The following is a 57,671-nucleotide window of genomic DNA, read 5'->3' as shown; positions in this document are numbered from 1 at the left end:
GAGGCACCCACTTTGTAGGTTCCATTGCATTTTACTTTAGTGATATCCTGCGCACCGTAGCCCAACAATACCACATCAACGTAAAGAACATTCTTGAAAGTCCTATTGCAGGCCTAAGCCTGTACCACCAGCAAAAAATCACTGTATGAGTACCACAGAAACCGCCTCACACTACAATGATCTGGAGAAGATGACTGTGCGTGAGCTGCTCACCAACATCAACCAGGAAGATAAAACCGTTCCCCTGGCGGCAGAGAAGGCCATTCCGCAGCTGGAGAAGCTGGTGGAGGCCACCGTGGCCAAACTGAAAGAAGGCGGCCGTCTCTTTTACATTGGCGCCGGCACCAGCGGCCGTCTGGGCGTGGTAGACGCCTCTGAGTGCCCGCCCACGTACGGCGTTCCGTTTGACATGGTCATTGGCATCATGGCCGGCGGTGACACCGCCATCCGTAAGGCAGTAGAGTTTGCCGAAGACGATTTTGAGCAGGCCATCAAAGACCTGGATGCCTTTGGGGTGAATGAAAAAGACGTAGTGGTAGGCATTGCGGCCTCCGGCCGAACCCCATACGTGATAGGCGGCCTGCAGGCCTGCAACGAGCGCGGTATCACCACCGGCTGTATTGTCTGCAACGCCAACAGCAAAGTGGCCCAGGTTGCCCAGTACCCGGTAGAAGTAGTGACCGGCCCTGAGTTTGTGACCGGCAGCACGCGCATGAAAGCAGGCACTGGCCAAAAGCTGGCCCTGAACATGCTCACCACCTCCGTAATGATTCAGCTGGGCCGTGTAAAGGGCAACAAGATGGTAGACATGCAGCTCACCAACCACAAGCTGGTAGACCGCGGCACCCGCATGATCATGGATGAGCTGAGCATTGACGAAGAGAAAGCCCGTGAACTGCTGGAGCTGCACGGGAGCGTGCGCGCCGCCATCTCGTCTTACCACCAGCACTAGGCTTCTGTTTTTGGCCTGTTTTCCAGAAAACAGGCCAAAAACAGAAAGGGAGCACCCTGGTGATGTCTGTTGTCATTTTACTGTTTTAGAGCTATTTTCCTGAAAACGGCACTAAAACAGGAGCTAAGATTCGCCGTAACCGGCGAATCTTTTTTTTTATGCCATTCGCTCATCCCTAACCCCTGTTTCTGCGTTAGCCATTCCTGCAGCCTTTATTTTTACGCTATGCACACCATTGAACCTTTTTATAACTGGATAGAAGCGTATTCAGCCTCAGAAGATGAGCGCTCGCCGCTCTACGGCGCAGAAAACAACGAGTCTGAGTACACGCACACCATTTACGGCTACTACATCCATCCGCAGTGGGATGACATTGACTCTGAGACGCTGTTCATCAAGATTCTGTACGCAGATTACAATGACGGCTACGCGGTCATTGAGCTCATTGGCGAGTGGAATGACACCATCAACAATGACATCATGACCTTGAAGCGCAATGTGCTGGACCTGATGATTGGGGAAGGCATTCACCGCTTCATTCTGGTAGGGGAAAACGTCTTCAACTTTCACGGTTCAGATGACGCGTACTATGAGGAGTGGTTTGAAGAGGTGGAAGACGGCTGGATTGCGGCCATTGGTTTCCAGGATTTTGTGGTGAGTGAAATGCAGCAGTTTCACATTGACTATTACATCAACTTTGGCGGCGACCTGGACAAAATACCGTGGCGCACGTTAACGCCGCCGCAGCTGTTCACCATTGTAGACAGTATGATCCAGAGAAGATTGGGAGCCTAGCGTGGGTCTGCCCCTTAGGCCAGTAGACGAAACAGGTAGAATTGCTCTGCCCAGGCGGTTCCCGCACTTCATCACAGCGCCCAAGGCGGTTCAGGCTATAGAAGATCATGTTTGCAAGGAACTTGTTGAGAACGTTTCCTTCTCCTGTTCAGGTGGAGGTGTATTTGGCTAAAGCCACGTTTTAGGGTTACTTTTCAGAGAACACCCCAGAAACAGAAACTCTAAAGCCATAAACAGACGCTGGCACCAGAGAAAAACAAAAGCCCAAACAGCTTCAATGCCGCACCCCCTGAAAGGAGCCTTTACTACGGCACACTCCCTTAAAACAGAAGAGGCGGTACATGTACCGCCTCTTCTGTTTTAAGGGAGTGTGCCGGAATTAAGCATCATTATCATCTACTTCATCCTTCACTTCTTCTGCGCCGTCTTCCACCTCGTCACCGGCTTCTTCAGCGGCGTCTTCTACTTCTTCCATGTTGTCTTCAGTGCGCTCTTCCTGGCTGTTGCCACACGCGTTAAAGGTCATCATACCTGCCGCCAGCGCCAGTATAAACAATGTCTTTTTCATAGTTTTATTTTGTATGGTTGTACAAGCATGTTTAGCCAGAACGTCTTGCTATTTTTGGTCTTCCGGGTTTTCTGGGTCTACCTTGTCAATGCTGTCTTTCACTGCCCGGGCTTGCTGGGCAAGAGCCGTATCACCGGCCATCTCGGCATGCAGCTCTGTTCTCTCCGCCTGGTCCTCCATGTGGTTCTCTGTTTTAGAGTCACAGAAGGAGAGCGCTGCTGCACTCATCACCATGGCGGCTCCAAAAAATATCTTTTTCATAGTTTTATTTTGTTCAGTGCGCGTAAGTTCATGTTCTCCCCAGCCTTGGCCTCTCAGCCTCTGGCTGGCGGGATAGCTTTTTAAGCATTTAGGCTATTGTACGCACGTATGGCTGAATAGATATATTTTTAATGGCAGATATAAGATCTTTCTGATCAGATTCTTGGCATAAAACAAAACGTGCCCGCCCCTTGGGTAAGGAGCAGGCACGTTTTAAAGGTAACTATGACTTCTACTGAACAGCCCCAGCTGAGACCGTGTCAACGGCCGCTGAATCTGGCAGTACTCTTGCGGTATCAATAGGTGAGGCAGTTGTTTCAGCAATATCTGTGGCACTGGTGGCATCTTCAATGGCAGGCACCTTGGTTTCTTCTGCTTTCTTTGAGTCACACCCGCTAAAAATAGACAAACCTGCTACAGCCAATAGATACAATGCATTCCTCATGGTAAAAAGGGTAAAGGGTGGTAAGGGCTTTGGAGGCATTTTCTGTTCCCAGTTCTCCAAATTATTTTTTTCTGAACACTAAGTTAACAGGCACACCTTCAAAACCAAAATGCTCCCGCAACCTATTCTCTAAAAACCTGGTGTAAGACTCTTTTATGTACTGCGGCAAATTACAGAAAAACGCGAATGTAGGCGTATGAGTGGGCAACTGGGTAACGTATTTTATTTTCACGTATTTGCCTTTAATAGACGGCGGCGGATACCGCTCAATCTCTTTCAGCATCACCTCATTCAATTTAGAGGTAGGGATCTTCATGGAGCGGTTCTCATACACTTGTATAGCCGTTTCTATAGCCTTGTGCACACGCTGCTTGGTGAGCACTGAGATGAACACAATAGGCGGATAAGAAATGGGCGCAATACGCTCCCTGATGTGGTTCTCCAGATCCCGCATGGTGTTGGTTTCCTTTTCTACCAGGTCCCATTTGTTCACCAGAATCACCAGACCCTTGCGGTTTTTATCTGCCAAGCCAATGATGTTCATATCCTGGGCCTCAATGCCGCGGGTGGCATCCAGCATCACAATCACCACATTGCTTTCCTCCAGCGCCCTGATAGAGCGTAAGACAGAGTAGAACTCAATGTCTTCATGCACCTTGCTTTTTCTCCGAAGCCCGGCGGTGTCTACAATGATGAACTCCTGCCCAAAGGCGTTGTAGTGCGAGTGGATAGAATCACGGGTGGTACCGGCAATATCAGTCACAATGTTACGCTCCTCGCCCAGCAACAGATTCACAAACGAGGACTTGCCCACGTTGGGTCTGCCCACCACCGCTATGCGCGGAATACCGGCCTCTGGGTTCTCAATCCCCTCCTCCGGGAAGTGCGCCACTACGGCATCTAGCAGTTCACCGGTACCGGAGCCGTTCTGGCTGGAGATTGGGAAAATCTCGCTGTCAAAACCCAGCGCATAAAACTCCCCGGCCAAGTGCCCGCGGGCGTGGGTATCTGCCTTGTTGGCGACCAGATAAATAGGCTTGTCTGTGCGGCGCAAGACATCAGCAAACTCCTGGTCAAGCCCTGTAACACCCATTTCTACGTCTACCATGAACAGAATCACATCTGCCTCTTTGATAGCCAACTCTACTTGTTTCCGTATCTCCTCTTCAAAGATATCATCAGACCCGCGCACATAGCCGCCGGTGTCAATTACAGTGAAGTATTTGCCCACCCAGTTGCCGTGCCCGTAATGGCGGTCACGGGTAACGCCGCTCTCATTGTCCATGATGGCTTTGCGTTCACCTACCAGGCGGTTAAACAGGGTTGATTTGCCCACGTTGGGGCGTCCTACAATGGCGATTGTATTTTGTGCCATATCTACTGAAATGTGCGTTTTGAGGCTCCTTTTCGGGAATCGCTCCCAAAACGCGGGTTAAACCTGCGGTATCGCCGCCGTGGCGCCGCTAGGGACTCTTTGTGGTTGCTAGTTTTTAGTTGTTCGTTGTTAGAATCTGAAGAAGTATGCTCTTTAAACCAACAACTAGTAACGAATAACTAACAACTATATGCTGTTATACCCGAACCTGTCCAGCAGGCGCTTGTCTGCGCGCCAGTTTTCGTTCACGCGCACGTACAGGTCCAGGAACACTTTCTTCTGGAAGAACTCCTCCATGTCCAGGCGGGCCTGCGTGCCTACTTTCTTCAGGGCCTCGCCTTTGTTGCCTATCACAATGCCTTTCTGGCTTTTGCGCTCCACGCTGATCTCAGCGCGCATTCTAATGATGTCTTCGTCTTCTTTGAACTCCTCAATCACTACCTCACAGCTGTAAGGAATCTCTTTCTTGTAGTTCAGAAAAATCTTCTCCCGTATCATTTCGGCGGCAAAGAAACGCTCCGGTTTGTCAGTTAGTTCATCTTTGGGGTAATAGGGCGGGTGCTCCGGCAGCAGGTCCAGAATCTTCTGGAAGACGCCGGGCGTGCCCTGGCTGTGCAGCGCCGAAATGGGCAGGTACTCCTGCGCGGGCAGCTGCTCTTTCCAGTAGTCAATTTTGGCTACTACGTCTTCCTGAGTGGCCTGGTCAATCTTGTTGATGAGCAGCAGAATGGGGGCTTTTGCCTTGCGCAGGCGCTCTACCACTTCGCTCTCATCATGCTTCTCGTAAATATCGGTCACAAAGAGAATGACATCTGCGTCTTCTAGAGACGAATGCACAAACCGCATCATAGACTCGTGCAGCTCGTACTGCGGCTGAATGATGCCGGGCGTGTCTGAGTAGACAATCTGGAAATTGTCACTGTTCAGGATACCCATAATGCGGTGGCGGGTGGTCTGCGCCTTAGACGTGATAATGGAGAGCTTCTCGCCCACCATCACGTTCATTAGGGTAGACTTGCCCACGTTGGGCTTCCCAATGATGCTTACAAACCCTGCTTTGTGCGGCTGTTCTGCCATTTTAACCTCTTTTTGAAAACAATTTGCAAAGGTAACGCTTTTTTAGATCGTATTGAGTATCACGGCTAAAGTATCAAGAGATTGATAAAGACGTAAAATAACGCTGAGCGGTAAACCTTTAGCCAGAAAAACAGTTGCAGCAGTAACCCAGCACGCGCCGGTTGACAGAACCAGCCCCCGTACTTTTCTGTTTTGGGGCTGTTTTTCTGAAAACAGCCCCAAAACAGAAAAAGCAAAACCCCAGGTTCTATACACTCTATGGCCTATAAGGAATATCTATAGAGTTTACGGGCTGGTTCTGTGCCTGCTGCCTCCCAAATATGTACCTTTGCAATCTAATATCAGGCTTATGAAAAGTGGACTCCCTGGAAAAACAGGAGTATTGTTGGTGAACCTGGGCACCCCAGATTCGCCCAGCGTGCCCCACGTTAGAAAATACCTTCGCGAATTCCTTTTAGACAAACGGGTGATTGACATCCCGGCCGTAAACCGTTACCTGTTGGTGAACGGCATCATCGCCCCGTTTAGGGCGCCTAAATCGGCGAAGATCTATAAAGAACTCTGGACCGACCGCGGTTCGCCGCTGCTGTACCACGGCCTGGACCTGCAGAAACTGGTGCAGGAACGGTTGGGCAAGAACTACCACGTGGCCCTGGGCATGCGGTACCAAAGCCCCAGCATTGAAAGCGCCCTGCAAGAGCTGCAAGACAAGGTGGTGGACCGCATCATTGTGCTGCCGCTGTTCCCGCAGTACGCCTCGGCCACCACGGGCTCGGTGCAGGAGAAGGTGATGGAGGTGGTGGGCACCTGGGAGGTGATCCCAGACATCAAGTTCATCAGCACGTTCTGCAACCACCCCGGCTTTATCAATACCTTCGCAGAGATTGCCCAGACGCACATGGCCAAGCGGGACTATGACCATTTTGTGTTCAGTTACCACGGCGTGCCGGAGCGGCAGATTCTCAAGGCCAGCACCAAAGGCTACTGCCAGTTGGGCGCCTGCTGCAACACGTACCACAGCCGTAACCGCTACTGCTACCGCGCGCAGTGTTTTGAGACCTCGCGCCAGCTGGCCAAGGCCCTCAACATCCCCGAAGGAAAATATACGGTGGCGTTTCAGTCGCGCCTGGGCAAAGACCCGTGGCTGCAACCCTACACAGACAACATCTTGAAAGAACTGGCCGCCAACGGCGTGAAGAGCGTGCTGGCCTTCAGCCCCGCCTTTGTGGCCGACTGCCTGGAAACCACCATTGAGGTGGGCGAAGAGTTCAAAGAGGAGTTTGAGAAAGCCGGCGGCGAGCACTGGCAACTGGTAGAAAGCTGTAACACGCACCCCACCTGGGTCAACACCGTGGTGCAGCTGGTGCAGGAGGCGGAATAAGCGTAGCAGGTAGTGCGTATCACGTAGCACGACAGCATATTACAGAAATAGCCACGGCAGGTGCCGTGGCTATTTCTGTTTTCGGCCTGTTTTTGGGGAAACAGGCTGAAAACGCATTAGCGGTGTTCCTTCCCTCTCAGGGAAAAGGTTAAAATGAGGGTGAGTCGGTGGCAGAGGCAATGGGTCCAGACACTCGCAGGCCCTCCAGACGCTGCCAGGCCTTTTGGAGCAGGCGCTGTTCCAGTTGAATTCAACGCTGTTTTTGAGCTACTTTCTGAAAAACAGGCCGAAAACAGAAAAAATCAGATGCGCTTGAAATCCACCCAGTCTTCGGCCACGGCCGATGCTTTTTGCAGCACCAGATTCATCAAGTCCTCGCCCTGATCAGACACCAGCACGTTGGCCCTTTGCTCCGGTTTCAGGAAGCCTTCGGCGGTGGCGTGGTCCAGCATCTGCAGGAACGGGTTGAAATAGCCGTTCACATTGAAAAGCGCGAAAGGCTTTTGAATGATGTTGATCTGGTTCCAGGTCACAATCTCGCAGAACTCGTCAAACGTGCCAAAACCGCCGGGCATGGCCACAAACGCATCTGACTCGGCGGCCATCAAGGCTTTGCGCTCGTGCATGGTCTGCACCACGTGCAGTTGGGTCAGCCCCGGGTGCCCCACCTCCATGTCCATCAAACTCTGCGGAATCACGCCCACCACCTCGCCGCCGCCCGCCAGCACGGCATCGGCAATCACGCCCATCAGCCCCACTTTGCCGCCGCCGTACACCAGCCTGACACCTTTCTGGGCGAACAAGGTTCCCAAGGCGTGGGCCGCTTCTTGATAAACAGGGTTATGGCCGCTCTGGGCACCGCAGAAGATGGCAATGCTTTTCATGTGAAACAGGTTGAAGGGTTTAAAGGCAAAGGTACAAAAGGGGCCGAGGCTCGCCTCTATCAGTGTTTCTGTTTTTGGCCTGTTTTCTGGAAATCAGGCCAAAAACAGAAATCCGTAGCGTCGTTACCCTGTAACGGCGTGTTTCCACGCAGCGGCATAGGCTCTAAACCAGAGAACCAGATCATTCAACCTACATTGCTTATGGGCTCAAATTTTGGTCTCTCTGGGAGAGGCTTTATCGTTTCATGCCGACACGTCGTTACAGGGTAACGACGCTACATTCTTGATTTAATTTCCTAAAACAGGCTCAAAACAGAAACGGGAGCCACTCACGCAGCTCCCGTTCTTTATCTGCAGGAAAAGGAAACGCCCTTTTCACATCTTCCCCAATCTTTAAATTATTAGTACGCTCTGGCGAAGTACACGCGGCGCTTAGAAGGTTTACCAGTCACCATGTCCACGCCGTCTTCCTCCGGTGAATCCAGGGCGATGCAGCGGATGGTGGCTTTGGTTTCCTCTTTGATGCGCTCTTCGGTCTCCGGGGTGCCGTCCCAGTGGGCTAAGACAAACCCAGGTTTCTCGTCCAGCACGCGCTTGAACTCCTCGTAAGAATCTACTTTGGTAGTGTTCGCTTCGCGGAAGGCCAGGGCTTTCTGGAAGACGTTTTCCTGAATCTCGTCTAATAACGCAGGCACCAGGTTCACCAGCTCGTCAAATTGCTGCGAGGACTTCTCCTTGGTGTCGCGGCGGGCCACTTCGGCGGTGCCGTTTTCCAGGTCGCGGCCGCCAATGGCGATGCGCACGGGCACGCCTTTCAGCTCCCACTCGGCAAACTTGAAGCCGGGGCGCTCGGTGTCGCGGTCATCATATTTTACACTGATGCCTTTGGCCTCCAGTTGTTTTTTCAGGCCCAGCACCTTCTCAGAGATTTGCGCCAGTTGCTCTTCGCCTTTGTAGATGGGCACAATCACCACCTGGATAGGCGCCAGTTTGGGAGGCAATACCAAGCCTTCATCATCTGAGTGCGCCATGACCAGGGCTCCCATTAAACGGGTGCTCACGCCCCAGGAGGTTCCCCACACGTGCTCCAGCCCGCCTTCTCTGGTGGCGAACTTCACGTCAAACGCCTGCGCGAAGTTCTGTCCCAGGAAGTGCGACGTACCGGCCTGCAGGGCTTTCCCGTCTTGCATGAGGCCTTCAATGCAGTAAGTATCCAAAGCCCCGGCAAAGCGCTCATTTGGGGTTTTCTTACCTCTAATCACCGGCAGGGCCAGAAAATTCTCCGCGAAGTCTGCGTAGACGTGCAGCATCTGTTCGGTTTCGGCAATGGCTTCCTGGGCGGTGGCGTGGGCGGTGTGGCCTTCCTGCCACAGGAACTCGGCGGTACGCAGAAACAGGCGGGTGCGCATTTCCCAGCGCACTACGTTGGCCCACTGGTTGATGAGCAAGGGCAAATCACGGTAGCTCTGTATCCAGCCTTTGTAGGTGTTCCAGATGATGGCCTCAGAGGTGGGGCGCACAATGAGCTCTTCCTCCAGGCGGGCATTGGGGTCTACGCGCAGCTTGCCGGGTTTGTCGGGGTCGGTTTGCAGGCGGTAGTGGGTCACCACGGCGCACTCCTTGGCAAAACCCTCGGCGTTCTGCTCTTCGGCCTCAAACAAACTTTTGGGCACGAATAGGGGAAAGTACGCATTAGAATGTCCTGTTGCTTTGAACATATCATCTAAGACGCGCTGCATTTTCTCCCAAATGGCATACCCGTACGGTTTAATGACCATACAGCCCCGCACGGCGGAGTTTTCGGCCAGGCCGGCCCGCTTAACCAATTCATTGTACCACAGTGAATAATCCTCACTACGCTTAGGCAACCCTTTGCTCATTTTAAGTATCTTTGAAAAAGAGAAATATATAGAAATTCTTTAATAATCCGGCATAGAATTTGCTTGTTTTTTCTTTGAACGCTTCTATACCTTTTCGGCTCAAAAATACGTTAATATCTTGTAATAGAAACGTTGGTGATCCGGATACTCGTGTTACCTGGTTTTGTGAATCTGAATTAGCATCCATTCCAACTACTACAACTCATGAAATATTTTTCCCATAAACTGTACCTCTTGCCGCTGCTGGGATTTTTGGCGGCCGGGTGCAGCACGACGTCCAATCTGCAGACCAGCGAAGTGGATGACGTGTACTTCTCCTCCTCAGACAAAGTCACGTATGTAGAACCTGAATATGCCCCTGAGGCCACTGAAGGGTATGCGGCCAACTCTTCTGGAGACATTACCGAGCGGGAGAGTGACCCAGAAACCTATTCTGGCAAGACCCGCAGAGCTTCTAATGACCCTTACCAGTACTCGTACTATGATGCGCCCTTTGGCAATCCGTATTATGCGTACCGTGACCCATTTTTCTACCCTGGCCGCTACTATTCCAGAGCGATGATGATGGACCCCTGGTATGATCCGTTTTACGGCCCCGGCATGGCCCTTTATGATCCTTGGTGGCCCCGTACTGGCATTTCTGTCTCTATTGGCATAGGCTACGGCTGGGGCTACGGCGGGTACGGTCGCTTCTATGACCCATGGGGTTACTACGGCTACGGCAGATACAACCCTTACCGCTATGGCGGCTACTACGGCGGCGGCTTCTATGACGGGGGCTATTACGGAGGCGGTGTTGTGGCCAGAAAGGTGAACTACGCCCCGCGTCGTGACAGAAGTTCTAACCTTGGCGGTAGCTCAAGCCAGAATGCAGTCAGAGGAACCCGCGGCGGCATCACCCCAAGCTCCGGCTCCAGAGTTTCTAATGCGCAGATAGACGAAGGCACCCGCTCTAGACGTACCACCGGAAGATCTTCTTACCCTGGCAGCGTTTCAGAGCAGCCTCAGCCTGTGAATGCCCGCACCAGACGGTCAAGCGGGTCAGAACAGCCGGTTTATACGCCAACGCCGGCAAACTCTGGAAGCAGAAGCAGTGAGGCCCAGCCAAGCAGACGCCGCAGAGAGTCTCCGGCCCCATCTGCCAGCCAGAACAATGATTACCAAAGAGAGTCTTCCCGCTCTTATGAGCAGAGCAGACCTTCTTATGAGCCTTCCAGATCATCTTCTTCCTCTTCATCCTTCCCTTCTAGAAGCAGCAGCAGCGGCTCCAGCTCGGGCTCTAGCTCAGGCGGCGGACGCAGAGGCAGAAACTAATCTCTCTTTTCTTTAAAAGCACATGAAAAAATATAGCTTTCTTTTGGCCTGCCTGGCCCTGCTAGGCAGTGCCGGGAAGGGCTTTGCTCAAAGCGAGACAGACGTCCTTCGTTATTCACGCACAGATTTTGGGGGCACTGCCCGTTCCTTAGGGCTCTCTGGCGCCAATGTTGCCTTAGGCGGCGATGCCGGGTCTTTCTCAGCTAACCCAGCCGGCTTAGGTTTGTTCAGACGTTCAGAGGTGACTGTTTCTGCCGGGCTTAACTTCAACGAGACCAACAGCTCTGTCTTTGGCACCTCAGCCATGGACAACCGCAATAACCTTAATATCCCTCAGGTGGGGATAGTGATCACTACCCGCAAGGCTGATGACGAGGAAGGAGATTGGCGGTCTGGGTCTTTTGGCCTGGGCCTCACCCGGCTGAACAACTTCAACCAGCGCATGACCTACCGCGGCACCTCACCAAGGGGGGCGTTAAAATTTGCCGAGTATGCTGACCAATTAGCCAACTCAACTACAGAGGGGGCAAATGCATTTGATGAATCTTATTTAGCATATGAAACTGGACTCATCACGTTTGATGAAGCAGGAGGATTTTATTACGCCCCAGACTATTCTGTGGTACCCGCCAATGAGAATGACCCTATTACCCGCGCACTGGTAGCCACTCCTTTTCAAGAGAGCATTGTCACCAGTGGTTCACAAAACCAGTGGGACCTATCTTACGGAGCCAGCTTTAGAGACAAATTGTTTTTGGGAGCCTCTATTGGTATCACCAGCGTACGGTTTAAGCAGACAAGAACCTATTCTGAAACCGGACCTACTGTTGCTGAAAGCCCGCAGTCTGGCCTGCAAAGCTTCCGGCTCCAGGACAACCTAACGACTGAAGGAACCGGGGTCATGCTAAAAGTAGGAGCCATCTACCGCCCTTCAGATGTGCTTAGGTTAGGCGTTGCCGTTCAAACTCCCACCTGGTACACTTTGGTTGACCAGTACAGCACTAACTTGACGGTTAACTATACAACGGGCATGTTCACCAATGATGTAGAATATGCCACAACCGATCTTGGGGAGTTTGAGTACAACCTCACCACGCCCTTTAGGGCCAGTGGTGGCGCTGCCGTGTTCTTAGGGAAAAATGGTTTTATCACCGCCGATGTGGAATATGTCAATTACGCTAATGGCCGGTTAAGCTCCAATGATGCCTCTTTTCAAAATGCCAACCAGGCGGCCCGCAACAGCTACCAAAGTGCCATGAATTATAGATTTGGAGCGGAGGCCCGCATTGACATCTTCAGGCTGAGAGGTGGCGTAGGCTTGTACGGCGATCCTATGAAGAACAGCAATGTTGACCAGTCAAAAACCTTCTTTACGGGCGGTTTTGGCCTGAGACAGACTAACTACTTTATTGACGCCGCCTTGGTGTATAGCAAGTACAAGAGCCTCTATAGCCCTTATTCCAATCTGGAGTTTGGCTCACCTGATTCTGTCTATGATGAGGCCATTACCCCTCTCACTGAAAACAAGCATGAGAACACCAACTTTGTAGTCACCTTCGGGTGGAACTTCTAAGTTCTGTTTTTGAGCTACTTTCTGAAAAACAGGTCTAAAACGCAAAAAGAGAAAGCCTCTCCTGAAAATCAGGAGAGGCTTTCTCTTTTATCAGGCAGCAGCTTAAACCCTATATATGAATAGCTCTGTTCTCAGTAGCCGCTAAACAGGCTTCTTTCATGGCCTCAGTATAGGTTGGGTGCGCATGGCTCATGCGGGCAATATCCTCGGCGGAGGCCCTGAACTCCATGGCTACAACCGCCTCGGCAATCATGTCTGCCGCACGCGGTCCAATCATGTGTACCCCTAAAATTTCATCGGTTTTGGCGTCTGCCAACACCTTTACAAAACCGTCTGTGTCCATAGACGCTTTGGCGCGGCCGGAGGCTTTGAAGGGGAACGAACCCGTCTTGTAGGCTACGCCTTGCGCTTTCAGTTGCTCCTCCGTAAAACCAACACCGGCTACTTCCGGCCAGGTGTACACTACGCCTGGGATGAGGTTATAATTGATGTGCGGCTTCTGCCCAACAATCTGCTCGGCTACCAAAACCCCTTCTTCTTCGGCTTTGTGCGCCAACATAGCACCACGCACCACGTCGCCAATGGCGTAGATGCCGGGCACGTTGGTTTGCAGGTGGTCATCTACGGCAATCATACCACGCTCACCTAACTGCACGCCTGCGTTCTCTAAACCCAAGCCTTCTGTATAGGGTTTACGGCCTACAGATACTAAGCAGTAATCACCTTCAAACGTCACTTCCTGACCTTTAGGAGACTCAGCGGTTACTTTCACGCCTTCGCCTTCTACCTGCGCACCCGTTACCTTGTGCCCGAAGAAGAACTCAAAGCCGAGGGTTTTCTTCAAGACGCGTTGTAATTCTTTCCCAAGGGCACGGTCCATGGTAGGGATAATGGCATCTGTGTATTCTACCACAGACACTTTCGCGCCTAGGCGGGCATACACAGAACCCAACTCCAGACCAATCACGCCGCCGCCAATCACAATCAGGTGCTTGGGCACCTCTTTTAAGGTCAACGCTTCGGTAGAAGTGATGATGCGGTTTTTATCAACGGGCAGGAAAGGCAGGTTTACCGGCTTAGAACCAGTGGCAATGATGGTTTTGTCCGTTTCAATCTGCTGCTCAGTGCCGTCCTGGCCCGTGATTTTGATGGTATTCTTGTTCACAAAGGAGCCTAAGCCGTTGTACACGTCTACCTTGTTCTTCTTCATGAGGTAGGCAATCCCGTCGTTGTTAGACTTAATCACGCCGCTCTTGCGGGTAATCATCTGCTCCAGGTTCACCTGCAGGTTTTCCAGCTCAATGCCGTGCTCCTTAAAGGTGTGCGCCGCGTTGTGGAAGTGCTCAGATGAATCAAGCAGCGCCTTAGACGGAATACAACCTACGTTCAGGCAAGTGCCGCCCAAAACGGAATATTTTTCAATGATGGCTGTTTTCAGGCCCAACTGCGCACAGCGAATAGCCGCTACGTAACCCCCAGGACCAGAACCAATAACCGTTACATCGTATTTCATGGTTTTTCTTTTTATGAAGGAAAGAATTCCCGTTCTCAAAAACAATATGATGCAGAAGCAAAAGTCTTAAGACCGTTTTTGGCCTGTTTTCGGGAAAAGAGGCCGAAAACGTCTCCGTGCTGTCATCCTGGAAGGATCTTGTGGGCAAGCTAGATATGCGCTTACTACATGTTCTTACCGTTCGCCACCAAGATCCTTTCAGGATGACAAATAAGGAAAGATGACTAGCAATCTTTGCTTCTGATACTGATTAGAATAAAGGAGGAGCAAACCTTCTGTTTACCCCTCCTTCATTGATTTTATCGGTTAGACTCCAAGCAACAATCTCATTGGGTCTTCCAGCAACTCCTTCACGCGCACCAGGAAGCTCACTGACTCACGGCCGTCAATAATGCGGTGGTCATATGAAAGCGCCAGGTACATCATGGGTCTAATTTCCACCTGGTTGTTGATAGCCACCGGGCGGTTCACAATATTGTGCATACCCAAGATAGCAGACTGCGGCGCGTTGATGATAGGCGTAGACATCATAGACCCGAACACGCCACCGTTGGTGATGGTGAACGTACCGCCGGTCATCTCGTCAATGCCCAGTTTGTTCTCACGGGCACGCTTAGCCAATCTTACCACTTCTTTCTCAATACCGTCCAGGCTCAGACCTTCGGCGTTCCGGATAACCGGCACCACCAGACCTTTAGGCGCAGACACGGCAATAGAGATATCGCAGAAGTCGTTGAAGACCATTTCACCGCCGTCACTCTGGGCGTTCACCGCTGGCCACTCTTGCAAGGCCACGGTACACGCCTTCACGAAGAACGACATAAATCCTAAGCCCACTTCGTGCTTCTCCTTGAACTTGTCTTTGTATTTGGCCCTGATATCCATAATCGGCTTCATGTCTACCTCGTTGAAGGTGGTTAACATAGCCGTTTCATTTTTCACCGCCACCAGACGGCGCGCTACAGTTTTACGCAGGCTGCTCATTTTCTCACGGCGTGAGTTTCTAGAACCCGCCGCGACTGGTGCCGATGCCGCAGATTCTTTGGCCGCTGGCGCGGAAGCAGCAGCGGCTGGTTGTGCCGCCGGACGAGCCTGGGCGTTCTGAGCATCTTCTTTTGTGATTCGGCCGTCACGGCCAGAACCGGTTACATCAGAAGCAGAGATGCCTTTCTCAGAAAGGATTTTCCCCGCCGCCGGCGAAGGCGTGCCGCTGGCGTAGGTAGAAGCGCCACCGCCCTGGGCAGAAGCAGCCTGTGCCGGCTGGGCGGCAGGAGCCGTCTGTGGAGCAGGAGACGTAGTCACGCCTGAACCGGCACCCGCCTCAATGCGGCAGATGGTGGCACCAATCTCAACAGTTTCCCCTTCCTGCGCCACTATGCGCAGCACACCTGCTGCTTCGGCAGGCAGCTCAAACGTAGCTTTGTCAGACTCCAGCTCACATAGAACCTCGTCCATGGCTACCTGGTCACCGTCAGCTTTCAACCATTTAGAGATGGTCACCTCGGTGATAGACTCCCCTACCGTCGGGATTTTCACATCAATGGTCTGACCAGCTGCGCCACCCGTGGTAGACTGGTTCTGGGTGCCGTGGCTTGGCGTATTCTCTGCCGCTACGGTGCTCTGCGGATCCGTCACAGATTTGCTTTCAGTGATCGTATCTTGAGAGGCAGACGTGGTAGGCTGCGGGGCAGAAGCTCCTTGTCCAGCGCCTTCAATCACGCAAATTACTTCACCAATTGGAATGGTATCGCCTTCCTGGGCTTTGATTCTCAGCACCCCGGCAGCCTCGGCGGGCAACTCAAACGTAGCCTTGTCTGACTCCAGTTCGCAGATTACCTCATCCATGGCTACTTGGTCGCCGTCTTGTTTTAGCCATTTGGCAATGGTTACTTCCGTGATGGATTCCCCAACCACCGGTACTTTTACTTCTAAGCTCATAGTTTCTTTTCGCTTAAGATGTCCCTTAAGTCTGTTTTTGGCCTGTTTTTCTAAAAACAGGCCAAAAACAGACTTGATATTTATTTAAATGCTAAATGCTCTTTCAATGATGCTGCGCTGCTCTTTCTGGTGAATTTTGTTGTAACCGGTAGCGGGTGAAGAGCTTGGCTTACGTGATACCACGTCATCAATGTTCTTGCGCATCACGCTCAGAATATACGTCCAGGCACCCATGTTGAACGGCTCTTCCTGCACCCAGTAAATCTTGGCCTCAGGGTATTTCTCCAGCTCACGCACCAACTGCACCTCTGGGAACGGATGCAGCTGCTCCATTCTGATGATGGCCACATCTGAGCGGTTGGTGCTCTGCTGCTCTTCCAGCAGGTCATAGTACACTTTACCGGTACACAGCAACACTTTGGTCACGGCCTTGGCATCGGCGTAGCCGTCACCAATCACCTCCTGGAATGAACCGTTCACGAAGTCTTCAATGGGTGACATCACCGCCTGGTGACGCAGCATAGACTTAGGCGACATGTGGATGCACGGCTTGCGGTACGGCGTGGCCAACTGGCGGCGCAGCATGTGGAAGAAGTTGGCTGGCGTGGTACACTGGGTCACGTACATGTTGTACTCAGCGGCCAACTGCAGGAAGCGCTCTGGGCGGGCATTGGAGTGCTCAGGCCCCTGGCCCTCATAACCGTGCGGCAACAACATCACCACGCCGTTCATGCGCTGCCATTTAGACTCAGTAGACGAGATGAACTGGTCAATCATAACCTGCGCGCCGTTGGCGAAGTCACCAAACTGGGCTTCCCAAATCACCAATGCGTTGGGGTTAGCCATGGCATAGCCGAATTCAAAGCCCAACACGCCGTACTCAGACAGCAGCGAGTTGTAAATCTGCAGCTGCTGCTGGCCTTCCTGAATGTGGTTCAGGTTGTTGTAGGCGGCGTTGGTATTGGCGTCACGCACCACCGCATGCCGATGCGAGAACGTACCGCGGCGCACATCCTGCCCGCTCATGCGCACAATTTTGTTATCTAGCAAGATAGACCCGTAGGCCAGCAACTCCGCCGAGGCCCAGTTCAACGAGCGGCTCTCAAAGAACATGTCCTGGCGCTCTTTGATAAGCTTTTCAATCTGCTTGAGCGGCTTGAAGTTCTCTGGCAGCGTAGTCAGCGCTTTGCCTACCTTCTCAATAGCCTCTAATGGCACGCCCGTTTCTGGCGACTGATGGAAGTCTTCTGGGGTAGAGCGGCGCAGCTCCTGCCACTCTTTCTCCAGCACCTGGTAGTTGTAAGGCAACGGTTCCTGCTTCACCATATCCAGGCGCTCCTGAAGCGTTTGGCGGAAGTGCTGGTCCATTTCATCTGCCAGCTTCGCATCTACCTCTCCCCGGCTTACCAGCGATTTGTTATAGATCTCGCGGGGGTTGGCGTGCTTAGAGATGAGATTGTAGAGCTGTGGCTGCGTGAACTTAGGCTCATCTGCCTCATTGTGGCCATGGCGGCGGTAGCACACCATGTCAATGAAAATATCATTATGGAATTTCTGACGGTACTCCGTAGCCAGACGCACGGCAAACACTACCGCCTCCGGGTCGTCACCGTTTACGTGCAGCACCGGCGCGTCAATGATTTTGGCCAGGTCAGTGCTGTAGATAGAAGAACGGGCGTCTTCAAAGTCGGTGGTGAAACCAACCTGGTTGTTGATCACAAAGTGAATGGTACCGCCGGTGCTGTACCCTTCCAGTTTGGCCATTTGGGTAACCTCGTAGCCAATGCCCTGGCCGGCCACGGCCGCATCACCGTGAATGAGGATAGGCAGTATTTTATTGGTGTCACGGCCGTACATAGAGTCCAGCTTGGCGCGCACAAATCCCTCAACCACTGGGTTCACCGCCTCTAAGTGAGACGGGTTGGGTGCCAGCTTCAGGTTGATCTTGTGGCCATACGGGGTATCAATCTCACTGGAGAAGCCCATGTGGTATTTCACGTCACCGTCACCCATGGTCAAGTCTGGCACGGCCGTTCCCTGGAACTCAGAGAAGATCTGCTCATAGGTTTTGCCCATGATGTTGGCCAGCACGTTCAGGCGGCCCCGGTGCGCCATGCCAATCACCACTTCCTGTACGCCTAACTCGGCACCTTTGTCAATGATGGCATCCAGCGCCGGGATAGTAGTTTCGCCACCTTCCAGTGAGAAACGCTTCTGGCCTAAGAACTTAGTGTGCAGGAAGTTTTCAAACACCACTGCCTCATTCAACTTAGACAGAATGCGCTTCTTGTATTCAATAGTAGGGTTAAAGTCTACTGACTCTTTCTCAGCCTTCTGCTTAAACCACTCCAGCACCTCTGGGTCTCTGATGTACATGTACTCAAACCCGATGGTTCTTTCATACACCTTTTTCAGGGTAGCCAGAATATCGCGCAGGCTGGCCGTGCCTAAACCCAATTCTGAACCACTCTGGAATTTAGTGTCCAAATCAGCCTCAGACAACCCAAAGTCAGACAGGTCTAACAGCGCTTTGCGGTCTTTGCGGGGTCTAACTGGGTTGGTGTTTGACCGCAGGTGGCCACGGGAACGGTAGGCGTAGATTAGATTACGCACCTGAATTTCCTTGTCCACCTCACCGGCGGTAGCTCCTTTGGCAGAAGATGCGCCCGAAGAAGCAGTTGGGGCCGCCTCCCCGTTTTCGCTTGGGTAGCTTTGGGAAAAGTCAAACCCCTCAAAAAATTTCTGCCAGCCAAACTCTACAGAAGCAGGGTCTTGTTGGTATTGTTTGTATAGCTCATCTATATACGCCCCATGCGCATTGGCTATATAAGAGTATTTATCCATAAAAGTGCTAGAACTTTCTAAAACCTCGGCAAATTAAAAAATATTGATTAACAACCTAATTCTAAGATTCGCATAAGCAAATATTCGCTTTCCGTTATCAAATTATCATTGACTCTCAGAACCATATTGCCTGAATCTGCGCATGCTTAAATAAGAGGTACGTTAATTTTATGGTTTTGGCGAAATTATAGATAAATAGATAAGAGACAAATCTTTCTCCTCCCTCCTTTTCCTAATGACCCTTTTTCTGCTTTTCTTTCCAATATTCAATTTTTAGATTTACTGAACTATGGAGTTTTCCCACCTCACCCACGCCAGCCGCCTCAGAAACCAAACGTCTGCCGTCTATCACAATTGCCTGGACTGGTCATTGGCTGACTGGAGCAATGCCATTGCCGGTGAAACCGGCGAAATGTGCAACCTCATCAAGAAAATAAGGCGGGGTGACAGCATTGACGTGAAAGACGTAGGAAAAGAACTGGCAGACATAGTGATCTACGCTGATCTACTAGCCGATCAGTTGGGGCTGGATCTGGGCGAATGCGTGCGGCAGAAATTCAATGAAGTCTCTGACCGTATTGGCAGCAACATAAAAGTGTAGAAGCTGTCTCATGCGTGTGATGCGGCCAACATGCTTTTCTGTTTTTGGCCTACTTTTTAGAAAACAGGCCAAAAACAGAAGACATTCCTGTTCAAACTTACCTCCTAAAGCCTCTGCCTGAAGGAGAGTGCTTCTAACTTACCCGCTATTTTAATGACAGAGCATGTGTACGCTTTGATGCGGAGGCTACACAAACTGAAACCCTGTTTAGCGTTTTTCATTCTTGCCCTGAAATTATTGACTGGGCGCAAGCATCTGCTTGTGCCGCCGTTTTGGGGCTATTTTTCAGAAAACAGCCCCAAAATAGAAACAACCGTTACTCCCTTTTCCTGAACCGTACAAAGGAGGGGACTTCTGCGGCCGCACGGGCTAGCTTAGCCTCGGTCTCAGGGCCTGCTACCAGCTTCACCCCCTGGTCTGTGTCTTCCACCACTGTCTTCTTGCGCCATCCTTCTACGGTTGACTCATCTGTGACCTGGTCACCACCGGCTCCGCCGAACACATAGACATAGCTCCCTACCACGGCATGCCCGCGCAGATCAAAGAAATCGTCACCCCCAAGCCCGTACAGGCTGATCTTCTCGGTCTCGCTGGCAAAAAAAGTGCGGCTGTAGATTTTGGTCCCGTTGATATTCTTTTCGCCCAACCTGAAGACCTCTACCACGGTTCTGCCCTGTGACAGGCGCTGGACCACAAACCGCTCCCGCTCATCTGACCCCACCACGGCTACTTCTTTGGCCAGCACCTTGTAATATTCTTCGGCGGCCTGCGGCAGTTGCTTTAACCGGCTCTTCAGGTTCTGGTAGGTCTCGTCGCCCACCAGTTGATACACCGCCGGCGGAAAGCGGCGCACCGCCATTCTCAGCACTGAGTCTGTCAAAGCCATTTGCATCTCCCGGGCCAGCCTCCTAAAGTCAACCAAAGAGACTTCGGGCAGCGCCCGGGCGTCCAGAAAAGCGGCATTGATGGTGAGCCCGAAGATATTTTGAAACTCAGGGTGGAAAGAGGAGAATTTTCTGGCCGCAAACCTGCGGGTGGCAATCCAGGGAATGACGCCGTCATCATACTTGCAGAGAGCCTGGTCCCGGTCTTTGGGCACGGGCTTGTACCACGTCTCACCGTTCTGCTGGTACTCTGCCCAGTCCCACTGCCCCTCATGGCGGTCCCAGTCACTGATGAGCAGGTCCAGCAGGCGGGCCCGTGCGTACGCCCACTGGTCAATTCTGTGGTGGCTGGAGCGGTAATGGCGCGCCAGCATTTCTTCTGTCTCTACCAAGTCAGTGGCGTTCCCAAACTTTTTGGTGAGCGAGGCCCTGGTGGTAAACTTCTCCTCCATGAGAAAGAGCTTGTTCCCAAATTGGTTGGAATACTGCTGAAAGTCCTGATCTGCGGGCAGCACGTACACCAGGCTGGGCGTGGGGTGGAAGACACCGGCCGCCTCTGCCAGCGGGGCCACCACCAAGGCCGCATACGGGTTGGTGGCTGAGATCTGGTCCCGCACAAAAGAGCCTACAAATGTTTTCCGCCAGAAGGGGGGCAGCACCTCAATGGGGTCTTTGTCTACAGACCGCAACGCAAACAAACGACCCGCTGAGTCTGTGAGGGTGAGGCTGGTGGTTTGCATACCGCCGCCCAGCTTTTCTATCTGGAGGCCGCCTTTCTGCTCGTGCATGTGAAACACTTTGGCCTTCACCGGCACCGCCCACACCTCCCGGTAATGTTTCCCCAGAAAGAACTCCCCCACCTTACCCAGCTGGTAGTGCCGGCCCGCACTCACCATTACACTGTCTGGGGCGTTGTGGTGCAGGACATTCCCCCCCAGGAACGGAGAAGGCCCCAGGACCGCCTCACTGGGCTGGTCTGAAAAAAAGACCCTCACCAACCCGTACAGGCAAAAGAAACCCAGTAGTGTCAGCAAAATTTTTCTTTTCATGGAGGGCGGTTGTTCAGAGTTCAACTGTACCTGAAAAAGCCGCCAAAGGTTGAGAAATAATGCCGGAAATGCGTTTTTGGCCTGTTTTCCTGAAAACAGGCCAAAAACAACTACCTTTATGCCGCCAGCGGCAGCTTAACCTTGCCACTGCTCCTTGCGTTACACTGTATTCCTTGATTCACCATCTACTTAAATAACCAGACCTATGGCAAATAGCGCTACCTACAACGGCATCACCCCTGAGTTGTACAACAACCTGAAAGGCAAACTAAGCGCCGCCGGCATTGAATTAGAAGGCAACAGCGGCCGTGTATCTAAGCAAGGCGTGACGGCAGATTACGCGTATGACGAGGCAAGCCAGTCTCTTCAGATCAACAACGTGAATGTGGCGTTTCCGGCGAGCATGATGTTCAGCCCAGACAAGATCATTCAGAAAATCAACGAGGCCGTGCGCGGGGCGGGCGGACAGGTTGCCTGATTTATTCAGGGATTTTGCCTGACCAAAGCGAGGTTTCTTGCGTATACACATCCCAGCAGGGCCACACAAGGCACTGCCGGGATGTTTTTTTATACGCTAAACCAGAACCTTCACTATGGAACAATCAGCCAATACTTCTGCCCAACTAGTACAACCCAAAGATTTTGCCCGCACTGTTGAATCTATCATGCACGTGTACCAGGGCAACCATGACGTGCTGCCAGAGCTTCTCTCAGACGCCGGAAACATGTTATTGAAAGTACGCCAGAAAATGACCCCTGTACAGATGATTCTGTCTGTGGCCGCCGTGGCCATTGGCGCCATTGTACTGGTAAGCTACAGCGGCGGTCAGTTTGCAGACGCCGAGGAAGTGAAAGACTAACCTTTCTTTCCGGAAGATACCCGTCAAGCCCCTCCCGCCCTCCGGCGGCAGGGGCTTGACTTTTTTCACGAACCAATAAATAGATAGAAGTCCCCAGCAGGAATAGAATACTTCTGTGAACTTGTTTCCCATATCCTTTCCAGCGCCACGGCTGGTACGGCGGGCAAACACTGCCGCACCGGCAGAACCGCACGCGCCCCCTAGGCCCAAGCACCAGCCTCCCAAGCGTTTACCCCTGCTGCCCTCTTTCACCTCCTGGCTGTTTTTGGCCTGTTTTCAGAAAAATGGCCCGGAAACGCATTTTTCCTCAATTGGTAAGACTGCTATAAATGAGCTTGCTCCCGGGCACTCTCTGCCGTTGATTTGCGTTCTGTTTCTACACCAGAAGCATGGAAAAGAGAAAGGCATACAAACCCACGGCACCTCCCCTTACTGCCCAGGAGAAGGTTAGCCGGTACATGCGCAGCAACAAGAGCAAAGACACCCAGCCAGAGCTATTGCTGCGCCGAACCTTGTGGCAGGCAGGGCTACGGGGCTATCGCGTACACTGGAAACATCTTCCGGGCAAGCCCGATGTCTGCTATCCCGGCCGCAGGCTGGCAATTTTCCTGCACGGCTGCTTCTGGCACCGCTGCCCGCACTGTGCTCTTTCCCTGCCTAAAAGCAACACAGCCTTCTGGCGTGAAAAATTCACCCGCAATGTAGCGCGTGACCAGCAGCACCGCGCCAAATTAAAAGCAGCCGGCTGGCAGGTTCTGGTGATCTGGGAATGCCAGCTGCAACAGGATCTGGAAGGGTGCCTGCTCACCATTAAAGGCCTGCACGCGGGCGTACCGGAGAGCTATTGGCTGGAGGCGGCGTAAGTACTGATTGGCGGGCTACTTCGCTTTAGGCTTTTTATTAGGAGATTTAGACGAACGAAGGTAGAAGCTAACTTTAATATTTCTCCCAGAAAGGGGCCAGACTGTTAAATAATCTTGCGATAAGGGTGCGCTCCTTCGCTACAATTTCGGCGTTGGCGACCAAGCCATCTTTTAGTAACAGCTGCTTTTTATGCGTGGTCACGAGCCCCTCAGGGAAAGAAACTTTGGCCAAATAGGAAGTATCACCGCTGGTAAAATCAGATAAATATTCTATTCGACCTTTTAAATAGCCGTGCTCCTGGTACGGGAATGCATCTAGCCGCACAATTACTTTTTGCCCCAGCTGCACTTTCCCCATTCCAGACTGCCCCACTTGAAATTCTCCCCAGTAACCACCCGCTTCAGCCTTAGCTATGTAAAAAAGTGGTTTATTTACTTCCAACCATTGCCCTCTGCCCCAATCTTGGTTTGCAGGCCCAGCGGCAGAGAACTTACAAACTCCCAGATGTTGGCCAAACGCATGGCGTGCAGAAGCTTTTTCATATCTAACGCATCACTGTTCACCGCACTATTGTTCGCAATGGTATCTGAGAAGATAAAGCCTTCTTGCATAACTACACCACAACTCTGCCGCCAGAATTGAGGTTTAATAGTTGAGAGTGGAGTGTTTCCCACCTTTATTTCACCTTGTTGCGGAGAATAAAAACCTAACAAAAGCTTGAGCAGCATAGCTTACCACTGCCGCTCATGCCTACAATGGCGGTGGTTTTCCCTTCAGGGATGATGAGGTCAATGTCTTTTAGCACTGGTTCATTGCCAGCGCCAGGGTACTGAAACGTGAGGTTCTGTAGCTGAATGGTTTTACTGGGCGGCAGCTCCTTCAGAAATGTTTTCCCGTTTGGCTCCTCGTCTTCCATCTCATGGATCTCATTGAGGCGCTCCATGCTGATTTTGGCGTCTTGCCAGCCTTGAATAAACCCTAGCAACTGCTCTACAGGGCTATTAAGCTGTCCCAGAATGTACTGAATGGCCATCATAGCCCCTAACGTTAATTGACCAGCAATTACCGCTTTTGCCACCAGGAAAATGATGAAGATGTTCTTGCCTTCATTTATAAAAAATGCCCCTGCCTGCTGGTACTGCCCAAGGAAAGCGATTTGATACTGTACCTGAACAAGCTGGCCTGGATACGCTCCCACTCCCACCGTTTCTGCTGCTCACAGCCGTTCAGCTTGATCTCCTGCATACCGTTGATGAGTTGCATCACAGAACTTTGGTTTTGGGCTGAAATCCCGAAGCGCTTATAATGTAGCTGCTTTCTCTTACCCAAAAATGCCATAACCCAACCAGCGTATAGCACTGATGCTCCCAAAAACACCAGAAAAACCGGCAAATGATAGAACGCCAGCACAAAAGAGAAAATTACCAAATTAAACATAGAGAACGCCACCGAAGCGACTGCCCTGTTAGAAAGGATTCTATCCGTTTCTGGTCTCCCATACGTTGCATGATGCCTCCCACTTGTTTGGTATCAAAGAAGCTGATGGGCAGACGCATGAGCTTGCTCAGAAATAGAGACAGTACAGAGACATTAAGGCGCGTGCTGATGTGCAGCAGAATCCAGGATCTGATGAAATCTACGCTCATGCGGCCCACCAGCAGCATAAACTGCGCAATGAGCACAATGTAAATAAAGTCTAAGTTATTGGTGTTAATGCCCACATCTACCACCGACTGCGTCAAGAACGGCAGAATGAGCTGCAGCAAACTGCCCACCGCAAACCCCAGCGCTAACTGGAGCAACAGCTTTTTATAGCGAAACAGGTACCCAAAGAACAGCACAAAACTTACTTTTGTACTCCACTCATCTTCTTCCTGGTAAAGGGCAGGGGTTGGTTCCAGTAACAGCACCACTCCAAAGTTTCCCTTAGAAGTTTGCTGGCTGCTCCAATGCTGGATAAGTTCTTCTAAAGAATACGTGATAATGCCTTTGGCCGGGTCTGCCACCGTGTACTTATTACTTTTGATTTTGTAGAGCACCACAAAATGGTTCTGATCCCAGTGCAGAATGCAGGGTAGCACTAGCTCTCTTAACTGCTTTGCTTCTACCTTAGCTCCTGTGGTTTTGAAGCCGATTTTCTCTGCCGTCTCGGCAATGCCCAACATAGAAACCCCTCCCAGCTAATCTGGGAGAGCGTGCGCAGCTTCTGTAGGCTATAGATTCTACCATAGTGCTTTGCCACCATGCGCAGGCAGGTGGGGCCACAGTCTATCTGGTCTAGTTGTTTGTAGAATTTGAACAAGGCCAAGAAATTAGTACATCCCACTCATTACCTTATCAGTTCTTTTAGCTTCTCAAGAAGCTCCTCCCCGCGTAAATTTTGGGCTACAATGGTGCCCTCCTTATTGACCAGCAAGTTAAAAGGGATACCTTTTATATCATATTGCTTTACAAGATCGCTCTTCCAGGCCAGCGTGTCTATCACATGAACAAAGTCCGCGGTACCGTCCTTCATAATAGCTTTCTTCCATTTCTCTGTATCCTCGTCAATAGAGACAGCTAGAATCTCGAAGCCTTTGGGTGCATAGTCCTTTCTTGCTTTCACCAGATAAGGGCTCTCTTCCCTGCAGGGTCTGCACCAGCTCGCCCAAAAGTCTATTAACACTACCTTTCCACGCAAGCTCTTGCTGCTGATTTGTGCCCCATTTTGGTTATTACGAGCAAAGTCATTCAGTTTTTTCCCAACAAAGGCGACAGGCATGGCATAAATCTCTTTTTTGTTCCGATATGAGACAAGGTAGTCAAGAAAGAGTTTCCTATTACCAAACCTATCCTTCAAAAGAGCTAATTGTTCAGTAGAGAGAGGTTGACCAATGGCTAGTTCTGTACACATCATGGCGTTTTGAGCTATAACCATACTTTTTGTCCCCATAGCTGTTGAGGCAACATATTTATGCAACTCTTCCAAAACTACGTCTGCATTACTTTTCAAAGAGATATAATTAGGACTCGATTTTTCAAAGTCTGAAAGGAGTAGTTCTTCTTTCCTTCTATTATATTCACTGCTGAGCTCCGTAAACTTATCTGTATAAGCGACTAACTCTTCCGTAAAAACCGAACCCTTAATTTCCGTCTTCTTATTATTCGTGTAATCAATGGTTATGGTGGGGGTCTCCCTATCTAACAGAATAAGACGATTGTACTTTGTACCTGACTTGCTAAAACGCATAAGATATGGAGTCTCTCCTTCTTGCATACCACCTCGTAACTTAACAGTCATATTGCCCTCCACAAAAGCAGAATCCGTCAATTCATATTCACCTTGCTCATTCACTTTTTGAAGCCGTACCACTTGTTTCGGGGAGCCTTTCACAATCAAAGTCACAACTGGCGTATTGCTTTTAAATAAACAAGCAAAGCAAAATATTATTATCAGACTTAAATTCTTATAAAGAAGCATATTGTTAGATTTTTATTAAAAACATACTATTCTCCCAAGAGTTCTATTATCCTCTTGGGAGAATTCACTTGTCTTATTACTTAAAAATGAACGTCATTAAAGCAATCACTCCCCCATGTTCCTTGAAAAGCTAATGCCAAAGCTACATTAGACTCAGCATATTACGAGGTCGTGCCACATGACCCACCTTGAATAGAACCACATGGCCCTGATACAGTACAAGTAAAATACCTTTCCCCACTTGGACATGCTGGCTCAATACTTCCACCTCTAATCGAATTCAATTCGTTTCTAGATAATAAATTCATATTTACGTCTGCTTTTGTAGATCAAAAAGCAGCAAAAACTTTTAATTTTACATTTGGATAGTATTTGCTTAACGCTTTGGTGGGCAGAGCTCTGTTTCATTCTCTAAATGAAGATTTTATTGAGCAGTCATCATTATACAAGAAAATACTTGGGATGTTAGTATTATTATAATTATCATTATTGCTATTATTACTGCCTTTAATCTCACTAATTACCATGATTAGCACCTATGCTAGCAGGAGGCGCTTGTATAGGTGGTGGGGACTGAATGTTTGGTTTGACCTTCTTACTGTTTGCCGTAAGCTTATCTAAAAGTCCCTCAACACGGGTAATCTGACTTGGCCTTGGAGCATTAGAATAAGCTATTTTATGCTGTCTGTCAAAGATGAGATATCTAGGGATACTAGTTACTTGCAGGGTCTCCTCTAAAATCTTTCTAGTTTCCTCTGTTGCTATGAAGCTATAATTATTTTGCTGTTTATATAAGTTAACATCCTTTACCCATTTATTGGCATCTCTGTCAATAGATAAGTACACCAAAGCAACATCATTTTTATGCAACAAATTATATAACTGCTCGCTGTATTTGAATTCTGCTTTACAAGGAGCACACCAGGAAGCCCATAAATCTAAATAAACTCCTTTACCTATATTAGCTTTTAGAATTTCTTTAAAAGCGACTTGTTTATTATCAACAGTTTTAAAAACGGCATTTGCTAAAGCCTCTGGAACATCTTTATATTGTGGCTTGCCAAAAAAATTATTAAACTCAATAATATCCCTTAACTCCTTATCTTCAACTATAGATAAGGCTTGTTCATATAGCTTCTCAAATCGATCATCAAACTTCATGTTAGACATGTTGGCGTAGTAAACAATTAGATCTCGAAGTTGATTATCTCGCATTTTACCTTTAAAATACTGTAAAGTAGTGGTATAGATATCTAAGAAATGCTCATAAGAAAAGGGTTTCAAATCAGGGTTACCCAAAATAAAGTAGTGGTAATTCCATAGACAAGAAGCGTAAGCACTGAAACCTAATAGTTGTTCATCATGAAAGTTCATGTGCAAATATTCTTTGTAATACTCCTTGCGGATGGCATTTCTATTTATTCTTCTATCTCTGAACGGCTGTGCCAAATCGGCAACGTATTCATAATAATTTTTATCTGTTAGAAACTTGTAATATGTTTCACTTATAGGATACTTCTTTGCCAGTTTACTTATAAATTTTATTTGATTCTGGCAGTACCTAAACCTTTCTGCTTTATATTCCATTAAATCATTATAATCCTGATGATGTGGCATCTTCTGATCCGTCTCTTTCTCTAGAATAAAGGAAAACATATAGTTACTACTGTTTTTACCCTTGACTGCTTTTACTTCTCTAACTTTATGGCTGCTCCAATCCACATCAAGGTTTAAAAGAACTGAGTCTCCTGGTTGAACAAAGAAAAAGTGCTCTAATATTCTAACATGAGTCGGTTGCTTCAAATCAAATTCTAAATACCCTTCTCCCCCTTTTATTACACAGGAATCAAGAAACTCTACCCGTTGCAAATGAAAGTTAAGCCAATCTGCCCCCATGAGCACAGGCGCATCATTGTTATTGGCTATTATTTTTATTTTTACGTTTTGAGCAACTACCGAATTGGTAATTAGCATTAGAGCCATTAGCAGAATCGAGGAAAAAATCTTCATATCTAGAAAGTTAATTAGAGATAAAAGTGGCTGTTTAAAAATTAGAAACAGCCACTCCATTTATTTTTATTTGACTTTAATTAGCAAAGAGTTCCAGTTGAGCAGTCATAGCTACGGCAATGTTGACCTGGTGCAGGCTCATGTCCTGCAGTACTACAAGACCCGGCACCATAGTGTTGCAATTTGCCATTATTGTCGTAGAACGCATGACACCCACAAGACCCTCCACCAGGCTCCAAGGTATCTGTATCCCCTGGGCCACCCCCTGCTATCATCTTCAATTCATTTTTAGTCAAAAGATTCATAATGTTGTCTGCTTTTGTAGATCAAAAAGCAGCAAAAAATTTCAATTTTACATTTGGTTAGTTTTTGCTTACCGCTTTGGTGGGCAAGGACCTGGTTCAGCTGCCCCTGGGGCGGCTGTTCTACCTAAGCAGCTTACCCAGCTCCTTCTCCAGCAGGTCCGGCTCGCTGGGGCGGGGGGCGTTGGCGTTCACGATCCTGCCTGCCTTGTCAATGAGGAGGTAGCGGGGGATGGCCTGCAGCCGCAGCCCCCGGGCGAAGGGGGAGCTGAACTCCTGCAGCAGCAGGAAGCTGTTGGCCGTCTGCAGCGCCTTGGGGTGCCGCTGCCGCCCCTTCTCCCAGGCCGCCCTGCTCTTGTCCACCGACAGGTACACGAACTCCACCGGCTGCCCCTTGTACTTCTCCTGCAGTTCCAGGGACTTGGGCATCTCCTCCAGGCAGGGAACGCACCAGCTGGCCCAGAAGTCCACGTACAGCACCTTTCCCCGCTTCTTGGCCATCAGCTCCTCCAGGGGGATCGTGGCGTCCTTCTGCCCCAGCAGCTGGTTCCCTGCAAAGTTCTTGTTGATGGACTCCCGGTAGGCCAGCTCCTCCTGCAGGTGACTTGTGAAGTCGGTATCTGGGTAGCGGGCGGTATACGCTAAAAGCTGCTCTTTATAGTTGGCCAATTTTTGATTGCCTGGATTTTTAAGGAGCAGGTACTGCACAGGCTCTATCAGGGAACTGTCAAAGAAGCTTTTTGCTAGAGTTAGGTTGGTTTCGAATTCTTTAGCTGAGGCCCACTCTGCGTCCTTGCGCTTAATAGCAGAGGCAGTGATAAAACCCAAATTCAAAGAGGAGGCGGCAACAAACCTGAAGCGAGGAAAATAATAAGAGAACCGGTTCTGACTTTGCAGGTACTTGGCCAATTGGTCATAATAGGATTTCAATTCTCCCTCTGGCCCTCCCATACTGGAAACCACCCGAAATTTTTCGAACATATCATGGTGAAGCAGGAACTGCCTAGCTATGCTTTGCACCTCAGGCCGAAGCAAGGGGTTCGCTGAGTATTCTTTAAAAAAAGTTTGTTCTTTTTTAACCCTGTCTTCCAGAATGGAATCTCTTTTTGCAAAGGACTTCTCCTGCATTATCTTATAGACCGAAGAAACCGTAAAATCCCCCTTGCCTGCTTTTACCATAGAGGTAAACAGGTTCAGTTCAGCGTCCCTAGTAGGAATGCCTGTCTCAAGCACTAGCCACCCCATACTGTCTAGTCCCACCTGTATCCTATCATTTGGAAGGACTATAAAAGGAGCACTCCCTTTGTCAGTATTATATAATACATGGAAGTTGCGGAAAGAAATCTGTAGGCTATCACCAACATTGCTTAATAAAACAAGGTTATCTAAGTAATCATGGAACTGGAGCAAAGGCTTCATTTTACCTCTTTTCTTCAGAATTAATGTAGCCGTAGTGAGGGGGGCATAACCGCTGGTTGTATCAAGCACTACAGGCAACGGGGATTGGCTTGCTTTAATCTGCCCCTGCGCATTACCGCAGCAGAAAAGACTCCAAAGAAACAGAAGCAGCGAAAGGGAAACTGAGGCAGTTTTCACCGGCTTGCTCCTATATGGGTAAAAGCACCTTCTGTTTCTGGAGTTAAAGGCTACGTCTACAGTTGTAATATCTAAACCCAGCAGCTTATTCCCGGTTACCCTATTCATTCCAGAATTACCAACAGCCATAACGTCAGGAGAGAGTTTATTGTATTTGAGCAAGTAAACAATAGGCGGGAGCGCATGCAGCGGGCTAAAGTTGAAGAAAAGGAGCAGCAGATTTTTCATAAAATTCTCTATAAATTCCCTTACTATTTGTTGCCCCCGCAGATTGTGATCTCCACTGACTTAAGAAGTGGTTCATCTAATTCTTGGCACAGGCTTTACACAGAAGCCTGGAGGGGTATTATATATAATCTTGGGGTAGGCAGTGGCCTAAATAATGTATTTACTATAGGTAATGAGAGCAGAGACAACTGTTTTATTTAATTTTCACCATTGCGGCAATACCTGATAACGTAGGTCAGATGCTTTTTAAATTCGTTAAGTATCCTCTAGATATTTATAGAACAACAAGAACAGCTGAGCTTTTTAAGCCTTTTTGCGCCATAGCACATCTATTCTTACTCTGGTAATCTGAATTTAAATTTTTTATAGATATTCTCTTGGTTCTTTGGCCAAGCTATTACTTCCCTAAGATATTGACTTTATTAACTTATTGAAAGAAAATAATCTTATTTCTAACTTATACTGGAATAATCTTCGCAAATGTAACTGTAGATAAAAGACACTACTACACTCCTCTCTTCAAGTCTATTACCATTAACAAACTATTACCTTAATAAAAGCTGTTTAAAGTTTTTATTAAGAGCTTGTTTACATTTTGATCTTGCAAGCGAATACGGGGAGCGAAAGGTTCTGGCGAAGCGTTTTTTGAGCAGCATACGCCCCGCTATGGTGCGGAAAAAAAGCAAAGCCAGGTTCTTTTGATACCCGTTTGCAGCACAAAAGACAAATTTAAACATGCCCTAAGACTATGGCGCAAGCATGCGCTTGTGCCTTTAGGATTAGTAAGTTTCTGTTTTAGGGCTGGTTTTGCGAAAGTAGCCCCAAAACGAAGCCACAAGCACACCTTGCGCCATGACGGGGTCAGCCACAATTCATAACCATAGAAAAAGGAAAAAACGCGAAACAGGCCCCTAAAATAATTCCCGCTAAACCAAGCTGATAATTCTAAAGAAAACTGGCACCACAGGGCGCTTCTAAGTTTCAACCTTGCCCTGTTGCCTCTTTTCCGCAAATGAACAAAAGCTAGAATATGCCCAACTCCCTCCTTCCCCCTAACACTCCTTCTTCCAAACAACAACCCAAATCACCCCCAACTGCGTAAACAGCGGCAAACGCGCCTGCATCTTCTACGTTGGCTCACCAAGCGGCTGTTTTTGGCCTACTTTTCCAAAAACAGCCCTAAAACAGAAGAAGAGGCTAATCAGCATCTTACTATATGAAACAACTCTTACCCCGCTGGGTAACCTTACTTTTGATAGGAGCTTGTTCGCTCGCAGCAACAGCAGAAAGCTGGGCACAGCTACCTTCTCTGCCAGCCAGCTCCCCTTCCCACACAGTACTTTTGGCAGGCCGCTGGTCGCCGGGGCAATCTGCCGCCGCCCCCTTGCCGCTGCTGCAGGCGCAGCTAAAGCAGGCCGGCGAGAAAAGCTCCCTGGTGTTTATAGGCAACCCGTTTCAACCCGCTACCCTGCCCGGCATTGCCGCGTCTGACCGCAAAACCCAGGAGGCGCAGCTCCAGCAGCAGTTGGCGTACCTGCAGGGGTACAAAGGCCAGATCATTCTCATGCCCGGCGAGCATGACGCCAAAGGCCGGGTGGTACAGGAAGTCAGAAACCAGGAACGGTTTATTGCCCAGTACCTGCAGAATGAGAAGCTTATCTTGCCAGAGAACCACTGCCCCGGCCCCGCTGAGGTAGCCGTCAATGAGGATGTGCACCTCATTCTCATGGACACGCAGTGGCTCATTCCTAACCGCCGCATAGATGAAGAAGAAGAGCAGCGGGGCTGCCCCACTACCGGCGGCACGGCCACCCTGGCCGCCCTGGATGACATTTTGCGCAGCAACGAAGACAAGAACCTGTTAATGGTCATGAGCGTCTCCCCAAAGATGAAAGGGTATGAGCACCGCCTCATGCACCGGCAGCTGGCGCACATGTATACCCAGCACCCCGGCCTGGTGCATGCAGAAGGCAACTCCCCCGCCCTGCAACACCTCACCAGAGACAGCATCCACTTCATTGGGGCCGGCTTGAGGGCCTCCAATGTAAAACCCATCAAAGACGCCACTACCGCGTTTTCCCAGAACTTGCCCGGCTTCGCCAAGGTGCTGTATTACGCCAACGGCGAGGCGTGGCTGGAGATCTGGAGCGCACCAGATGTGAACAGCACTACCGGCCAGGTGGTACACCGCGCATTGCTTTCGCGCAAGCCTACCCTCAGGCAGGTAGAAGAGAACATCAAGCGCATGAACCTGAGCTTCGCCGGCAAAAAGGCGGCGCTTCCCGCCAGCCAGGTGTATGAGGCCAGCGGTTTTCACCAGTGGCTCATGGGCCAAAACTACCGCCCAGAGTGGAAACAGCCGGTCTCCCTGCCCGTCTTTGACATTGGCACCATGCACGGCGGCCTCAAGGTGGTGCAGCGCGGCGGCGGTTTCCAGACCGTGTCTCTGCGGCTGGAAGACAGCACCGGCCGCCAGTACGTGCTGCGCTCTGTTGAGAAATACCCAGACGCGGCCCTGCCCCGCATTCTGCGCGAAACCATTGCCGCCGACGTGGTGAAAGACCAGATCTCAGCGTCTCACCCGTACGGCGCACTGGTGGCCGCTCCGCTGGCCAACGCGGTGGGTGTGTACCATACCAACCCCCAATACTTCATCATTCCAGATGACCCGCGCTTTGGGCGCTACCTCAAGGGCTTCGCCAATACCATAGGGTTGTTTGAGGAACGGCCAGATGAAGACATGTCTGACATGGCCAGCATGGGGAACTCTAAGAATGTGGTGGGCACAGACAAAGTACTGGAAAACACCCGTGAAGACCAGAATGACGAAGTAGATCAGTTAAGTGTGCTGCGCGCCCGCCTGCTGGACTTCTTCATTGCCGACTGGGACCGCCATGATGACCAGTGGCGCTGGGCCGAATTCAAAAAAGAAGGCAAGGGCAAGATCTACAAACCCGTTCCGCGGGACCGCGACCAGGCATTCTTCGTAAACCAGGGCGTCATTCCTAACATTGCCAGCCGGCGGTGGTTGCTGCCCAAAGTGCAGGGGTTTGATGAGAGCCTGCGTGATATCAAAGGCTTTAACTTCAACAACCGCTATTTTGACCGCTATTTCCTCACGGAGCCTGACCGCGCCCAATGGCTGGCCATGGCAGACTCGGTACGCAGCAGCCTCACAGATGAAGCCATAGAGCAGGCCGTGCGCCAGCTTCCGCCAGAGATATACCAGAAGTCTGGCAAGCAACTGGAGGAGACCCTGAAAGCCCGCCGTGCGTACCTTAAGCGGGATGCCGAAGACTACTATGAGTTCCTGGCCCAGAAAGTAGACGTGGTGGGCACAGATGAGAAAGACTATTTTGAAGTTGAGCGGCAAGCCGATGGCGCCACCCTGGTTTCCATCTACAAACAACAACCGTTCACGCCAGAGAACCAGATCTACCAGCGCCGTTTCATTTCACCAGACACCAGGGAGATACGGCTGTACGGGCTGGGCGGTGATGACGTCATGCACGTAACCGGCAAAGCCGAAGACGGTATCAGGCTCCGGCTCATTGGCGGTGAGGGTCAAGATGAAATAACTGACTCTTCTTTTGTAGACGGCCTGCGCCGGCTGACCTACGTGTATGATCAACGCAACGGGGCCAAGCTGCAACTGGGCCCAGAGGCCAGAGACTACACCCGCCTTCGGCCCACGGCCAAGTATGACCGCCAGAGCTTCCGGTACAATTATCTGGGCCCCCTGGGCTCGTTTGAGTTCAACCGTGATGACGGCTTTCTGCTGGGGGCAGGTGCTTTGCTCAAAACCCAGTCGTTCCAGAAGGAGCCGTACGGCATGATGCACCGGCTGGTGGGCAGCTACGCTTTTGCCACCAACTCGTTCCTGATTGACTACGCCGCCCACTTTACCCGCGTACGGCTGGGGCTGGACGTGAAGGTGAACGTGAACTGGAAGAGCCCCGGCTTCTCAGACAATTTCTTCGGGCTGAGCAATGAGAGCTTGTACAACCCAGACATTGACATTGACTACTACCGCTACCGCTCCACCCAATTCTACGCCAACCTGCTGGTAGGCCGAAAACTGGGCGAGTATGAGACGCTGTTTGTGGGGCCGGCCTTCCAGACGGTGAACGTAGAGCGCACGCCGGGCCGCTTCCTGCCAACCCAGCTGGAAACGTCAGACCGGTTGGCCGGCTACTATCAAGAGAAGGCCTATGCGGGGGTACGGCTGGAATATGTGCTGGACTCCAGAAACTCTGTGGCCCTGCCTGACCGCGGCATGTTCTGGAGCGTAGCCGGTGAGGCCATGAGGGGAACCAGCCAGACCGCCAGAGATGTGGCACGCGTGCACTCGCAACTGTCACTCTACAAGACGGTACGCATTCCGTTCAAGCTCACGCTGGCCACCCGCTTTGGCGGCGGCCACACCTTTGGCGACAACTTTGAGTTCTTCCAGGCCCAAACCCTGGACGGACTGGCCAATCTGCGGGGCTTCAGAAGAACCCGTTTCAGTGGCCAGAGCAGCTTTTACAACAACACAGAGGCGCGTCTGCGGCTGTTCAGCTTTACCACCTATCTGTTTCCCGCCTCTATTGGCATCTTCGGGTTCCATGATGTGGGCCGGGTGTGGGTAGACGGGGAGAACTCGAACAAGTGGCACAGGGGCTACGGCGGGGGCGTCTGGCTGTCGCCGCTGAACCAGGTGGTGATCTCTGTGGGCTACACCGCGTCTGATGAAGACCAAATGCCGTTGATCAAAGCAGGTTTCTTCTTCTAACGGTTACCCTTAAAAACAGGAGTGGCTGGTGCAATGCACCAGCCACTCCTGTTTTGGGGCTGTTTTTCTGAAAACAGGCCCAAAACGGCATCCTCCTTTTTTTATGGGTGATGGCCCCTAAAAGAAAGCAAAGGAGAAGGCAGACATTTCTTTAGGGGAAAGCAGCCCACACGCGGCAAAACATTCCCTGGCATCTGCCAGCTCCTGAGGCATTCTGCCTTTCTGACTGACCATAGAAGGCGGCCCCTGCAAAGATGGCCATTAAAAACAGAAGGGCTAGCCGCACGGCTAGCCCTTCTGTTTTTGACCTGTTTTTCTGAAAACAGCCTGAAAACGCTAATTCAGAAAAATAGAGAACAGTTCAAACCGGTTGGAGGAGAAGCTCCAGTGAGACGGCGACGGGTGAATCTCCTCGCCTTCCTCATCAATGATGGTCACCGCCATTCCCTCTTCCTGGTTCAGGGGCTCTGTGAAATGCTTTACGGTGTACACATGACCTTCCTCAATCCATTCTTCTGGCTCAAAACCGGGCAGGGAAGCATCAATACATTTGGCATAGACTGCCATATAGCTGGGTGGATAGATCAAATTTACCATATCTTCTTAACTGTAATCTGGTGAGAAAAATTCCGGTGGCCGTACATACTCCTGTTCTTCCTTTTACACAAAAACCTCGCCAAGATTCATGGCAGCCCACCCCCTTGATTTCATGACTAGTATAAGCATTGTATTTGAGCTTTGCAACCCCTGGCCAGAATTTAACCTGCCCCAACAGCACCCTCTTGCCTTTTTACTCGTACACCAAAGAGCCAGAATGACTGGCTTATTCAATGTTGTTACACCTAAATAAATACCAGATCATGGAAAAGGATAAGCAAGACCCAGACAATAAATATGATGAGAAAGACAAGTTGCCTAACGGGAAATACTCTGCGGGTGACTTGAAGCAAACTCCAGAAGAGCCCGGCGCCAATGCCAAAGACCAGGCCAGCTTTCAGCAGGGCGGTCAGCAGCCCGGCAACAGCCAAGGCGGCCAGGGGGGCAAAACCACAGACGGTGACAAAAACTCACGCCATGATGACGGTGATGAGATGAGTGTGTTTGGCCGCATGGATAGCTAATCTGTGACCAGCGTATGCAAGAGCACCTATCATCTGTTCTAAAACAAAAGCAGGAATCCTGTTTTATGGTAGCGCCCGGCGTCATGGGCATGGAGATTGTCTTTGTGAACCTGTTCTTTGTGGAGAACCCAGATAACTCCTGGGTCTTGATTGACGCCGGCCTGTACGGCTCTGCCGATAAAATCAGAAGGGCCGCCGAAGAAAAGTTCGGGAAGAACAATCCGCCTAAGGCCATACTACTCACGCACGGGCATTTTGACCACGTGGGCGCCCTCCAGACCTTGGCCGACTACTGGCAAGTGCCGGTGTTTGCCCACCGTCTGGAGTTCCCGTACCTGACAGGCATCTCCAACTATCCGCCGCCAGACTCCAGTGTGGGTGGCGGCGGCATGGCCTACCTTTCCTTCATGTACCCCAAAAAGCCCATCACGTTCAGAGGAAGACTGGAATTGTTGCCCTCAGACGGCTCAGTCCCTTTTCTACCTGAATGGCGGTGGCTGGAAACGCCCGGCCATGCCCCGGGGCACGTATCTTTCTTCAGGGAGCATGACCGCGTGCTGATTGCCGGAGACGCCTTCGTGACCCGTAAGCCAGAATCGGCGCTGGCGGTGCTGACCCAAAAGCAGGAAGTCTGCGGCCCGCCCGCTTACTTCACCCCAGACTGGATAGCCGCGCGGCATTCAGTCCAGAAATTGGCTAATCTGCAGCCAGAGGTGGCCGCTTCAGGGCACGGGCTGCCCATGCGCGGCGAGGCTCTGCACAAGGGCTTAGACGAACTGGCGCGGTTGTTTGACCAGCTGGCGGTTCCGCACCAGGGGCGCTATGTAAAGCAGCCGGCCATTACAGACAAGACGGGCGTTGTACAACTGCCGCCCAACGTGAGCAACACCGTTCCCAAGGTATTGGCGACAGCGGGCCTGGTGGCATTAGCCGGCTTGGCCACGTACGCCTTCACCAAGAAACGGAAATCCCCTACCCATTCACGCATTAAAAAAACGTGGCCCGGCTACGCCAGCAGGCCTGGTTATGCGCATTCGCCGCAGGCAGAGGAGACAAACTCTTCTGTAAGGGCGCATGACCCCAACAGTACTACCAACAATTACCCGTGAGCGGGTTCTCTTATAAAAGCGGAAGGCAGGCCATGATGGCCTGCCTTCCGCTTTTAAGGGCTTTCTGTTTTGGGCCTGTTTTTGGGAAAACAGCCCCAAAACAGAAAATTATCAGAAGCCTATGGCTTTCCGCTTTAAGGCGGCAAACTCCTCTTGGGTGATGGTGCCTTCATTGAGCATCTGGCGCAAACGCTCAATGGCGGCAATGTCTTCCTGCACAGGGTTTGCCCCTAAACCGCCGCTTTGCATCCGGTTCTGGTAGAAACGGTCCTCGTTGAAATGGTCCTGCCCATAGAACTCGTCTGTGGGCTCAGCCGAAGACGGTGCCGTATAGGTTTCCTGCGGCTGGGTAATGGCGTGCATGACCCGGTACTCATAGTCAGAATCTACCACGCCGCCTCTGTAAAACGGGAACTGCCCCAACGCACTCTCTGTGAGGCTGGGCGCAAACACCTGGTCACTGTCAGCGTCCAGGTGGGCGGCGCCAATGGGCAGAATAATGTGCCGCAGGTCAGTGTCTGGCAGCAGCAGGTGCTTGTCAACGTCAATGTCCAGGTAGCGCACTTTCATGAGGTCGCGGTCTACAATGAGGTCATCTACCACGCCAATACGTTTGCCGTTTGCGCCAATCACTTCCCAGCCGCGCACGTCCAGGTTCTGTTTGGCTACTTTGAAGTCTGTTAAATCATGTAAGGGAGCCAGCCGTGCCGCTCCGGTGTTTCTATGCGTTGCCATGTATGGTGCGTTTAGTGAAGGAAAGGGTTATAAGGTGAGGAAAGTAGGCACCAGCGGCAAGATCATTCCGCTGGTGGGGGCGCCGGTCATTTCAGCGTCACCGCCCTGCGCGTTCTGAAACACATACACGTACAGCAGCCAGCCTATCAGGATGAGGGCCAGCACCACTATAATCCACGCCCACCCCGAGCGTTTTTTGGGTTCAACATTAATTTCAGCCATAGTTTTATTTTGGTTAGGTCAAGGCCAAGGGCCAATGTTGTTAGTACGCAGCTACAAATGAGAGGTTTATACAGAAGAAGGCCGGCACCGGGAAATAAGGAGGTCTCTGTTTTGGAGCTACTTTCTGAAAAACAGCCCGAAAACAGAAACCGCTGACAGGCTCTTCTGCGCAGACAAGACGCCTGCGGGGCCATTAGACGCTACAGGGCCTGGCAGTGGTTCTGAGTCACGATGAGATTGGGGCTTAGTTTGGGAAAGCAACTTAGAATCGTGTAAACCTCCCCTTATCCCTCCCGGGAGGGGAGTTAGCTGGCCTGCGCGGGGCAAGTGGCGGGTGACCGTGCATCTGCAATGCATGTCCTCGGCTGTCCGGGATTTGCCATTCTGGACCTACTACCTCCGGATTTGCAATCCGCGGCCCCTGCAGATTAAACGTGCCGCCGCGGGGATTGCAAATCCCCGAGTACCAGCTTCCGGATTGCAAATCCGGAAGAGCGCGATGCTAGGCAGGGCTCAACGATATGTGCCGACATGGGGATTGATCTGGCATGCGTGTCCTCCTGTGTAAACATCCCCCTTCGCCCCCTTCAAAGGGGGAGTATCAAATATGCGTGGGAGACAAGGCGGTGCCTGGTCTCTACCATTCTCCGAAACGCCTGAACCAGACCAACTGGCAAGCAACAATGATCAATCAACCCTTCTGCTCTGACTGATGTGCGCAGCACGGGCTCATCTCAGGCTAGCGGATCAGCAGCGGTTACCTACTGAAACAGAGAGAGCAAGTAAGGAAGTAGCAGGAGAGGAACCCAAACCAGTCCTGGGGGTGAGCGCCTCTGTTAATACGGTGCCGCTCCGGCGGCAAGGCCGGAGGGCCTAGTTTTAACAGCAGTGCTCACCGCCAGGACGGGGCCCCGCGGCCGTGAGCGCTTACCGGAAAAGATGAAACAACACAGTGGGTGAGGCACCGGAGCAAACGCCAAAGCCAGGTAAACAGCAGACCACGTATTCCTAAAATAACGACACTGCAGCAAGCGGCACAGCCAGGGGAACAGCAGACTACGCATTCCTGCCGCAGCCAAGGGAAACAGCAGACTACACATTGCCACTGCAACCACAGGGTCTTTGAAAAAAGTCTATCACTTAGGCACTACTACATCCAACCGCCACCGCCAGGGGGAAACAGCGAACTATGCATTACCCCTTCAGCAGCAATGAATCCCTTCCAGGCTATTTCTCTAAACCCGGTATCTGGGGGAACTGGATAAACTCCCCTTCTGGGGAAAACAACATACTCATAGGTTCCTGCGGGTCCCGGAGAATGTCTTGGGCGGTGATGCCCCAGCGGGCCCAGTACATGGCCAACATTTTGGCATAGGCGCTGCTGTCCCAGGGGTTGAAGATCACATTGGTGATGTCATCAATGAGGGAGTCCATGACCACGTGGTCATCTGTAGGTTTTACGGGGCGCAGCAGGTAATCTGGGATCACGTTGAACAGATAGCCGGAGTAAAACACGCGGGCGCTGAACTCGGCGGCTTGAATGGGCTGGAGCACCCGGGGCTCAATTTCAGCCCAGACGCGGTGCATAGACTGCTGAATGATGCCGTTGTCCAGCAGGCAGCAGATGATCAGGGCGTTGTCCAGGCGCAGGCTGAACATCATGGTAGAGAGTTCATCACGGTACTCAAAGCGGGAGGGCTCTGCGCTGGCGTCTACCTCCACAATAAACAGCGAACAGGGAATAAAGTCAGCAAACTGCATGGGCACCCGCAGCGACTGCAGCACACGGTAGAACGCCTGAAACTTCATCAGCATTTTGGGTTGCTCGCTCACCGCGTATTCTGGCTTGATGAGCGGGTCCTGCTCTTTGATGAGCTCAGTGATGAGCGTACCGTAGAACATCTTGCCCAGCCACTGGAACAGCAGTTGCTCATCCAGCTCCCGGAGAGCAGCCACGCCCCCTTTCACCGCCTGCCGCATCTTCTCTTCCAGCGGTGCCAGATGGTGGGCCTGGCAGTGAGGGCAGCAGGGAATCTTGAGGTCCTGGTGCGCTACCACGCTCTGGTCCAGCAGCCTGAGCGGCAGCTCCCCAAACCCGTACTCCTCCATGAGCCACGCCGGAAAGACAGGCGTCTGGTGGTCTAAAGAGATGCCGGTGCCGCACAGAAAACAGATACGGTTGCCAAAGCGCATGCCCTCAAAGGGATCAAACAGGGTAAGGTTTTGCTGCTGCATAAAAAAAGGAAGCATGTTGCGAGCCGCAAAGATACAACGCAAATACGGGCACGCATACCAGGTGGCTCTTACCTCCGTTATACCACAAATATTAATTCGGCATAATACTTGCAATTGCCACGCAATACTAAACGTTTAAAACTATGAGAACCGTACTTTCCCTTGCCTTAGCCGCCTTTCTTTCCTTCTTCTCTTTCACCGGCCATGCCCAGTCCGGCCAGTTGCCCCCTCTGGTGAGTGTCTCTGGCGTGGGTGAGGTGAAGGTGCAGCCAGACCAGGTCCAGTTTGTGGCTGGTGTAGAAGTACGCGAGCAAACCTTAGAAGACGCCCGCCGCAATGCAGACCAGCGCACCACCGCCATCATCAGCGCCCTCAAAAAGAGCGGCGTTGAGGAAAAGCACATCCAGACCGCCTACCTCTCCATACAGCCCATGTACACCGGCGAGTATGGACAGACCAAACCGCAGTTCTACCTGGCCACCCGCTCCATCTCAGTGACGCTGAACAAACTGAACAAGTATGATGACGTGATGTCTGCGCTTTACAAAGCCGGGGCCAACCAGGTACACGGCATCAGCTACCAGAGCAGCAACCTGAAGAAACACCAGGAGGAGGCCCGCCGGAAAGCAGTGCAGGAGGCCAAACAGAAAGCCACCATGCTGGCTTCTGAGTTAGGGGCCAAAGTAGGCCGCGTGTACCAGATCAACGAAGGCGGCGCCAGCGCCCCAGGCCCCATCCTGTATGGCAAGATGGCCCTGCAGGAAAGAGCCATGGATGCCGGTGGCAGCACCATTGCCGCAGGCGAGATGACCATCACCTCACAGGTAGAGGTAAGCTTTGTGCTGGAGTAAGCTTCTGCGCCAGCGCAAACTCTGGCGTTCACGAAGGGCCCTGTGGTTGCGTTTTCAGGCTGTTTTTCAGAAATTAGGCCAAAAACGCAGCCACAGGGTTTCTTTATACCCTTTGCTGCACACCAGCCCATGCGCTACAGAGAAGCCCTCTTATCAGATATTCCGGGAATACAGCGGGTACGGCACGCGGTGAAGGAGAACATCTTGTCTGACCCCGCCCTGGTCACTGATCATGACTGCGCAGAGTATCTTACAAAACGCGGCAAAGGCTGGGTGTGCCTGGTAAACGGGACAGTGGTGGGCTTTTCTATTGCAGACCTGCAAGGGCACAACATCTGGGCTCTGTTTGTAGACCCTGACTTTGAGAAGAAGGGCGTAGGCCGAAAACTGCACGCCCTCATGCTGGACTGGTACTTTTCCCAAACCCGGCAAACGGTGTGGCTCAGCACTGACCCGGCCTCCAGAGCGCGCGGATTCTACCAGGCAGCCGGCTGGAAGGAAGCGGGCCGGTATGGCAAGGGCGAAGTCAAACTTGAAATGGAATACTCTACCTGGCAGCAGAAGCAGGCCCCAGGCAGGGAAACACCTGTTTCTGACCTCTTTTCTCGAAAACAGCCCTAAAACGGCAACGCAGAGCCACGGTTACACGTCAAGCAAATGTCCTCTTTTTTGGATACCTTTGAAACGTATGAAGGAACCTGCATTTGTCCTGGAAGGCAAACCCGTACATGTGGTACAGACCGCCGACGCGCTGCAAGCCGCCGCCGCCCACTTAGGCCAACAGCCTGAACTTGCCTTAGACCTTGAATTTGATCAACATCACTATACCTACGGCTTCACCCTCTGCCTGATCCAGATCTCAGACGGGAAGACTACCTTTTTGATTGACCCGTTTCCGCTGGAAGACCTGCAGCCCCTGTGGAACGTGCTGGAGAACCCGGCCATCACTAAGATTTTTCACCACGCCAATAATGACCTCATGCTGCTGAGCATGCTGGGCTGCCAGGTCAGGAATCTGGTAGACACGGCCGTGGCCGCCAAAATCCTGAATTACTCCAAAGCCGCCCTGGGCACCCTGCTGGAAGAGGAACTGGGCCTCAAGCTGGACAAGTCCCAGCAGATGAGCAACTGGAACCAGCGGCCGCTTTCCAGAAAGCAGCTGGAATATGCCGCCCTGGACGTGCTGTACCTGCATGAGCTGAAAACCGCCATGGTAGGCAAGATCAAAGAACTGGACCGCATGGCGTGGCTGGAGGAAGAGGACAAACTTCTGGAGAGCATCATCTATACAGAGCAGGAAGACCCGCACCTGAAAATTAAGTTTCCGCAGCGGCTCACCCTGTTCCAGCAGTTTATTCTTAAACCCATTTATGCCTTCAGGGACGAGGTGGCGCAGAAATGGAATCTGCCCGCCGGCCAGGTCATTAACACCAACGCGCTCCTGCAGCTGCTCAACAACCCTGAGCAGAGTATCAATGAGTGGCTGTACCATACCAAGGGCGTGCACGGCCGCCTGCAGCAAGACCGGTATGAGGGCCCGTTGCAACGTATTGTCAACGGCGCTGTGCAGGAAGCCAACAAACGCAAAATCCCGCACAGGCTGCCCCCTAACCCGTTCCCGCCTCGCCTGAAGACCCCAGAGACCGAGGCCCGTAAAGAACTTCTGTGTACGGTTCAGAAAACATTGATAGAGCGGTACGGCGCATATGCCACCCCTATGCTCTTAGACCAAAGCACCATCACCCAGTATAGCCAGACCGGCGAGCTGGTCATGCACAAGAAGTACGCGCGGGAGATTGTGCTGGCCACGGCCCGGGAAATGAAGATCAATCTGTAACCAGTAGAGGAACCCTGCCCGCCAGGCAGCCTCCCCCACAGAAACTTATCACCGTTAGCGCTTGTTTTACCAGCCGGGATCTAGAAAGATTCTAAGAGCTACAGCTTGATTACATTTTGATTTTGCAGGCGAAAAGGGGGAGCAAAAGGTTCTTCTATCCCGTCTTTAGAACAGCATGGCAGCGCAATGCCAGGTTCTTTAGAGGCCCGTTTGCAGTGCATAAGAGAAATATAAACAAGCTCTAAGAGAGAAGTACCGTTTGACAACAACAAGCCTTTGCTTTACCAATGCCTAAAAAAAGTCTAGAATTTGGCCTGTACCCTTGGTTTCCGGGGTATGGCTACGCAACTATACACCCTGCCAACCGCCGTGAGTTTGAGTGGCTGGAACCCCATAACAAAGTGTTTGAGAAAATTGGGGAGATAAACGGCTGGCTCCAGCTGCGCTACGCAGATGAGGAGTTTAAAGTACGCCCAGACCTCTTCTCCCCTGTCAAAGCGTTGCCCTTTACCTTTGGCGAGTGGGTTAAACCGGCTCACCAGGCCGCTGGCCCCGTGGCCGAAATCATGGACATTTTCTGGAATACGTCAGAAGATGCACCTTATTTTGGATTGCGGATTGGCAAACAGCGCCTGGAGGGGGTTTACCGGCAAGAGCAGCTAAGGCCAGCGTAGCAAATGAATCATCACCGCCATGACCAGTTTGGGCCTGTTTTCAGAAAAACAGGCCATAAACAGGGTAAGCAGCTGTAAAATTTGCCGTTTGTGCTCCACAACCGGCCATAGCCAAAACCAGCCTTCCCGCTTTTCCCGCCTCCGGTGCGGGGCTATGGGGCTCTGACACGGCTATAGAAGCACCTTGCGCTGACTCTCTTTGCTGACAAACCCAAACAGTGAACCTGTTCAGCGTTTTCCCTTTCTGTATCAGGAAGGTTTTATAAAGCACAAGCGGCTCCTGTGTTGCCGTTTCTGGGCTGTTTTTCAGAAAACAGCCCAGAAACAGGGAGCTGGTCCACCTCCAGACTCTAGCGGCTACCTACACCTTGTATCAAACACAAATCTCTACACAGCTCTGTCCTTCAATATGCTCAAAGAGATGAATCTCCACCCCCTCTTTCGGCTTTGCCGATAAAGCCTGTTCAGGTAGTAGTGCTTCTACGTACCTTGGTTGGCAGGCGGGAAATGGGAGCGAAAGGATCTGGCGAGGCTTTTTTTGAGGAGCCAAGCAGTGCTACTGTGTAAGGGAATGGCAAAGGTTCTTTTATATTGTGTGCAGCGCTAAAGACAGCAGCCAATATGCTCTAAAAATAAATGCCCGACCAGGTGGCCGGGCATTTACAAACACAACTAAAGAGCATTCTTAATTTTATCCATCAGGCCACCGGCGGCACCGGTCATCTGCTCAGTCTGGGCGTGGCCTTCCGGGGCAGGTGGCGGCAAGATTGGAATATCCCCCATTGGTTCTCCAGGCACCATAGAGAAGGTTCCTTTTCCGTCTATTGACGGCCCTTCTGCCCAGCGGCCATAGGCTTCCTGGTCTTTGAAGATGTTGGTGGTCACAAACGAGTAGTTGAACTGCTGGTTCTCTTCAGCTTGCGGGAAGCTATTAGGGATGGGGTGGTTATTGGTTGCACCGCCCAGTTCTTCCAGCACAGCCAGCCACTGGTTCTGGTGCATGGTGTCACGGGCAATCAGGAACGCCAGCATGTCTTTCATGCCATGGTCATCTGTGGCTTCCCACAGGCGGGTAGCCAGTACCCGGCCGGTAGACTCAGCCATCACGTTGGCGTGCATGTCTGCGGCAATGTTACCGCTGCCCACTACCCAGGAACCGTTGAACGGAACCCCGTTTGAGTCTGTTGCCATGGCGGCCAGCCCTGATGACAGGAAGTGGCGCGGGTCCATGCCTCCCATCACGGCACCTACCACTGGGTTAGAACCTACTATTTCATCTTTCAGGGAGTTAGTAGCGCCTTCCAGGTTGAGGGCTACCGCGGTGGCAAGCATCTCAATGTGACCTATTTCCTCCGTACCGGTTTCTAACAGCATGTTTTTATATTTGACAGGGCCTCTGCTTCCCCAGGCCTGGAACAGGTACTGTAAGCAAACCCGTATCTCCCCCTCAATACCGCCAATAGCTTGTTGTAACATTTTGGCAAAGGCCGGGTTTGGTTTATCTACCCGCACTTTGTACTGTAATCTCCGATCGTGATAGAACATAGTTTTATTTTTATGGTTTAACATGTGGTCAACCCAATTCTATACGGCCTTATCAGTTAAAAATATTTATGTTTTTTTTCTGTTAAACACAAATTATATCCCTATAGTCAATTATATAAATTATTACATATTACTGAAGTCCAAATAGTTAACAGGAAATACTTATAGAGAAAATCTATAATAGATATTTAGAAGTGAAGCAGAAACAGTATTTATACGATACCCTTATTCGTGATAACCTTTGCCCAGGCATAGGAATAGGGACAACCCAATGAAAGTCGCTGGAAGATTCAAAACATTTTCTCAGAGGCTTTCTCTTTCTCCCGGTCTCGCTGGTGATGGCAGAAACTTTACTGTCTCCTCATGATATAGAAATACTTTAATCTTTCCGGTTTCTCTGCCGTATACTTCACCTATGACCACCAACCAGTAAGACTATGAAAAAAGTAACACATGTAGCGGCGGCGGCCTTATTGGCGCTGACTTTCGGGTTTGCCTCTTGTGAATCTAAGACCGCTCAAAACGTTGAAAACACAGCAGATGAGGTAGCAAATGATGCAGAGAATGCCTTTGATGAGGTAAAAGCCGAAGCTGATTCTATTTCTTTAGACTCTATTGAAGTGCGTGATGAACCCGTAAAAGATGGGGTTGCTGATAAGATAGAGAAGCAATAGAAGGCAGTTCTTTTTACAGGAACAAAAAAGTCTTTGAATAAAAGGGCCATGGATGTCAGCATCTTGGCCCTTTCTTTTTGCCTACACCTAGGCAAATAATTCAAATTTTTTTTGGCATAATACCAAACAATAGAAAATAACGTATCTTTGTGCTCCCCTCCTCCCCCCTTTAATGCAGTAAGTAGTAGAAGCCTGATCTGTGGAACAGCAGTACCAGTTATCCCCGTTTACCCGTATCTCCCTGTATCCTGATGCCAAAGCATTACAGGTGGAATGCGAAGGCTTTGTCTCCAGCGCCACCTACCGCAACCTCATGCTGCGAGGGCTTGAACTGATCAAGGCCTATGGCATCAACTATGTTGTCTACAACAAGAAAATCTTAGCGCCCCTTACACCAGATGACCATGACTGGCTGGCAGAAGAGATGCTGCCACAGCTGTTCACCACCTCTCTCCAGAAGGTAGCCATCATAGAAGCCCAGGGCGGCCTGGACCACCTTACCCTGCGCAATATGGTTTATGCCCCGTATCTGTCCCTCAGCTTTGAAGTCCAGTATTTTGATGAAGTCTCTGTAGCGCTGGAGTGGTTCAAACAGGAAGAAGCCTCCACCATAAATGTCACAACAGAAATGCCGGTGGAGAAATCTTCTGGTTAACCTCTGTTTCTGTTTTTGGCCTGTTTTCTGAAAAACAGGCCAAAAACAGAAACACACAACTCAGAGTGACAAAGGCCAGAGGTGTCCCTGACTTGCCCTTTGTGGCCCATGTGACACAGCCCAACCCGCTTACCCGCCTGCCTTTACGTGACTGTCACCAAACCCGGGACCTGCCTCTGCGGCACCTTTCCCTGACAGAGCGCACCTAAAACAGGTTATTACAACAGCAGTTTTAGAGATTGTTTAGTCTTTTGCGCTGCAAACGGGTATCAAAAGAACCTGGCTTCGCCTTTTTCGCTTGCAAAATCAAAATTTAAAACAAGCTCTTAGAGGGCTTAACCTTTTACCGGTTTTTTTTCGCCGCGGGCGTAGTCTTCCAGATACCGGTACCGCTCACACAGCTCCCCGTCTTGGGTGATGGTGGCTCTTTTTAAAACCCCTTCTTTGTCACCGTTCAGCAGGTGCGGGATCACCTGGTCAATCAATTGTCGGCCAAAATCACGGGAGGCGTTACGGGGCAGCTCACACGGCAGGTTGTCTACCGCCATAACGGTAAGGTTCTTTTTGGAGCTGTAAGCCGGCTCCAGCTTCTCTGACCACGGGTTGTAGTCAAAGGCAGGGTCAGCAATGGTAGACACCCGTTTGGTGCAGGGAATAGAGCCGTCTACATCACAGGTAATGTCAGCAATGGTGTTGATTTTGAAATCGGGTTCGCGCATGTCCTCCTCTGTGAACAGCACGGGGGCACCGGGGTTCCAGTAGGCGCAGGCCATGAGCAGGTCAGTGGCTTTGGCAAATTTCCTGAAGGTAGACTGGTAGAGGTGCGGGTTCTGGTAAAAGTCCTGCGAGTCCCACACGGCCACATCTGGCCGCACGTGGTAGTCTGAGGACCGCAGCTGCGTATACACCGGCTCGCCAAACTCTTTGTACAGGTAGTCAAACACGCTCACCCGCCTAATGCCCATGCGGTTGAGCACCTCTACCGCCCCCTCGGCCACCCTACCGCCGCCGGTCACGGCAATCTTGATGTTGGGCAGAAACTTCACCTTGAAAAACTCCTCCTGCATGTCTTCCATGTCCAGGCACTGGTGGGCGGGCTTGAGGTGGAACAGGTTCCATTTGCGGCCATAGGTCAGGAGCCCGTTGTAGGCGCCCACAATCCCGGCCCATCGGCCGAAGGCCACCACCCGCTCCCCCTTCTCATTGGTGATGGTTTCATAGTCAATCAACGTAATCTTCTTCTCCAGAATGGCCTGCAGCAGCTTCTGGTTGTGCGCCTGTTTCTTAATGGTGTGTGAGAAGAAAAAATACGTCTTATTAGGGATCAGCTGGTCAATGGGCACCTCTTTCACGCCCATGAGCACGTCACACCGGCCCAGGTCCTCTTTGAGCGGAATGCCCAGATCTGTGTATTCCTGGTCTGAAAAGCACCGGAACGGGCTGGGCTGTACCACCAGCTGCACTTGCGGGAAGGCCTGCAGCACCTCCAGGCATTTCTTGGGGGAGAGGGGCACGCGTTTATCAACCGGCACTTTCCCTTCGCGCAGCACGCCAATTTTCAATCTGTCCATGTGAAACTTATTCTGTGGTAAAGTGGTGTTTTCAGCCTGTTTTCAGAAAAATAGCTCCAAAACGGCCAGGCGGCAACTACCCCGCCTGCAATTTAAAAGCTTAGGTTATATATAGTGAATTTTAACCTGTACTTTTGTGTAATAAGGTAAGACAAACGCTTGTTTCTCTTGTTATAACCGAACACCTACACCACGCTAATACATATTTCCATGCTATTCAAAACCAAACCTGCCGATATTTTCAAGGAACGCCACAACGGCCCTGTGAAAGAGCAGATGCAGGAGATGTTACAAACCATTGGGGCCACCTCTCTGGACCAGCTCATAGATGAGACCGTGCCGGCGGCCATCCGGCTCAAGCAGCCCCTGAACCTGCCCCAGCCGTTAACCGAGCGTGATTTCCTCCGGAAGTTTGCCCAGATAGCCAAGCAGAACAAGCTGTACAAGTCGTACATTGGGCTGGGCTACCATGACACCATTCTGCCGCCGGTGATTCAGCGAAATATTCTGGAAAACCCGGGCTGGTACACCGCCTATACGCCCTACCAGGCCGAGATTGCCCAAGGCCGTCTGGAGGCGTTGATCAACTACCAGACGCTGGTGATTGACCTGACGGGTATGGCCATTGCCAACGCGTCTCTTTTAGATGAGGCTACGGCTGCCGCCGAAGCCATGAACATGCTGCACGCGCTGCGCAAAGGCTCCCGCAAGAACGCCAACCGCTTCTTTGTGTCTAACCAGGTGCTGCCACAGACCCTTGACGTGCTGCTCACCCGCGCTACGCCGCTAGACATTGAACTGGTGATTGGCGACCACCGCGAAACCAACCTGAACGACGACACTCTGTTTGGGGCCCTGGTGCAATACCCAGCCGCCGACGGCGAAGTGTTTGACTACACTGATTTCATCGCGCAGGCGCACGCCCAGGACATGCTGGTAGCCGTGGCCGCTGATTTACTGAGCTTAACGTTACTGAAAGCCCCCGGTGAAATGGGTGCCGATGTGGTGGTGGGTTCTTCGCAGCGTTTTGGCGTACCCATGGGCTACGGCGGGCCGCACGCCGGTTTCTTCGCCACTAAAGATGACTATAAGCGCTCTATCCCGGGCCGGATCATTGGTATTTCAGTAGACGCGTTTGGCAACAAAGCGTACCGCATGGCGCTCCAGACCCGTGAGCAGCACATACGCCGCGAAAAAGCTACTTCCAACATCTGTACGGCCCAGGTGCTGCTGGCGGTGATGGCGGGAATGTACGCGGTGTACCACGGTCCGCGCCGGTTGAAATACATTGGCTTGAACATTCACAGCTTAACTCAGATTCTAGCCAAAGGGCTGGAGCGTCTGGGCTTTGAGCAACTGAACGAGAACTATTTTGACACGCTGCAACTGCGCGTAGAAAGCGTAGAATTGCGCAACGCCATCCGTCAGGAAGCTGAGGCGGCAGAAATCAACTTCCGTTACTTCGGGGACAACAACGTGGGCATCTCCCTGAACCAGAACACTGATCTGGAAGATGTGAAAGCCATTCTGGCCGTGTTCGCCAAAGTGGCGGGCAAGCCCGATGCCACGCTGGAACTGGATGCTATTCCGGAGGAGACTGAGATTACCTGGCCAGAGTCTTTGATTAGAACCTCTGAGTACCTGCAGCACGAAGTCTTCAACAAGTACCACTCTGAGAGCGAGATTCTGCGCTACATGAAGTACCTGGAGAACAAAGATTTCTCGCTCACGCACGGCATGATCCCGTTGGGTTCCTGCACCATGAAACTGAACGCCACCGCTGAGATGATTCCGGTGACCTGGCCCGAGATTGGTTCGTTGCATCCCTTCGCCCCTGCTGACCAAGCCAAAGGCTACGCGCAAATCTTCTCAGACCTGGAGGCCTGGCTTTGTGAAGTAACCGGTTTTGCCGCCGTTTCGCTGCAGCCTAACTCCGGTGCCCAAGGCGAATATGCTGGTTTAATGGTGATCAGAGCCTATCATGAAGCGCGTGGTGACCACCACCGCAACATTTCGTTGATTCCGTCTTCGGCGCACGGCACCAACCCAGCTTCTGCGGTCATGGCTGGTATGAAAGTGGTGATTGTGAAGTGTGATGAGCGCGGAAACATTGACGTAGCCGACCTCAAAGCCAAAGCCGAGCAGCACAAAGATGACCTGTCTTGCCTCATGGTGACCTACCCGTCTACCCACGGCGTGTACGAGGAGAGCATCTTAGAAATCTGCGAAATCATTCACCAATACGGCGGCCGCGTGTACATGGACGGCGCCAACATGAACGCCCAGGTTGGTTTGACCTCACCGGGTAACATTGGCGCAGACGTGTGTCACCTGAACCTGCACAAAACCTTCTGCATTCCGCATGGCGGCGGGGGGCCGGGTGTAGGCCCTATTGGCGTAGTAGCTGATTTAGCACCGTATCTGCCAGGGCACGCGGTAGTAGATTTAGGCCGTAAAGAAGCCATCAACGCCGTTTCTGCCGCACCTTGGGGCAGCGCCAGCATTCTTCCTATCTCGTACGCGTACATCTCCATGATGGGCGGCGAAGGCTTGACTGAGGCCACCAAGATTGCCATTCTGAACGCCAACTACATCAAAGCCCGTCTGGAGCCGCATTATCCGGTGCTGTATGTGGGTACCAACGGCCGCTGCGCCCACGAGATGATTCTGGACTGCCGCGCCTTCAAGAAAGTAGGCGTGGAGGTGGAAGACATCGCGAAGCGTTTGATGGACTATGGTTTCCATGCGCCTACGGTTTCTTTCCCGGTAGCGGGCACCTTGATGGTAGAGCCTACCGAGAGCGAAAGCAAAGAAGAGCTGGACCGTTTCTGCGAAGCCATGATCTCCATTAGAGCCGAGATCAAGGAAGTGGAAGACGGCCAGGCCGACCAGAAAAACAACGTGCTGAAAAACGCACCGCACCCGGCCCACATTGCCCTGGCTGAGAACTGGACCATGCCGTACAGCCGTGAGAAAGCCGTGTACCCGGTACCCTACACCCGCACCGCCAAGTTCTGGCCAACCGTGAGCCGCATAGACAGCGCCTACGGCGATAGAAACCTGATCTGCAGCTGCGCCCCGGTAGAAGCGTACAACGAGCAGGGGCAGGAGATGAAGGCCGTATAAGCCTATCCCTTTTTCAGCTATAAGAAACGCCTGGGCAGTTGCTCAGGCGTTTCTGTTTTCGGGCTGTTTTGGCCAAAACAGCCCGAAAACAGAAACCACCGCCTCCCCGCTTTTACTCAGCCCCTGTTGGCTCAATTTATTTACAACTGCTTCAGAAATAACTGGAAAATCTTACCCCGCTACAGAGAAGGCAGGCACAATATTTGCGCTACAATTGCACATAACAGATAAACTCACGTATAAAAGACAGTGCTTCCAATCTTAAAATATTGCGAAATACTATATTTAGACGGAGGTTATCTATCACTTAAACTTAATTGTAAAACAGTATAAATCCATGAAAAGAGCAAGCAGAACCTTAAAGTCTGTGTTTGGGATGATACTAGTGCTGTTGGTATTGGGCTTTACGGGCTGCGCCCCGAGTTTCAACGTCAGCAGTGATTACGACCAAGCCACTAATTTCCAGCAGTACAAGACCTGGAACTGGTACCAGGAACAACCTATTGCCAAGAGCGACTCCAGCCGTAGGTACAGCACGTTTCTGGACAAGCGCATTAAAACCGCTGTAGAAACGGAGATGGCCCGCCGTGGTTTCACTAAAGCCACCAGCAAAGCCAACGCAGATATGCTCCTGGCCTATGATGTGTCTATTGAAAATGTGCAGCGCGTGCGGCCAGATTATGTAAGTGTACCCATGATTGGCTACGGTTACTGGTACGGCTACCGCTACGCCTACACCTATAACCGCCTGTACAACAACACCACGGTACAGGACTATCAGGCCGGCACTATCATCCTGGACATTGTAGACGCCAAAACCAATGAACTGGTGTGGCGTGGCACCGGTGAGACTACCGGAAACGAGAAATCCCTGACCCAGGAGAAGGTACAGGAAATTGTAACCCAAATCTTAGCAAAGTATCCGCCGCAAGCGGAAAGCTCAAGGGCCACGGCTAAACGTTAACCCATGAAGCTGTTTAGAGCTTTTATGTCAAGTTGAGGCGCAAGCCTTCGCTTGTGCCTATAGGCTATTCTGTTTCCGGGCTGTTTTTGGGAAAGTAGCCTTAAAACGCAGGCACAAGCTCACGCTTGCGCCATCCCAAAGCCAGTCACGATACCATTACCATAGAAAAAGGGAAAAGCGCTAAACAGCTTCCTTATAGAACTGATGAAAATCCCCAAGCACAGCTTGGGGATTTTTTTTTTGTCTTTGCTCTGCGGCTTTTAAACATCTGCCACTGTAGGGCAAGGGTTTGGAATCTCTGCAGCAGGGCATTGCTTCTCAAGTCAGAATTCCTGTTTTCGGCTTGTTTTTAGAAAAACAGGTCAAAAACGCAACAGCACAGTTCCCTCTGAGGGGCAGCGGTGGCTACCGGCATTTAACATTCACAGGCCGCTTCCAGACGCTACGAGGCTTTTGGGCAAGCGCTTTCTCCTGGGCTTTCCGCTGCTTCTATTGCGCCATGCCCTCTTCCTAGCCTTCTCCCCCTTGCGAAAGGGAACAGCGTTGTTGCACCAGCAGACCTTAGCTTTGTAATTCTAGTAATACATTTGATTTACGGTGGCGAAGGAATCTATTACCGGTATAACCGCGTGAGGGATAGCAGCGGAAAGCCCACAGGGTGAGGCACGAGCCCGAGGACTTGCAGCGGATAGCCGGACCCGCAGGGGCACGCCCAACTTATAATTATGAATTAGGAATGGGTAGACTATTGGCAAGCCAATGAAAGAATCAGGATGCCTTCTAGCAGCTTCAAAAGTTGAGGCTTCTGTTTTGGGGCTGTTTTCTGAAAAACAGCCCCAAAACAGAAAAGCCGCCCCTATACCCAGGGACGGCTTTTCTGTTTTGAAGCAGGCGGTTACTTGATCTTGAACTCGGTGCGGCGGTTCATCTGGTGCATGTCTTCCGGACATTCTACCCCGTCAGCACATTTGTTTACGAGGCGGGTCTCCCCGTACCCGCGCCAGGTAAGCCTGTTGCGGGCAATGCCCTGTGACACCAGGTACTCTACCGCTGACTGGGCCCGGCGCTCAGAGAGCAGCTGGTTGTAGCCCTGGCCTTCGCGGCTGTCTGTGTGGGCCCCCAGTTCAATCTTAATGCTTGGGTTGTCTTTGAGGGTACGCACCAGCTTGTTCAATTCAGCGGCGGCGTCTGGTCTGATGTTCCACTTGTCCAGATCATAGTAGATGTTCTCAATGACAATGCTCTGGTTCACGGTGCTCTTGTCAAAGATCAGCGTTACGCGGGTGGTATCTGACAGGCTGGTGGTGTCTATGTTGACCGTGGCAGACTGGCTCAGGTAGCCAAACTTCTCCCCCATCAGCTCATAGATATTGCCTTTCATGACGCCGTAGAGGTACTCTCCGTTACGGTCTGAGAACGCAATGGTAGAATCTGTGGTGCCTTGAATAGCCAGCTTTAACCGTACATCTGGCAATGGCTGCGTGGTGCTTTTCTTGCTTGGCATCTGTATGCGCTCCAGCGTGGTTACCAGCAGCACCGCGTTGCTCAGCAGTTTGAAGCTGTAGATGTCATCTGTGCCGTTGTTGCTGTCACGGTTGGAAGACATGTACCCCACCAGTTCGTTCTTCTGGTTTGGCATGAAAGCCAGCCCGAAATCATCTTTGGGTGAGTTGACCGGTGCCCGCAGGTTCTCTGGCTTAGACCAGGTAGAGCGGCTGCCCTTGGCTCTGAACACATCCAGTCCGCCAAACCCTGAGTGGGTGTCTGAGGAAAAGTAAAGGTTGCCCTGCTGGTCAAAAGCGGGGAACATCTCTTTGCCCACGGTGTTGATGGTGCTCCCGGCGTTCACGGGCTGGCCCCAGGAGCCGTCTGCCTGCTTCTCTGTGTAGTAAATGTCTGTCTCGCCGTAGCCGCCCGGCTTGTCTGACACAAAGTACATTACTTGCCCGTCTGGCGACAGTGCCGGATGGCCCACACTGTATTCTGTTACTTTGTTGTACTCAAAGGGCTTCACATTGCTCCATTTGCCACTGTCCTGCTGGGCAGAATAGATCTCCAGGCGGTTTACGTAGTCATTTGACAACGGCTTCTTCACCCAGCTGGTAGGGTCTGTGTTGATGTTTTTGTTTTTCACCTTCACCATGTTGGTGCGGGTGAAATACAGCGTGGTATTGCTGCTGTCTACTGCGGCCGTACCGTCATGGTATTTGCTGTTCAGGGACTCATCTACCATCACGGGCAGTTGCCACGTGCTGTCTTCATTGCGCTGGGCATAGAACATCTGCAGGAACGGGCGGCCGGTCCAGCCGTAGGTTCCCTCCTCTTTGTCTTTCCCGCTGCTGGCTGCACCGCCCCGGTCAGAGGCGAAGATGATGCCATTCTGGTAGGGCGTAGGGCTGAAGTCTGCGTTGCCGGAGTTGATGGCGGTTTCATTCACCACTATGGCAGTAGCCGGCTCTTCCAACAATTTGAGCGCCGCATCACAGGCTTGCGCCTTGGCATTGGCCATGGCTGCCTGGGCTGGCACTTTCATGGCGTAGTTCTGGTACTGTGTTTTGGCCTCAAAGTACTTGCCGTTGCTGCGGAGTGCCTCTGCGTAGTAGAAGATGTTGACAGGATCAGCCTCTGGCATGGCCACTACCTTGGCGTACCACTCTTCTGCCTTCACCGTTTGGCGGGTTAGCCGGTAAGAGTCTGCCAGCCGCTGGGCTCCTTTCAGTTTAGGTTCTTTGCCGGCAAAAGCCTCTTGGTATTCGTCAATGGCCAGGGCGTAATCAAAATTCTCAAAGTGCCGGTCTGCCTTGCGGGTGGTTTGGCATCCACCCAGGGCAAGACTGCCAGCCAAGAGAAACGTAAACACTGGTTTGTATAAATAGCGCATAGTCAATTCTGATTTATGATGTTAGAAATACCGCGGGGTTAGCATCTTGGTCTCCTGCTTTCTGAGGAAGCTGTAACCAAGGGATATTTCATGGGTGGATAAATCATTGAGGGTACTGTGCAGGGTAAAGTCATACGCATAGCCAAACCTCAAGCGGGGGGTGATGTAGATGTCCGTCATAGCCACAATAGCATCTTTTGAGCTGAGGCCTTTCCCCTCAAAATCATTCTGGAAGATGTACATAGCGGTACGGTAACTGGCACCTAGCCAAATACGCTCCTTGAACAGGAAGAACACATTGAAGTCCACGTTGCTGGGGCCGTCAAAGTTGTCTTTCAGCATGATGCTAGGCTTTACCTTGATGCTCTCCCCCAGATCAGCCACGTAGCCGGTGGTAAAGAAGTAGTGCCGCTCTGGATCATAGTTGATGTCTTCATCAATTCCAATCAGGTCAGTCACCGACACCCCGGCATAGAAACGCTCTGTGTGGAAGAAAACCCCCATGTTTACGTTAGGGCTCCAGGTTCTGGCTTTATTCGCTTTCTCCAAGGCAGGGTCCACTTGTTCATCGTTCCCCGTTCTATACTTTCCGGCATCTACGGCAAAATGTGATACACCCGCGCCCAGGCCAACACTTATCACAGAAGACTCACTTAGCGGCAACTTTACGGCCGCGTCTACGGTGATGTTCTTCCGGTTCTGGAGGCCAATCTCATCACGTGTGAGGTGAAAACCCAGGCCAATACGGTTGTTACGGGTCAGGCCGTCTACGCTTAAGGTCTGCGTGTTGGGAGCGCCTTCAAGTTCTGGCCCGCCAAACGCCCCAGACCACTGCTGCCGGTGAAAAGCATTTACCGTTACATGTTCTTTGGTACCCGCATAAGCAGGGTTAATGACCAGTTGGTTGAAGATGTATTGTGAGAATTGTGGCCTATGCTGGGCCAGCAGGTTTCCACCTGCGGCCAGCATAGTCACGATCACTATTAAAAGTTTTTTCATGTTCTTACCTATTTAATTTTATTCACCGGTTAGCGAACTACTTGTACAAAACCTCTGTAGATCTGCTCCTGGCCGTTACAGCCTCTCACACGCAGCACATAGAAGTAAGTGGCTTCTTCAAGACCGTTTGCGGTCCAGTTGTTTTGGTAGCCTCTGGTCTTGTAGACTTCGTTCCCCCAGCGGTTGTAGATGAACAAGTCATTGTCTGGCAGGTTCAACAGGTTCTGAATTACCCATGTGTCATTAACCCCATCACCGTTCGGGCTAAACACGTTAGGAATCAGCAGCGTGGTATTAGCCGTTCTGGCGTCAATATCCAGGGTGTAGGAAGTGCTTCCACAGCCGGCGCGGGTAGCGGTCAGGGTAAGTTTCCCTTCTTTGGCATTGGCATCAGCTGTCAAGGACACTGAGGTACCTGTGGCAGTTGTGCCTCCTCCGGTGAAGGTGATTCCGGCACCGGTTACGCTCCACTCATACGTCACCAATGGATCAGTACTTGGATTTGCTACTGCGAAATTCAATCCCGCACATGGCCCGCTGTTATCCTGAATGCCTGGTGTGACCGGAGTAGCCCCAGGGGTAATGTTCTGGGTGGTGTACGTTGTGGCGTTACAGGTAGCAGGTCCTGTTGGGTTAGTGGCCGTTACAGAGATTCTGCCTGCGCCTGTACCCGCTGTAATCTGCACTTGCGTACCGGTAGATGCACCTTCTATTCTCCAGCCGGTGCCTGTCACACTCCAGGTGTAGGTAATTCCTGCCACTGGGCTAGTTACACTGTAGGCATAGGTGGTGCCTGCACATACCGGGTTATTCTCATCTTGAATGCCTGGGGCAGCCGGTGCCGCGGCTACCGTTAAGGTAGCGGTAGAAGAGTTGGTAGCGCAATTGCCGTTCAGAGCTACAAAGGTGAGCGTGTAGGTACCGGCCTGTGTTCCTGCCGGAATGGTTACTCTCAACGTTGTTCCGTTCACCGCAATTGGAGCAGTACTCAAACCTGGTATACCGGTGCTCAGGACCTGGTAGTTGGTGACGCCGGCTATTGCC

At 51.4% G+C, this 57,671-nt stretch carries 49 protein-coding genes and 1 pseudogene (2 of these 50 cut by a window edge); 21 read left to right on the top strand and 29 right to left on the bottom strand.

What is annotated here, in order from left to right:
* The 3 genes from FHS90_RS11140 to FHS90_RS11130 form a co-directional block, all read left to right on the top strand.
* Positions 1-149: the end of a BadF/BadG/BcrA/BcrD ATPase family protein gene (locus FHS90_RS11140; RefSeq protein WP_066832939.1), read on the top strand. The gene continues 703 nt to the left of window position 1, outside the view; the window shows 149 of its 852 coding nt (coding positions 704-852); its start codon lies off the left edge, out of view; it ends in the stop codon at positions 147-149.
* Entirely contained in the window at positions 146-952 is an 807-nt protein-coding gene (gene murQ, locus FHS90_RS11135; RefSeq protein WP_066832936.1) for an N-acetylmuramic acid 6-phosphate etherase, read from the top strand. Before FHS90_RS11140 ends, murQ begins: the two co-directional genes overlap by 4 nt.
* Positions 953-1,177: 225 nt before the next feature.
* A complete protein-coding gene (locus FHS90_RS11130; protein ID WP_066832934.1) occupies positions 1,178-1,747 on the top strand; it encodes a hypothetical protein in 570 nt (189 codons plus the stop codon).
* A gap of 379 nt (positions 1,748-2,126) precedes the next feature.
* Here FHS90_RS11130 and FHS90_RS11125 read toward each other — a convergent pair whose 3' ends face one another.
* From FHS90_RS11125 to era, 5 genes are all read right to left on the bottom strand, one after another.
* Positions 2,127-2,315 (bottom strand): hypothetical protein, encoded by a 189-nt coding sequence (locus FHS90_RS11125; RefSeq protein WP_182513187.1) that lies wholly within the window; start codon positions 2,313-2,315, stop codon positions 2,127-2,129.
* A gap of 48 nt (positions 2,316-2,363) precedes the next feature.
* Positions 2,364-2,576: a hypothetical protein gene (locus FHS90_RS11120; protein ID WP_066832930.1), complete on the bottom strand. Its 213-nt coding sequence runs from the start codon at positions 2,574-2,576 to the stop codon at positions 2,364-2,366.
* Positions 2,577-2,808: 232 nt separating this feature from the next.
* A complete protein-coding gene (locus tag FHS90_RS11115; protein ID WP_153042637.1) occupies positions 2,809-3,021 on the bottom strand; it encodes a hypothetical protein in 213 nt (70 codons plus the stop codon).
* Positions 3,022-3,082: 61 nt separating this feature from the next.
* The gene (gene der / locus FHS90_RS11110) at positions 3,083-4,396 is read right to left on the bottom strand and encodes a ribosome biogenesis GTPase Der (protein WP_182513104.1); all 1,314 of its coding nucleotides are present in this window, start codon (positions 4,394-4,396) and stop codon (positions 3,083-3,085) included.
* Positions 4,397-4,582: 186 nt separating this feature from the next.
* Positions 4,583-5,473 (bottom strand): GTPase Era, encoded by an 891-nt coding sequence (gene era, locus FHS90_RS11105; RefSeq protein WP_182513103.1) that lies wholly within the window; start codon positions 5,471-5,473, stop codon positions 4,583-4,585.
* A gap of 349 nt (positions 5,474-5,822) precedes the next feature.
* Between era and hemH the strand changes: the two genes are divergently transcribed.
* Positions 5,823-6,854: a ferrochelatase gene (hemH, locus tag FHS90_RS11100; protein WP_066832921.1), complete on the top strand. Its 1,032-nt coding sequence runs from the start codon at positions 5,823-5,825 to the stop codon at positions 6,852-6,854.
* A gap of 302 nt (positions 6,855-7,156) precedes the next feature.
* Here the strand turns inward: hemH and FHS90_RS11095 are convergent, their stop codons facing one another.
* Entirely contained in the window at positions 7,157-7,738 is a 582-nt protein-coding gene (locus FHS90_RS11095) for an LOG family protein (protein WP_182513102.1), read from the bottom strand.
* Positions 7,739-8,139: 401 nt separating this feature from the next.
* The gene (gene proS, locus FHS90_RS11090) at positions 8,140-9,618 is read right to left on the bottom strand and encodes a proline--tRNA ligase (protein WP_182513101.1); all 1,479 of its coding nucleotides are present in this window, start codon (positions 9,616-9,618) and stop codon (positions 8,140-8,142) included.
* A gap of 204 nt (positions 9,619-9,822) precedes the next feature.
* On the opposite strand from proS, the gene FHS90_RS11085 reads away from it, so the two are divergent.
* On the top strand, positions 9,823-10,932 hold the full coding sequence (locus tag FHS90_RS11085; RefSeq protein ID WP_182513100.1) for a hypothetical protein: 1,110 nt from the start codon (positions 9,823-9,825) through the stop codon (positions 10,930-10,932).
* Between the two features lie 22 nt (positions 10,933-10,954).
* Positions 10,955-12,505: an OmpP1/FadL family transporter gene (locus tag FHS90_RS11080; protein WP_182513099.1), complete on the top strand. Its 1,551-nt coding sequence runs from the start codon at positions 10,955-10,957 to the stop codon at positions 12,503-12,505.
* 109 nt (positions 12,506-12,614) lie between these two features.
* On the opposite strand, the gene lpdA is transcribed toward FHS90_RS11080, so the two are convergent.
* The 3 genes from lpdA to FHS90_RS11065 form a co-directional block, all read right to left on the bottom strand.
* Positions 12,615-14,018 (bottom strand): dihydrolipoyl dehydrogenase, encoded by a 1,404-nt coding sequence (gene lpdA, locus FHS90_RS11075; protein ID WP_182513098.1) that lies wholly within the window; start codon positions 14,016-14,018, stop codon positions 12,615-12,617.
* A 306-nt stretch (positions 14,019-14,324) separates the two neighbouring features.
* Complete coding sequence (gene odhB / locus FHS90_RS11070; RefSeq protein WP_066832903.1) at positions 14,325-15,956, bottom strand: 2-oxoglutarate dehydrogenase complex dihydrolipoyllysine-residue succinyltransferase; 1,632 nt, start codon at positions 15,954-15,956, stop codon at positions 14,325-14,327.
* A gap of 84 nt (positions 15,957-16,040) precedes the next feature.
* Positions 16,041-18,800 (bottom strand): 2-oxoglutarate dehydrogenase E1 component, encoded by a 2,760-nt coding sequence (locus FHS90_RS11065; RefSeq protein WP_066832901.1) that lies wholly within the window; start codon positions 18,798-18,800, stop codon positions 16,041-16,043.
* Positions 18,801-19,089: 289 nt separating this feature from the next.
* Between FHS90_RS11065 and FHS90_RS11060 the strand changes: the two genes are divergently transcribed.
* Entirely contained in the window at positions 19,090-19,401 is a 312-nt protein-coding gene (locus FHS90_RS11060; RefSeq protein ID WP_182513097.1) for a MazG nucleotide pyrophosphohydrolase domain-containing protein, read from the top strand.
* 316 nt (positions 19,402-19,717) lie between these two features.
* Here FHS90_RS11060 and FHS90_RS11055 read toward each other — a convergent pair whose 3' ends face one another.
* On the bottom strand, positions 19,718-21,334 hold the full coding sequence (locus FHS90_RS11055; protein WP_182513096.1) for a hypothetical protein: 1,617 nt from the start codon (positions 21,332-21,334) through the stop codon (positions 19,718-19,720).
* Positions 21,335-21,539: 205 nt separating this feature from the next.
* Between FHS90_RS11055 and FHS90_RS11050 the strand changes: the two genes are divergently transcribed.
* From FHS90_RS11050 to FHS90_RS11040, 3 genes are all read left to right on the top strand, one after another.
* Positions 21,540-21,812 (top strand): hypothetical protein, encoded by a 273-nt coding sequence (locus FHS90_RS11050; protein ID WP_066832896.1) that lies wholly within the window; start codon positions 21,540-21,542, stop codon positions 21,810-21,812.
* A 115-nt stretch (positions 21,813-21,927) separates the two neighbouring features.
* Positions 21,928-22,194, top strand: a complete 267-nt coding sequence (locus tag FHS90_RS11045) for a hypothetical protein (protein ID WP_066832894.1) — start codon at positions 21,928-21,930, stop codon at positions 22,192-22,194.
* Between the two features lie 389 nt (positions 22,195-22,583).
* A complete protein-coding gene (locus tag FHS90_RS11040; RefSeq protein WP_182513095.1) occupies positions 22,584-23,057 on the top strand; it encodes a very short patch repair endonuclease in 474 nt (157 codons plus the stop codon).
* 73 nt (positions 23,058-23,130) lie between these two features.
* Here FHS90_RS11040 and FHS90_RS11035 read toward each other — a convergent pair whose 3' ends face one another.
* The 9 genes and pseudogenes from FHS90_RS11035 to FHS90_RS11015 all read right to left on the bottom strand — a co-directional run bounded on the left by FHS90_RS11035 (position 23,131) and on the right by FHS90_RS11015 (position 29,811).
* Entirely contained in the window at positions 23,131-23,499 is a 369-nt protein-coding gene (locus tag FHS90_RS11035) for a beta-barrel domain-containing protein (protein WP_182513094.1), read from the bottom strand.
* The gene (locus tag FHS90_RS22450) at positions 23,490-23,786 is read right to left on the bottom strand and encodes an ATP-binding cassette domain-containing protein (protein WP_246386919.1); all 297 of its coding nucleotides are present in this window, start codon (positions 23,784-23,786) and stop codon (positions 23,490-23,492) included. Before FHS90_RS22450 ends, FHS90_RS11035 begins: the two co-directional genes overlap by 10 nt.
* Complete coding sequence (locus FHS90_RS22445) at positions 23,765-24,094, bottom strand: hypothetical protein (RefSeq protein ID WP_246386916.1); 330 nt, start codon at positions 24,092-24,094, stop codon at positions 23,765-23,767. Before FHS90_RS22445 ends, FHS90_RS22450 begins: the two co-directional genes overlap by 22 nt.
* Before the next feature lie 74 nt (positions 24,095-24,168).
* Complete coding sequence (locus tag FHS90_RS22440; protein WP_246386913.1) at positions 24,169-24,324, bottom strand: hypothetical protein; 156 nt, start codon at positions 24,322-24,324, stop codon at positions 24,169-24,171.
* A gap of 155 nt (positions 24,325-24,479) precedes the next feature.
* Entirely contained in the window at positions 24,480-24,788 is a 309-nt protein-coding gene (locus tag FHS90_RS22435; RefSeq protein WP_343049684.1) for an ABC transporter transmembrane domain-containing protein, read from the bottom strand.
* Between the two features lie 270 nt (positions 24,789-25,058).
* A pseudogene (locus FHS90_RS22430) lies at positions 25,059-25,303 on the bottom strand (cysteine peptidase family C39 domain-containing protein); the annotation flags it as partial.
* Between the two features lie 84 nt (positions 25,304-25,387).
* Complete coding sequence (locus FHS90_RS11025) at positions 25,388-26,518, bottom strand: TlpA family protein disulfide reductase (RefSeq protein WP_182513093.1); 1,131 nt, start codon at positions 26,516-26,518, stop codon at positions 25,388-25,390.
* 516 nt (positions 26,519-27,034) lie between these two features.
* Positions 27,035-28,528, bottom strand: a complete 1,494-nt coding sequence (locus tag FHS90_RS11020) for a TlpA family protein disulfide reductase (protein WP_182513092.1) — start codon at positions 28,526-28,528, stop codon at positions 27,035-27,037.
* A gap of 425 nt (positions 28,529-28,953) precedes the next feature.
* On the bottom strand, positions 28,954-29,811 hold the full coding sequence (locus FHS90_RS11015; RefSeq protein ID WP_182513091.1) for a TlpA family protein disulfide reductase: 858 nt from the start codon (positions 29,809-29,811) through the stop codon (positions 28,954-28,956).
* A gap of 2,185 nt (positions 29,812-31,996) precedes the next feature.
* On the opposite strand from FHS90_RS11015, the gene FHS90_RS11010 reads away from it, so the two are divergent.
* On the top strand, positions 31,997-35,428 hold the full coding sequence (locus FHS90_RS11010) for a BamA/TamA family outer membrane protein (protein ID WP_182513090.1): 3,432 nt from the start codon (positions 31,997-31,999) through the stop codon (positions 35,426-35,428).
* A 336-nt stretch (positions 35,429-35,764) separates the two neighbouring features.
* Here the strand turns inward: FHS90_RS11010 and FHS90_RS11005 are convergent, their stop codons facing one another.
* The gene (locus FHS90_RS11005; protein WP_066834293.1) at positions 35,765-36,025 is read right to left on the bottom strand and encodes a hypothetical protein; all 261 of its coding nucleotides are present in this window, start codon (positions 36,023-36,025) and stop codon (positions 35,765-35,767) included.
* Between the two features lie 263 nt (positions 36,026-36,288).
* Here FHS90_RS11005 and FHS90_RS11000 point away from each other — a divergent pair, with 263 nt between their 5' ends.
* On the top strand, positions 36,289-36,549 hold the full coding sequence (locus FHS90_RS11000) for a hypothetical protein (RefSeq protein WP_182513089.1): 261 nt from the start codon (positions 36,289-36,291) through the stop codon (positions 36,547-36,549).
* A gap of 65 nt (positions 36,550-36,614) precedes the next feature.
* Complete coding sequence (locus tag FHS90_RS10995; RefSeq protein WP_246386911.1) at positions 36,615-37,658, top strand: MBL fold metallo-hydrolase; 1,044 nt, start codon at positions 36,615-36,617, stop codon at positions 37,656-37,658.
* 111 nt (positions 37,659-37,769) lie between these two features.
* On the opposite strand, the gene FHS90_RS10990 is transcribed toward FHS90_RS10995, so the two are convergent.
* The 3 genes from FHS90_RS10990 to FHS90_RS10980 form a co-directional block, all read right to left on the bottom strand.
* Entirely contained in the window at positions 37,770-38,393 is a 624-nt protein-coding gene (locus FHS90_RS10990; protein WP_082893561.1) for a PRC-barrel domain-containing protein, read from the bottom strand.
* 27 nt (positions 38,394-38,420) lie between these two features.
* Positions 38,421-38,615 (bottom strand): hypothetical protein, encoded by a 195-nt coding sequence (locus FHS90_RS10985; RefSeq protein ID WP_182513088.1) that lies wholly within the window; start codon positions 38,613-38,615, stop codon positions 38,421-38,423.
* A gap of 1,227 nt (positions 38,616-39,842) precedes the next feature.
* Positions 39,843-40,850 (bottom strand): hypothetical protein, encoded by a 1,008-nt coding sequence (locus FHS90_RS10980; RefSeq protein ID WP_246386908.1) that lies wholly within the window; start codon positions 40,848-40,850, stop codon positions 39,843-39,845.
* 143 nt (positions 40,851-40,993) lie between these two features.
* On the opposite strand from FHS90_RS10980, the gene FHS90_RS10975 reads away from it, so the two are divergent.
* The 4 genes from FHS90_RS10975 (at position 40,994) to FHS90_RS10960 (ending at position 44,212) form a co-directional block, all read left to right on the top strand.
* Positions 40,994-41,701, top strand: coding sequence for an SIMPL domain-containing protein (locus FHS90_RS10975; protein ID WP_182513087.1), 708 nt, complete (start codon positions 40,994-40,996; stop codon positions 41,699-41,701).
* Positions 41,702-41,830: 129 nt separating this feature from the next.
* On the top strand, positions 41,831-42,322 hold the full coding sequence (locus tag FHS90_RS10970) for a GNAT family N-acetyltransferase (protein ID WP_182513086.1): 492 nt from the start codon (positions 41,831-41,833) through the stop codon (positions 42,320-42,322).
* A gap of 67 nt (positions 42,323-42,389) precedes the next feature.
* On the top strand, positions 42,390-43,538 hold the full coding sequence (locus tag FHS90_RS10965; RefSeq protein ID WP_066834303.1) for a ribonuclease D: 1,149 nt from the start codon (positions 42,390-42,392) through the stop codon (positions 43,536-43,538).
* A gap of 287 nt (positions 43,539-43,825) precedes the next feature.
* Positions 43,826-44,212 carry a DUF6960 family protein gene (locus tag FHS90_RS10960; RefSeq protein ID WP_066834305.1) on the top strand — a complete coding sequence of 129 codons (387 nt, stop codon included), beginning with the start codon at positions 43,826-43,828 and terminating at the stop codon, positions 44,210-44,212.
* A 672-nt stretch (positions 44,213-44,884) separates the two neighbouring features.
* Here FHS90_RS10960 and FHS90_RS10955 read toward each other — a convergent pair.
* Positions 44,885-45,757 (bottom strand): manganese catalase family protein, encoded by an 873-nt coding sequence (locus tag FHS90_RS10955; RefSeq protein ID WP_182513085.1) that lies wholly within the window; start codon positions 45,755-45,757, stop codon positions 44,885-44,887.
* Between the two features lie 437 nt (positions 45,758-46,194).
* On the opposite strand from FHS90_RS10955, the gene FHS90_RS10950 reads away from it, so the two are divergent.
* Positions 46,195-46,431, top strand: a complete 237-nt coding sequence (locus tag FHS90_RS10950) for a hypothetical protein (RefSeq protein ID WP_066834309.1) — start codon at positions 46,195-46,197, stop codon at positions 46,429-46,431.
* A gap of 199 nt (positions 46,432-46,630) precedes the next feature.
* A complete protein-coding gene (locus FHS90_RS10945) occupies positions 46,631-47,086 on the top strand; it encodes a hypothetical protein (RefSeq protein WP_182513084.1) in 456 nt (151 codons plus the stop codon).
* A gap of 335 nt (positions 47,087-47,421) precedes the next feature.
* On the opposite strand, the gene FHS90_RS10940 is transcribed toward FHS90_RS10945, so the two are convergent.
* Complete coding sequence (locus FHS90_RS10940; protein WP_066834314.1) at positions 47,422-48,657, bottom strand: NAD(P)-dependent oxidoreductase; 1,236 nt, start codon at positions 48,655-48,657, stop codon at positions 47,422-47,424.
* A 210-nt stretch (positions 48,658-48,867) separates the two neighbouring features.
* Between FHS90_RS10940 and gcvP the strand changes: the two genes are divergently transcribed.
* Together gcvP and FHS90_RS10930 are read left to right on the top strand one after the other, a co-directional pair.
* Entirely contained in the window at positions 48,868-51,783 is a 2,916-nt protein-coding gene (gene gcvP / locus FHS90_RS10935; protein WP_182513083.1) for an aminomethyl-transferring glycine dehydrogenase, read from the top strand.
* A gap of 337 nt (positions 51,784-52,120) precedes the next feature.
* Complete coding sequence (locus FHS90_RS10930) at positions 52,121-52,747, top strand: DUF4136 domain-containing protein (protein ID WP_182513082.1); 627 nt, start codon at positions 52,121-52,123, stop codon at positions 52,745-52,747.
* 895 nt (positions 52,748-53,642) lie between these two features.
* On the opposite strand, the gene FHS90_RS10925 is transcribed toward FHS90_RS10930, so the two are convergent.
* The 3 genes in view from FHS90_RS10925 to FHS90_RS10915 are tightly spaced (at most 29 nt apart) and all read right to left on the bottom strand, a layout consistent with a single transcriptional unit that may run on beyond the window.
* Positions 53,643-55,628: an OmpA family protein gene (locus tag FHS90_RS10925; protein WP_182513081.1), complete on the bottom strand. Its 1,986-nt coding sequence runs from the start codon at positions 55,626-55,628 to the stop codon at positions 53,643-53,645.
* 21 nt (positions 55,629-55,649) lie between these two features.
* Positions 55,650-56,627 (bottom strand): PorP/SprF family type IX secretion system membrane protein, encoded by a 978-nt coding sequence (locus FHS90_RS10920; RefSeq protein ID WP_066834123.1) that lies wholly within the window; start codon positions 56,625-56,627, stop codon positions 55,650-55,652.
* Positions 56,628-56,656: 29 nt separating this feature from the next.
* Positions 56,657-57,671 carry the end of a CLIPPER-2 domain-containing protein gene (locus FHS90_RS10915; RefSeq protein ID WP_182513080.1) on the bottom strand. It continues 5,027 nt past the right edge of the window, so 1,015 of the gene's 6,042 nt are visible here — the last part of the coding sequence; the start codon falls outside the window, past its right edge — the gene reads right to left on this strand; the stop codon is at positions 56,657-56,659.

Source organism: Rufibacter ruber (assembly GCF_014138425.1).
Taxonomy (GTDB): Bacteria; Bacteroidota; Bacteroidia; order Cytophagales; family Hymenobacteraceae; genus Nibribacter; species Nibribacter ruber_C.
The sequence above is the reverse complement of the archived record's forward strand: the minus strand, read 5'-3'. Positions and strand labels throughout refer to the sequence as shown.

Coding starts and splice junctions, on each gene's coding strand:
- murQ (WP_066832936.1), top strand. CDS start 146: ATGAGTACCACAGAAACCGCCTCACACTACAATGATCTGGAGAAGATG.
- FHS90_RS11130 (WP_066832934.1), top strand. CDS start 1,178: ATGCACACCATTGAACCTTTTTATAACTGGATAGAAGCGTATTCAGCC.
- FHS90_RS11125 (WP_182513187.1), bottom strand. CDS start 2,315: ATGAAAAAGACATTGTTTATACTGGCGCTGGCGGCAGGTATGATGACC.
- FHS90_RS11120 (WP_066832930.1), bottom strand. CDS start 2,576: ATGAAAAAGATATTTTTTGGAGCCGCCATGGTGATGAGTGCAGCAGCG.
- FHS90_RS11115 (WP_153042637.1), bottom strand. CDS start 3,021: ATGAGGAATGCATTGTATCTATTGGCTGTAGCAGGTTTGTCTATTTTT.
- der (WP_182513104.1), bottom strand. CDS start 4,396: ATGGCACAAAATACAATCGCCATTGTAGGACGCCCCAACGTGGGCAAA.
- era (WP_182513103.1), bottom strand. CDS start 5,473: ATGGCAGAACAGCCGCACAAAGCAGGGTTTGTAAGCATCATTGGGAAG.
- hemH (WP_066832921.1), top strand. CDS start 5,823: ATGAAAAGTGGACTCCCTGGAAAAACAGGAGTATTGTTGGTGAACCTG.
- FHS90_RS11095 (WP_182513102.1), bottom strand. CDS start 7,738: ATGAAAAGCATTGCCATCTTCTGCGGTGCCCAGAGCGGCCATAACCCT.
- proS (WP_182513101.1), bottom strand. CDS start 9,618: ATGAGCAAAGGGTTGCCTAAGCGTAGTGAGGATTATTCACTGTGGTAC.
- FHS90_RS11085 (WP_182513100.1), top strand. CDS start 9,823: ATGAAATATTTTTCCCATAAACTGTACCTCTTGCCGCTGCTGGGATTT.
- FHS90_RS11080 (WP_182513099.1), top strand. CDS start 10,955: ATGAAAAAATATAGCTTTCTTTTGGCCTGCCTGGCCCTGCTAGGCAGT.
- lpdA (WP_182513098.1), bottom strand. CDS start 14,018: ATGAAATACGATGTAACGGTTATTGGTTCTGGTCCTGGGGGTTACGTA.
- odhB (WP_066832903.1), bottom strand. CDS start 15,956: ATGAGCTTAGAAGTAAAAGTACCGGTGGTTGGGGAATCCATCACGGAA.
- FHS90_RS11065 (WP_066832901.1), bottom strand. CDS start 18,800: ATGGATAAATACTCTTATATAGCCAATGCGCATGGGGCGTATATAGAT.
- FHS90_RS11060 (WP_182513097.1), top strand. CDS start 19,090: ATGGAGTTTTCCCACCTCACCCACGCCAGCCGCCTCAGAAACCAAACG.
- FHS90_RS11055 (WP_182513096.1), bottom strand. CDS start 21,334: ATGAAAAGAAAAATTTTGCTGACACTACTGGGTTTCTTTTGCCTGTAC.
- FHS90_RS11050 (WP_066832896.1), top strand. CDS start 21,540: ATGGCAAATAGCGCTACCTACAACGGCATCACCCCTGAGTTGTACAAC.
- FHS90_RS11045 (WP_066832894.1), top strand. CDS start 21,928: ATGGAACAATCAGCCAATACTTCTGCCCAACTAGTACAACCCAAAGAT.
- FHS90_RS11040 (WP_182513095.1), top strand. CDS start 22,584: ATGGAAAAGAGAAAGGCATACAAACCCACGGCACCTCCCCTTACTGCC.
- FHS90_RS22450 (WP_246386919.1), bottom strand. CDS start 23,786: ATGCTGCTCAAGCTTTTGTTAGGTTTTTATTCTCCGCAACAAGGTGAA.
- FHS90_RS22445 (WP_246386916.1), bottom strand. CDS start 24,094: ATGATGGCCATTCAGTACATTCTGGGACAGCTTAATAGCCCTGTAGAG.
- FHS90_RS11025 (WP_182513093.1), bottom strand. CDS start 26,518: ATGCTTCTTTATAAGAATTTAAGTCTGATAATAATATTTTGCTTTGCT.
- FHS90_RS11020 (WP_182513092.1), bottom strand. CDS start 28,528: ATGAAGATTTTTTCCTCGATTCTGCTAATGGCTCTAATGCTAATTACC.
- FHS90_RS11015 (WP_182513091.1), bottom strand. CDS start 29,811: ATGTTCGAAAAATTTCGGGTGGTTTCCAGTATGGGAGGGCCAGAGGGA.
- FHS90_RS11005 (WP_066834293.1), bottom strand. CDS start 36,025: ATGGTAAATTTGATCTATCCACCCAGCTATATGGCAGTCTATGCCAAA.
- FHS90_RS11000 (WP_182513089.1), top strand. CDS start 36,289: ATGGAAAAGGATAAGCAAGACCCAGACAATAAATATGATGAGAAAGAC.
- FHS90_RS10995 (WP_246386911.1), top strand. CDS start 36,615: ATGGTAGCGCCCGGCGTCATGGGCATGGAGATTGTCTTTGTGAACCTG.
- FHS90_RS10990 (WP_082893561.1), bottom strand. CDS start 38,393: ATGGCAACGCATAGAAACACCGGAGCGGCACGGCTGGCTCCCTTACAT.
- FHS90_RS10985 (WP_182513088.1), bottom strand. CDS start 38,615: ATGGCTGAAATTAATGTTGAACCCAAAAAACGCTCGGGGTGGGCGTGG.
- FHS90_RS10980 (WP_246386908.1), bottom strand. CDS start 40,850: ATGCAGCAGCAAAACCTTACCCTGTTTGATCCCTTTGAGGGCATGCGC.
- FHS90_RS10975 (WP_182513087.1), top strand. CDS start 40,994: ATGAGAACCGTACTTTCCCTTGCCTTAGCCGCCTTTCTTTCCTTCTTC.
- FHS90_RS10970 (WP_182513086.1), top strand. CDS start 41,831: ATGCGCTACAGAGAAGCCCTCTTATCAGATATTCCGGGAATACAGCGG.
- FHS90_RS10965 (WP_066834303.1), top strand. CDS start 42,390: ATGAAGGAACCTGCATTTGTCCTGGAAGGCAAACCCGTACATGTGGTA.
- FHS90_RS10960 (WP_066834305.1), top strand. CDS start 43,826: ATGCCTAAAAAAAGTCTAGAATTTGGCCTGTACCCTTGGTTTCCGGGG.
- FHS90_RS10955 (WP_182513085.1), bottom strand. CDS start 45,757: ATGTTCTATCACGATCGGAGATTACAGTACAAAGTGCGGGTAGATAAA.
- FHS90_RS10950 (WP_066834309.1), top strand. CDS start 46,195: ATGAAAAAAGTAACACATGTAGCGGCGGCGGCCTTATTGGCGCTGACT.
- FHS90_RS10940 (WP_066834314.1), bottom strand. CDS start 48,657: ATGGACAGATTGAAAATTGGCGTGCTGCGCGAAGGGAAAGTGCCGGTT.
- gcvP (WP_182513083.1), top strand. CDS start 48,868: ATGCTATTCAAAACCAAACCTGCCGATATTTTCAAGGAACGCCACAAC.
- FHS90_RS10930 (WP_182513082.1), top strand. CDS start 52,121: ATGAAAAGAGCAAGCAGAACCTTAAAGTCTGTGTTTGGGATGATACTA.
- FHS90_RS10925 (WP_182513081.1), bottom strand. CDS start 55,628: ATGCGCTATTTATACAAACCAGTGTTTACGTTTCTCTTGGCTGGCAGT.
- FHS90_RS10920 (WP_066834123.1), bottom strand. CDS start 56,627: ATGAAAAAACTTTTAATAGTGATCGTGACTATGCTGGCCGCAGGTGGA.